Annotated in this window: 44 protein-coding genes; 18 read left to right on the top strand and 26 right to left on the bottom strand. The window is 50.7% G+C overall.

All coding sequences use genetic code 11. The features are described from left to right. The first annotated feature begins 91 nt into the window (after positions 1-91). Complete coding sequence (locus tag MO867_RS08400; protein WP_252465897.1) at positions 92-1,378, top strand: hypothetical protein; 1,287 nt, start codon at positions 92-94, stop codon at positions 1,376-1,378. A gap of 236 nt (positions 1,379-1,614) precedes the next feature. Here MO867_RS08400 and MO867_RS08395 read toward each other — a convergent pair whose 3' ends face one another. The 4 genes from MO867_RS08395 to MO867_RS08380 all read right to left on the bottom strand — a co-directional run bounded on the left by MO867_RS08395 (position 1,615) and on the right by MO867_RS08380 (position 7,864). After that, positions 1,615-4,761, bottom strand: coding sequence for an efflux RND transporter permease subunit (locus MO867_RS08395; RefSeq protein ID WP_252465896.1), 3,147 nt, complete (start codon positions 4,759-4,761; stop codon positions 1,615-1,617). 13 nt (positions 4,762-4,774) lie between these two features. After that, a complete protein-coding gene (locus MO867_RS08390; protein ID WP_252465895.1) occupies positions 4,775-6,037 on the bottom strand; it encodes an efflux RND transporter periplasmic adaptor subunit in 1,263 nt (420 codons plus the stop codon). A gap of 14 nt (positions 6,038-6,051) precedes the next feature. Continuing rightward, positions 6,052-7,383 carry a TolC family protein gene (locus MO867_RS08385; RefSeq protein ID WP_252465894.1) on the bottom strand — a complete coding sequence of 444 codons (1,332 nt, stop codon included), beginning with the start codon at positions 7,381-7,383 and terminating at the stop codon, positions 6,052-6,054. A 70-nt stretch (positions 7,384-7,453) separates the two neighbouring features. Continuing rightward, positions 7,454-7,864, bottom strand: coding sequence for a hypothetical protein (locus tag MO867_RS08380; RefSeq protein WP_252465893.1), 411 nt, complete (start codon positions 7,862-7,864; stop codon positions 7,454-7,456). A gap of 251 nt (positions 7,865-8,115) precedes the next feature. Between MO867_RS08380 and MO867_RS08375 the strand changes: the two genes are divergently transcribed. Together MO867_RS08375 and MO867_RS08370 are read left to right on the top strand one after the other, a co-directional pair. Next, positions 8,116-9,057, top strand: a complete 942-nt coding sequence (locus MO867_RS08375) for a DUF2092 domain-containing protein (protein ID WP_252465892.1) — start codon at positions 8,116-8,118, stop codon at positions 9,055-9,057. Further along, positions 9,054-9,539 (top strand): hypothetical protein, encoded by a 486-nt coding sequence (locus MO867_RS08370; protein WP_252465891.1) that lies wholly within the window; start codon positions 9,054-9,056, stop codon positions 9,537-9,539. The genes MO867_RS08375 and MO867_RS08370 overlap by 4 nt, the downstream gene beginning before the upstream one ends. 55 nt (positions 9,540-9,594) lie before the next feature. Here MO867_RS08370 and MO867_RS08365 read toward each other — a convergent pair whose 3' ends face one another. Then, positions 9,595-9,792: a zf-HC2 domain-containing protein gene (locus MO867_RS08365; RefSeq protein WP_252465890.1), complete on the bottom strand. Its 198-nt coding sequence runs from the start codon at positions 9,790-9,792 to the stop codon at positions 9,595-9,597. After that, positions 9,789-10,418, bottom strand: coding sequence for an RNA polymerase factor sigma-70 (locus MO867_RS08360; RefSeq protein WP_252465889.1), 630 nt, complete (start codon positions 10,416-10,418; stop codon positions 9,789-9,791). The genes MO867_RS08365 and MO867_RS08360 overlap by 4 nt, the downstream gene beginning before the upstream one ends. A 289-nt stretch (positions 10,419-10,707) precedes the next feature. Here MO867_RS08360 and MO867_RS08355 point away from each other — a divergent pair, with 289 nt between their 5' ends. Then, on the top strand, positions 10,708-11,754 hold the full coding sequence (locus MO867_RS08355) for a methyltransferase domain-containing protein (RefSeq protein WP_252465888.1): 1,047 nt from the start codon (positions 10,708-10,710) through the stop codon (positions 11,752-11,754). Here MO867_RS08355 and MO867_RS08350 read toward each other — a convergent pair. Both MO867_RS08350 and MO867_RS08345 read right to left on the bottom strand, forming a co-directional pair. Next, positions 11,751-12,773 carry a hydrolase gene (locus MO867_RS08350; protein WP_252465887.1) on the bottom strand — a complete coding sequence of 341 codons (1,023 nt, stop codon included), beginning with the start codon at positions 12,771-12,773 and terminating at the stop codon, positions 11,751-11,753. The genes MO867_RS08355 and MO867_RS08350 overlap by 4 nt on opposite strands. Before the next feature lie 89 nt (positions 12,774-12,862). Next, positions 12,863-14,215, bottom strand: coding sequence for an MFS transporter (locus MO867_RS08345; RefSeq protein WP_252465886.1), 1,353 nt, complete (start codon positions 14,213-14,215; stop codon positions 12,863-12,865). Here MO867_RS08345 and MO867_RS08340 point away from each other — a divergent pair. Then, positions 14,184-15,425, top strand: a complete 1,242-nt coding sequence (locus MO867_RS08340; RefSeq protein ID WP_252465885.1) for an ArsB/NhaD family transporter — start codon at positions 14,184-14,186, stop codon at positions 15,423-15,425. The two genes, MO867_RS08345 and MO867_RS08340, sit on opposite strands and share 32 nt — an antisense overlap. A 14-nt stretch (positions 15,426-15,439) precedes the next feature. On the opposite strand, the gene MO867_RS08335 is transcribed toward MO867_RS08340, so the two are convergent. The 4 genes from MO867_RS08335 to MO867_RS08320 form a co-directional block, all read right to left on the bottom strand. Next, complete coding sequence (locus MO867_RS08335) at positions 15,440-15,877, bottom strand: DUF411 domain-containing protein (protein WP_252465884.1); 438 nt, start codon at positions 15,875-15,877, stop codon at positions 15,440-15,442. Positions 15,878-15,917: 40 nt separating this feature from the next. Then, positions 15,918-16,886, bottom strand: a complete 969-nt coding sequence (gene egtD / locus MO867_RS08330) for an L-histidine N(alpha)-methyltransferase (protein ID WP_252465883.1) — start codon at positions 16,884-16,886, stop codon at positions 15,918-15,920. Between the two features lie 2 nt (positions 16,887-16,888). Next, entirely contained in the window at positions 16,889-18,193 is a 1,305-nt protein-coding gene (gene egtB, locus MO867_RS08325; RefSeq protein WP_252465882.1) for an ergothioneine biosynthesis protein EgtB, read from the bottom strand. Between the two features lie 165 nt (positions 18,194-18,358). Next, entirely contained in the window at positions 18,359-20,911 is a 2,553-nt protein-coding gene (locus MO867_RS08320) for a TonB-dependent receptor (RefSeq protein WP_252465881.1), read from the bottom strand. Between the two features lie 295 nt (positions 20,912-21,206). Here MO867_RS08320 and MO867_RS08315 point away from each other — a divergent pair, with 295 nt between their 5' ends. Further along, entirely contained in the window at positions 21,207-23,564 is a 2,358-nt protein-coding gene (locus MO867_RS08315) for a penicillin acylase family protein (protein WP_252465880.1), read from the top strand. A gap of 7 nt (positions 23,565-23,571) precedes the next feature. On the opposite strand, the gene MO867_RS08310 is transcribed toward MO867_RS08315, so the two are convergent. From MO867_RS08310 to MO867_RS08275, 8 genes are all read right to left on the bottom strand, one after another. After that, on the bottom strand, positions 23,572-23,835 hold the full coding sequence (locus MO867_RS08310) for a hypothetical protein (protein WP_252465879.1): 264 nt from the start codon (positions 23,833-23,835) through the stop codon (positions 23,572-23,574). Between the two features lie 73 nt (positions 23,836-23,908). After that, positions 23,909-25,294, bottom strand: coding sequence for a siroheme synthase CysG (cysG, locus tag MO867_RS08305; RefSeq protein ID WP_252465878.1), 1,386 nt, complete (start codon positions 25,292-25,294; stop codon positions 23,909-23,911). A gap of 90 nt (positions 25,295-25,384) precedes the next feature. Beyond that, on the bottom strand, positions 25,385-26,668 hold the full coding sequence (gene serS, locus MO867_RS08300) for a serine--tRNA ligase (protein ID WP_252465877.1): 1,284 nt from the start codon (positions 26,666-26,668) through the stop codon (positions 25,385-25,387). A 47-nt stretch (positions 26,669-26,715) separates the two neighbouring features. Continuing rightward, positions 26,716-27,090, bottom strand: a complete 375-nt coding sequence (crcB, locus tag MO867_RS08295; RefSeq protein WP_252465876.1) for a fluoride efflux transporter CrcB — start codon at positions 27,088-27,090, stop codon at positions 26,716-26,718. Positions 27,091-27,108: 18 nt separating this feature from the next. Then, positions 27,109-28,452 (bottom strand): replication-associated recombination protein A, encoded by a 1,344-nt coding sequence (locus tag MO867_RS08290; protein WP_252465875.1) that lies wholly within the window; start codon positions 28,450-28,452, stop codon positions 27,109-27,111. Continuing rightward, positions 28,445-29,056 (bottom strand): outer membrane lipoprotein periplasmic chaperone LolA, encoded by a 612-nt coding sequence (lolA, locus tag MO867_RS08285; RefSeq protein WP_252465874.1) that lies wholly within the window; start codon positions 29,054-29,056, stop codon positions 28,445-28,447. The genes MO867_RS08290 and lolA overlap by 8 nt, the downstream gene beginning before the upstream one ends. A 94-nt stretch (positions 29,057-29,150) precedes the next feature. Beyond that, positions 29,151-31,490, bottom strand: coding sequence for a DNA translocase FtsK (locus MO867_RS08280; protein WP_305884239.1), 2,340 nt, complete (start codon positions 31,488-31,490; stop codon positions 29,151-29,153). Positions 31,491-31,681: 191 nt separating this feature from the next. Next, a complete protein-coding gene (locus MO867_RS08275) occupies positions 31,682-32,761 on the bottom strand; it encodes a class I SAM-dependent methyltransferase (protein WP_252465873.1) in 1,080 nt (359 codons plus the stop codon). Between the two features lie 425 nt (positions 32,762-33,186). Between MO867_RS08275 and trxB the strand changes: the two genes are divergently transcribed. The 4 genes from trxB to infA all read left to right on the top strand — a co-directional run bounded on the left by trxB (position 33,187) and on the right by infA (position 35,973). After that, positions 33,187-34,134 (top strand): thioredoxin-disulfide reductase, encoded by a 948-nt coding sequence (gene trxB, locus MO867_RS08270; protein ID WP_252465872.1) that lies wholly within the window; start codon positions 33,187-33,189, stop codon positions 34,132-34,134. A gap of 90 nt (positions 34,135-34,224) precedes the next feature. Further along, positions 34,225-34,917, top strand: coding sequence for a leucyl/phenylalanyl-tRNA--protein transferase (aat, locus tag MO867_RS08265; protein ID WP_256473890.1), 693 nt, complete (start codon positions 34,225-34,227; stop codon positions 34,915-34,917). Continuing rightward, positions 34,910-35,629 (top strand): arginyltransferase, encoded by a 720-nt coding sequence (locus MO867_RS08260; RefSeq protein WP_252465870.1) that lies wholly within the window; start codon positions 34,910-34,912, stop codon positions 35,627-35,629. The genes aat and MO867_RS08260 overlap by 8 nt, the downstream gene beginning before the upstream one ends. A gap of 125 nt (positions 35,630-35,754) precedes the next feature. Then, positions 35,755-35,973, top strand: coding sequence for a translation initiation factor IF-1 (gene infA, locus MO867_RS08255; RefSeq protein ID WP_252465869.1), 219 nt, complete (start codon positions 35,755-35,757; stop codon positions 35,971-35,973). 93 nt (positions 35,974-36,066) lie between these two features. On the opposite strand, the gene clpA is transcribed toward infA, so the two are convergent. Further along, positions 36,067-38,346 carry an ATP-dependent Clp protease ATP-binding subunit ClpA gene (gene clpA, locus MO867_RS08250; protein ID WP_252465867.1) on the bottom strand — a complete coding sequence of 760 codons (2,280 nt, stop codon included), beginning with the start codon at positions 38,344-38,346 and terminating at the stop codon, positions 36,067-36,069. A gap of 134 nt (positions 38,347-38,480) precedes the next feature. After that, on the bottom strand, positions 38,481-38,861 hold the full coding sequence (gene clpS / locus MO867_RS08245) for an ATP-dependent Clp protease adapter ClpS (protein WP_252465866.1): 381 nt from the start codon (positions 38,859-38,861) through the stop codon (positions 38,481-38,483). Between the two features lie 265 nt (positions 38,862-39,126). On the opposite strand from clpS, the gene cspD reads away from it, so the two are divergent. Then, complete coding sequence (gene cspD / locus MO867_RS08240) at positions 39,127-39,426, top strand: cold shock domain-containing protein CspD (protein WP_305884238.1); 300 nt, start codon at positions 39,127-39,129, stop codon at positions 39,424-39,426. Between the two features lie 107 nt (positions 39,427-39,533). Here the strand turns inward: cspD and icd are convergent, their stop codons facing one another. Beyond that, entirely contained in the window at positions 39,534-40,784 is a 1,251-nt protein-coding gene (icd, locus tag MO867_RS08235; protein ID WP_252465864.1) for an NADP-dependent isocitrate dehydrogenase, read from the bottom strand. A gap of 149 nt (positions 40,785-40,933) precedes the next feature. Between icd and MO867_RS08230 the strand changes: the two genes are divergently transcribed. From MO867_RS08230 to MO867_RS08205, 6 genes are all read left to right on the top strand, one after another. Beyond that, the gene (locus tag MO867_RS08230; RefSeq protein WP_252465862.1) at positions 40,934-41,536 is read left to right on the top strand and encodes a pseudouridine synthase; all 603 of its coding nucleotides are present in this window, start codon (positions 40,934-40,936) and stop codon (positions 41,534-41,536) included. A gap of 97 nt (positions 41,537-41,633) precedes the next feature. Then, complete coding sequence (gene mnmA, locus MO867_RS08225; protein ID WP_252465860.1) at positions 41,634-42,779, top strand: tRNA 2-thiouridine(34) synthase MnmA; 1,146 nt, start codon at positions 41,634-41,636, stop codon at positions 42,777-42,779. Positions 42,780-42,785: 6 nt separating this feature from the next. After that, complete coding sequence (gene hflD / locus MO867_RS08220) at positions 42,786-43,424, top strand: high frequency lysogenization protein HflD (RefSeq protein ID WP_252465899.1); 639 nt, start codon at positions 42,786-42,788, stop codon at positions 43,422-43,424. 15 nt (positions 43,425-43,439) lie between these two features. Beyond that, positions 43,440-44,813 (top strand): adenylosuccinate lyase, encoded by a 1,374-nt coding sequence (purB, locus tag MO867_RS08215; protein WP_252465858.1) that lies wholly within the window; start codon positions 43,440-43,442, stop codon positions 44,811-44,813. Positions 44,814-44,946: 133 nt separating this feature from the next. Beyond that, on the top strand, positions 44,947-46,101 hold the full coding sequence (locus MO867_RS08210; protein ID WP_252465857.1) for a cupin domain-containing protein: 1,155 nt from the start codon (positions 44,947-44,949) through the stop codon (positions 46,099-46,101). A 1-nt stretch (position 46,102) separates the two neighbouring features. Next, a complete protein-coding gene (locus MO867_RS08205) occupies positions 46,103-46,525 on the top strand; it encodes a GNAT family N-acetyltransferase (RefSeq protein WP_252465855.1) in 423 nt (140 codons plus the stop codon). 60 nt (positions 46,526-46,585) lie between these two features. On the opposite strand, the gene MO867_RS08200 is transcribed toward MO867_RS08205, so the two are convergent. The 3 genes from MO867_RS08200 to MO867_RS08190 all read right to left on the bottom strand — a co-directional run bounded on the left by MO867_RS08200 (position 46,586) and on the right by MO867_RS08190 (position 49,028). Further along, positions 46,586-47,191 carry a TMEM175 family protein gene (locus MO867_RS08200; RefSeq protein ID WP_252465853.1) on the bottom strand — a complete coding sequence of 202 codons (606 nt, stop codon included), beginning with the start codon at positions 47,189-47,191 and terminating at the stop codon, positions 46,586-46,588. Positions 47,192-47,616: 425 nt separating this feature from the next. Then, complete coding sequence (locus MO867_RS08195) at positions 47,617-48,186, bottom strand: flavodoxin family protein (RefSeq protein ID WP_252465898.1); 570 nt, start codon at positions 48,184-48,186, stop codon at positions 47,617-47,619. Next, entirely contained in the window at positions 48,186-49,028 is an 843-nt protein-coding gene (locus tag MO867_RS08190) for an arylamine N-acetyltransferase family protein (RefSeq protein WP_252465852.1), read from the bottom strand. Before MO867_RS08190 ends, MO867_RS08195 begins: the two co-directional genes overlap by 1 nt. A 463-nt stretch (positions 49,029-49,491) precedes the next feature. Here MO867_RS08190 and MO867_RS23950 point away from each other — a divergent pair, with 463 nt between their 5' ends. After that, positions 49,492-49,674, top strand: a complete 183-nt coding sequence (locus tag MO867_RS23950; RefSeq protein ID WP_373565875.1) for an alpha-hydroxy-acid oxidizing protein — start codon at positions 49,492-49,494, stop codon at positions 49,672-49,674. The last annotated feature ends 45 nt before the right edge of the window (positions 49,675-49,719 follow it).

Raw genomic sequence — 49,719 nt, 5'->3', positions numbered from 1 at the left:
GAGCAGTACAGTGACTATGGGGCTATAGCTGTATGAAACTGTCCGAAGTGTTGCTAGGTACTATAAAGATTCCTTAATGGAGACTTACTTCGTGTCCAATAAAGCGCTAACCCGAGTATTAGGTGCAGAAGAAGCGATGTTTACTGAATTGGCCAGGAGGACATGCGGCGGGACCTTGGTGATTTCATTTGTGAAAGTTCTGACACCACTCAGTGTTGAGCAATTAAAATCCGGGTTTGCATCAATCCATAAAATATACCCCTTACTGCAAGCTCGAGTTGAAACGGGAGAGCAGCTTCGTTGGCGTTGCGATGTACCATTCGAGTCCATCCCCTTCGAGGTGCGGAAGTTGGATGGCCCCCTTGATTTTGAACGGGAATTTACTCGCAGGGGCGAGACAGGGCTCAACGTTGAAAAGTGTACTTATACACTTTCATTCTATATCAATTCCCAAGAGAAGGTATATTGGGTTTCCTTGGTTAGCAGTCATGCTGCCTTGGACGGACGGTCTGTTATGACCCTGTTCTGTATTTTGGATATCTACTTCAAAGATCCCGGGACTTTTAAATTAGGAGGGCAGCCGCTTTACGATGCAGTCGAGAGCTATTTCGATTCACCCAAAAATTTCGTGAATCAAGAGCAATCTCCGGTAAAAGACAGCCTATTCAAATGGCCCGTGGAAAAACCTGCCTTTGCCACCGAACGTGAGGGACATGCCATTTATCGACAGTTCCCCATGGAGGACCTTTCATACCTTGTGAAGCTGGGAAAGGGCTATAAAGTAAGACCAAGCGCATTATTTTGTGCTGTAGCTATCCAGGCATCTCAAATACTGCCGAATCATAGAGATTGGATTAAAATCCTATTACCCATGGACGTTCGGGATTTATGCGGCTCGCAAATTGGATTGAGTGCGGTGGGTGTATTTTCTGCGGTAACCACCCTGGAGATAATGCCGGATATTGACACAGACAACACCTGGCAATTGGCAAGATACTTACAGATCGAACTTGATCGACAGGCAGAAGCCGGGGAATCCTGTAAATTTGCATTCCCAAAAAATTACGATTTGGGTGATATTATCGGGTGGTCTCAAGAATATGAAAACAAAAGTCCGTTGTTTTCTGAAGGGTTATGTGTTTCCAATGTGGGTAGCATGAAAGCTCTAGGAACACAAATGCAATTTTTTGAAATTGTAACTGCCATTCCATTTCAAACACACGGCGCCCACCCAATATCATTACTGACCTATTCAACAGTAAGAAATTCGGTCTTTCTTTTCTCATACTGCGACCCACTCACCAAGAGGGACAACGTTTTGAATTTTGCTGAGAAATTTATCAACACCCTTAAAAAGCTACTAAACGACAGAATTTAGAATATAGGTTTTATTATTTTACGGGCAATCTAAGATGAATAATTTGCTAAAGAGTGCTCTAGAAGGTGTGTCACTAAGAACGTTCGGACTTCATAAGTGACACCCTTTTTTACTGTCAATGGGTAAGATACAGCCCTCAATATTGGGAGGGGAGACTAGTCTTTTTATTGGTGGATTTACTTTCACCTAGGTACTGCCTACCCCCCCCTGGGCAAAGCAGGCAGTAGAGCGAGATATCAGTTTATGATTGCACCTTCTCTAGCCGCCCCTTCCCTCCAATGTACAATCCGATACAGCAATGGCAATACAAACAGGGTTAAGAGCGTGGAAGAAATTATCCCTCCAATCACCACCGTCGCTAGCGGCCTTTGTACCTCTGCTCCAGTACCCACATTTAAAGCCATAGGCACAAAACCGAGGCTGGCTACCAGTGCCGTCATCAATACCGGGCGTAGCCGGATCATGGCGCCGTCGATAATGGAGGTTAGCAGCTCACCGCCCCGCTGACGCAGTTGGCGGATAAACGATAGCATTACCAGGCCATTCAACACCGCCACACCAGAAAGCGCGATAAAACCTACCCCAGCGGATATGGACAACGGCATACCGCGCAGCCACAGCGCCAGGACACCCCCAGTCAGCGCCAGGGGGACGCCGGTAAAGATAATCAAGGCATCCTTGAATGAGCCGAAGGCCATCATCAGTAGGCCGAGGATTACCAGTAGTGTCAGCGGGACCACGATGGACAGGCGGGTGCTGGCGGATTCCAACTGCTCGAAAGTACCACCGTATACCAACCAGTAACCTGCAGGCAGGGGGACTTGCTGCTCGATACGTACCCTCGCCTCCTCTACAAAAGACCCGAGATCACGATCGCGTACGTTAGCTGTGACCACAACACGGCGCTTACCATTTTCGCGGCTGATCTGGTTGGGAGCCGGGGTCATTTCTAGTTTGGCGACTTCAGACAGGGGCACATAGCTGCCCAATGCGCTACCTGTGGGTAATGGCACTGGCAAGTCGCCGAGGTTTTTATAATTCCTTCGCAAGCTTTCCGGCAAACGTACGACCAACTGGAAGCGGCGGTCGCCTTCATAAATCAGACCGGCCTCTTCACCCCCAATGGCTGTGGATACCAGATCCTGTAGGGTTTGCAGATCGATCCCATAGCGGGCGAGCGCGATGCGCTTAGGCACTACAGAGAGGACTGGCAAGCCCTCCACCTGCTCTACACGGGCATCGGCAACGCCTTCAATCCCATTCAGCACACCGAGGATTTCATTAGAGGAAGCCACCAGCTGATCCAGGTCATCGCCGAACACTTTGATACCCAAGTCTGAGCGCACACCGGAAATCAGTTCGTTAAAGCGCATCTGAATTGGTTGGGTAAACTCGTAGTTATTGCCCGGCAGCTGGCGCACAGCCTCTTCGATGTCCGCCACCAGTTGTTCCTGGGGCAGTTTTGGGTTCGGCCATTGATTCCTTGGCTTCAGCATCACAAAATTGTCGGCCACATTCGGTGGCATTGGGTCTGTGGCCACCTCCGGTGTGCCGATCTTTGCGAATACTTTATCTACCTGAGGAAACTCCTTAATGCGCTGCTCCAGCAAGCGTTGCATTTCCACCGATTGCTCTAACCCGGTACCGGGAATACGCAAGGCGTGCAGTGCTATATCACCCTCATTGAGCTGGGGAATAAATTCCGAACCAAGCGTAGTGGCGAGCCAGCTACAAAATAGTACCAATGCCATAGCCCCGCATAGCACCAGCCAGCGAACTTTCATGGCTCCGATCAGCATTGGCTTGTACAGGGATTTGGTAGCAACGATCACCTTGTTTTCTTTCTCGCTGATTTTACCGGTCAGGAAAACAGCAACCGCTGCGGGTACTACGGTTAACGAGAGCACCAGCGCAGCCAGCAAGGCCATCATTACCGTCGCGGCCATGGGATGGAACATCTTGCCTTCCACACCGGTCAGCGTGAACAACGGGATATAGACCACAGTAATAATCAGCACACCGAACAGGCTCGGGCGAATCACTTCGTTGGTCGCCTGGAATACCAGCTCCAATCGCTCCTGCAGGGGCAACTTGCCGCCTTTACGGTGCTGCGCTTCGGCCAACCTGCGAATGGCGTTTTCCACAATAATTACTGCTCCATCGACTATCAGGCCAAAGTCGAGGGCGCCGAGACTCATAAGGTTGGCGGAGACGCCCGTTTGCACCATGCCGAAAATGGTGGCGAGCATGGAGAGCGGTATGACCGCAGCCGTAATCAAGGCCGCACGTATATTTCCCAATAACAGAAACAACACCACTATTACCAGCAACGCACCCTCCACGAGGTTTTTCTGCACCGTGGCAATGGCTTTATCGACCAGGGTGGTGCGATCGTAAACCGCCTCCACTTTGATACCTTGCGGCACCGTCGTTTTAACCCGCTCCAATGCCTCCGCCACATTGCGGGCTACCTCACGAGAGTTTTCCCCGACCAGCATCATGGCGGTACCCAGTACCGTTTCTTTGCCATCGCGGGTGGCGGCACCGGTACGCAGTTCTTTACCGATGGCCACTTTCGCCACATCAGAAATTTTTACCGGTGCCCCGGCACGGCTGGTAATCACCACATCTTCGATTTCAATAATATCGCGCAACTGCCCCGGTGAGCGTACCAGTAGTTGACGACCATTATTTTCCAGATAACCGGCACCGCGACTTTCGTTGTTGCGACGCAGAGCCTCGGCGATATCTTCCATGGATACGCCGAAGTTCAGCATCTGCCGGGGATCGGGGGTCACGTGATATTGCTTGTTATAACCGCCAATGGTATTCAGTTCAGTAACACCGGGCACCAGGGACAGTTGCGGTTTGATAATCCAGTCCTGGATTTCCCGCAAGGCGGTGGCATCGTAGGGCTGCCCATTCGACTGGATAGCGCCGGGCAATGCCTCCACGGTGTACATGAAAATCTCACCGAGCCCGGTGGCTATTGGCCCCATTTCCGGCTCCAAATCCGGGGGCAGATTGCTCTTGATAGCGCTGAGGCGGCTATTAATTAAGTTGCGGGCAAAATAGAGGTCGGTCCCCTCTTTAAACACCACGGTTACCTGGGAAAGCCCATAGCGCGAAAGCGAGCGCGTATATTCCAGATTCGGCAGGCCGGCAAGCGCGGCCTCTACCGGGTAGGTAATCCGCTGCTCCGCTTCCAGGGGCGAGTACCCGAGCGCTTCAGTATTAATTTGCACCTGAACATTGGTGATATCAGGGACCGCATCGATCGGAAGTTTCTGATAACTCCAAATCCCCAACCCTATCAATACAAATATCAGGGACAGCACGAAGTAACGCCGCTCAATAGAAAAGCGCAGGATGCTTTCAATCATCTTCTGGTCTCTTTTAGTGGCTGTGCGCAGCGCCGGATTTTTCAATATCCGCTTTAATCAGGTAGCTGTTCTCGGTGACATAGCGATCGCCCACATTGAGGCCGCTCAGCACTTCGGTAACAGCGCCATCGCTGCGCCCCAATTTCAGAGGGCGAATCTCGTAAGCTTCCCCCACCTTGATAAACACCACCGTCCAATCACGAAATGGTTGCAACGCACGGTTTTCCACCACCAGAGGTACCGGGTTTTCATTGGTGACTACTTGGCCCTGGACCATCAGGTCCGTCGTCCAGAGGTCATTAGGATTTTCAATAACCGCCCTTGCAATAGCGAAGGGTTGGCCGTTGCCTCCAGGGGCAAGACTGGTAATGGTGGAATCGAAAGTGCGATCCCCGGCAATAATAGAAACTTTCTGGCCCCGGTTAATCTGGCCACGACGAGTGGGAAATACTTGCAACTCGGCCCACAACTGGTTGTAGTTGGCAATGGTAAACAACACCCGCTCACCGCTAAATTCCCCACGACTGGTCTGTTTATCGATTATTTGGCCACTGATAGGCGCAACCAATGAGTAGGTTTGCAGACTGTCGTTGGATTCGATCGAAGCGAGCTTGTCTCCCTTCTCGACGAGATCACCAAGTGCTTTTTCAATGGTGACCACAGTTCCCGGATAGCGGGCACGTACATGACTAATACTGCGGTGATCTATCGCGGTTTTGCCATACAGAGTGACATTTTCTTTAATGGTGCCGGGGCCGGCCACAGCGGTTTTGATACCAGCCTTTTCTGCCATCTGCTCTGTGATCTGTACGCGGCCCTCATGGGATTCAAAAGTCCATTCAGCGCGCTCGCCGTTATAAAAAACAGAAACTGTGACATCGAAGGAATGAGGCTCCCCCACTATGCCCTCGCCACGGTAGTATCTGGTTCTGGGCTCCCAGGTAAAAGAAACTTGATCCACTTTACCGCCGAGTCTTTCCAGCTCTACAGAGAGGCGGACATTATCCAGGGGTTTACCATCACGGGTAATCCAGGCTCGGAATTCCGGTTGTACACCACTCTCATAAATAAGCAGTTCTACCGCAAGCTCACCCTCTTCCAGTATGCGGCCTCCATTAGGCCCGTGCTCATCTTCATGTTCACCACCCGCTTCATGTGCGTCATGGCTATCACCGTGGTCAGCACTGGCATAACCCAGGGGCACCAGCCAAATTCCCGAAAGAAGCAAGGACAGGGACAATATCGCCAGCCGAATCGCTTTTGTTAATTTGCTCATATCTCAATCCAAAATTATTTACTGCTATCAACGCCAATGAGCCCCAAGGGCCTGGCGGTCAGTTGTTCAATCTCTGCGCCGAAAAGAAGTATGGATCGCGCCGCCTCAATTCGGGCACGCTCGGCATCGAGCAGTTCTTCCCGTGCAGAGATCAGGTCGACATAGGAGTCCCGGCCACGGCGGTAAGCACGGTCCACTTCCCTTAAGGCTTGGCGAAGTTTTGGGATCACCGAGTCCTGTAAAGTGGAGACAGTACCGAGAGCCTGTTCACGACTGGTCACGGCCAGGTATAGCTGCGGGTAAAGTTGTAGCAGTGTTGCCTCGCGACGCAGCATGACCTCATCCAGCTCAGTCATGGCTGTTATTACGGCACCTCGATTGCGCTTGGCACTGAACAGCGGAACATTGAAACCCGCCAGGATAGCGGTTTCATCAACAGCCGGGTTGGCACGAAGACCCGCGTACCAACCTACATCCGGCCTGGAGTTCGCCTGGGTCAAACGCAGCTGTGAGGCCTGCAAGCGCTCTTCGGAAGCAAAGCGGGCTATGGCGGGGTTTTCCTGGGCCTGTTCATACAGCACATGAAAACTGGCACCCGGTTCGAAGCGATAGAGCTCACTGGAATCCACCTGATAATCCGGGGCTGGCTGCCCCCACAAGGCTGAGAGCGCGAGCTTGTAGTACACCAACATGCGCTTATTACCCTTTTCGGCCAATTTGGCCTTCGCCAGGGCGGACTCCGCACGCATGCGCTCGGACACAGGGCTTGCCGCAGCACTGACCCGTGCGGAAACTGCGTTTAAGGTCTCGCGAGCAAGAACGACCTTCTCCTCCCCCAGCACCACCAACTCCTGTGCAGCAAGTACCTGAGCATAACGGCGGATAACTTCCGCCAACAGATCCAAGGCCCTGGCCTGCTCATCAGCAATTAACAAGTCCCGCTGTGCATTGACAACATCCACTCGGGCTCGACGCTTGTTTCCCAGTTCTATCACTGAGGACAAGGTCACCGTCAGCTCAAACTCGTTGTCGGCACCGTCTTCAGGATCGGGGGCATTGTCCGAGCTATCTTCGCTGAAGTGTTTGTACTCGGTCTCAATGCCCAACTCCAATGCGGGTTTCAGTGCGGCGGTTTGCTCCGCCCCCTCCAACCCTCTTTTCCGTACTGGGTATACTGAGAGCTCCGGATTCTGCGCGAGCGTTAGCCCTATCGCATCCGGTAGTGTCAACAAGTCCCCCTTCTGCGCAAATACAGACTGCGCAGGTAAACACAATATCGTCACCACCAACAGCCAAGCGGCATGGCGACGAATCACACTCGCGATGAGCGTGCGATATAAATCCATGGATATCTCCCAAATCACATCTCGTTTGGCGCTCGCGAGCTTCTAACGGCTCGCTCACAAAATAGAGAAATCAGACTTGGGTTATAGGTGGGCGCAGCAGGGGAGAAAAGTAACCACTGGGTACAGCAACATTTGCCAGATCACGGTAAGAGATACTGCCCAACTGGATTGGTTGAAATGACTGCCCCAACAGCCCAGTAAGAGAGCTGCCATGACAATGACAACAGTGATTGCAGAAATCCAAAAGTGGAGCAGACTGGCCAGGTTCACCTTCGATTTGGGTTCCTTGGATGTCTACATCGGTTAGGGGATTGCCTTGATCATCGGGCCATGGGTGCCCTGAGGAGCCTTCCTGATCCACATGGTGAAGTGACAGGTGGCTGGTGACGTCCTGAAGTTCTTCATGACTATCATAGAAAGCACCTGCGGTCTGGAAGACCAACAGCGCGATCAGCAAAAATGAAAGTCGAACCACATTCATATGAACAGCAAACTAAAAATCCTGAAGCCGACTTTAGCAAACAAGTATGGCCGCCTCAAATAGAGGAGGCTAAAGATTTGCAAAGAAACTGGAACCTGACCTGCGGTTCGGAACCCTCAGCCCCTATTTCATCCTCAATTGTACAAGAAGCCACAGCGGAATTCGGCTAGCGCCTGCAGCAGGCGCCAAGGTTGTCCTCTACACTGATTTTGATGCCACATCTCCGGTTAAGCATTGGGAGGTACCTGTAGATGCTTGCTCCTCATTCCTTCGGCGGCTTGGTAAGGGGGCTGGTCCTTGCCACTACGGTGGTCATAGCACCAGCCATTGTTGCCCAGCCCCCTACCACGCCCCCCCAACCCAGTGACTCCACGACACAAGAACCTAAGCCGCAAAATGGCCCTGACAAACAACAGCTTCAGCCTGGCGCAGATGGCAATCAGCGGCAACAACAAGGGCAGATGCCGCAGGAGCGAGCCCCCCAGAGCCAGATGGGAGCCATGCAGCCAGACCAACCCATGGACCCTAAAGCCATGGCGGCCTTGAACCGAATGGGGCAATACCTGGCCAGCCTCAAAATGCTGATGTTCAATGCCGATATCTTTACCGAGGTGGTACTGGAGAATCAGCAAAAGCTACTGATTGGCGGTACCGTAAAATACATGGCCATGCCGCCAAAGCAGTTGCGCGTCGATTTGACTACGGATTCGATCACACGACAGTTCTTCCACAATGGAAACAAATTCACCATGCTTGCCCCTCGCAATGGTTATTTCGCGGAGATGCAGGCCCCTGAACCCACTGCACAAGTTCTCTCTAAAGCCGCCAAAGACTACGGTATCGAAGTCCCCTTTGCCGACTTACTGGAGTGGGGGCGTAAGCAAGATACTTGGTCGGGAATCAAAGAGGGCTTTCTGGTCAACCGGCCGATGATCAATGGCCAACGGACCGAGCACTGGGCATTCCGTTCGGAGAGTCTCGACTGGGAAATCTGGATCAAGGTCGGCGATACCCCACTGCCCTTGCGTATTTCAACTGTCAATACACGCGACCCAGCGAAACCCCGTTTTATTGCCACCTTAAATTGGACCGAGGCTAAACCCGGTGCCGCCGGCAGCTTTTCTCCTGTCATAGAGAAGCTCAAGCAGATCAAGTTCAAGAAGGCGGAACCGAATAAGGGGGCCACACAATGATGCGTCGTAACTATCAAAAGGCAGGGCTAATTACGCGATTTATTGTGCCCTGCCTGATAACAAGCGCGCTACTGGCCGCATTGATCAGTCCCTTCGCTGATGCCTTTGGGCGCTTTGGTGGCGGTGGCGCCCATTTTAATGTGGGCGGCCATTTCAACAGCTTCCGCCCCATGGGAGGGGGATTTCACGGTGGTTATGCCCACGGAGAGTTTGCACGCCGCTTCCCCAATCATCCTCCATTCCATCCCCACCATCGACCATACCCGCCACCCTGGCGCCCTCACTATTGGCCCTACCCAGGTCCGGCATACTGGGGCACGGCTGCGGCAGTGGGTGTTGGGGGGTGGCTCTACACCCTGCCGCGAAGTTGTGTCGCTGTGACTGTTGGCAATGTCACCTACGAGCACTGCGGTTCCTATTGGTATGAGCCGCACTTCGTGGGCGGGCATATCGCTTACCGACCCGTTCGTCGACCTCGTTAGGCTGTACTCTGGCTAAATGAAGCGGGACACCTGGCCCTTGAGAGAGCGCAAAGTGCTATTTGTCGACTTTCTCAGGGCCGCCTTGCGCATAAGATTGGGTAATACGCCTGAGTGTCTTGAGCTGCTTGCTAAAATTTCGACATGGCGTGCACATGGCTAAATGTAGTTTCAGCCCGGCCTGTTCAGAAATATGAAGGTCGCGCTCTTGGGACTCTGACATCAAACGAGTGGCTTCCCGGCAGGTTTTCATCATCGGTCCTTCTCCACACCAAACCAGTTGTCTTCGAGGCATTCACGCAGGCGCAGGCGCGCCCTGTGCAGTGTGACATTCAAGTTGCTCACCGAGATCTCCACCGCTGCGCATATCTCATGGCTTTCCAGCTCGATGAACTCCCTCATCATAAATATCTGGGCTTGGCGGGATGGCAGGTGGCTAAGGCAGGCTTCAAAAATACGCCAGAAATGTTTGTCGTAGATTGCAGACTCAGGATCGGCCCAGCGCTTGGGTTTTTCGTCCTTCTGCCAGTGCCCGGTCTGATCAAATAACTCATCGTGATCATGCTCTTCCCTATCCCCACGCACCAATAGGTCCGCATCAACAAAGCGCTGTCTCTGCCGCAAAGTATCGGCGATCTTGTTCTTTAGGATTGCGAAAACCCAAGTCTTCAAGGCTGAGCGCCCGGAGAAGCTACGGAAATTCTTAAGAGCCCCCATCAACGCCTCCTGCACAGCATCCTCAGCCAATTGCGTATCTTGCAATTGCAAACTTGCAAAACGGAGCATCTGTTGACGCAGGTCAACAAGGAATTGTGGGTTTTGCAGAGAATCCTCGGGGTTGGATTCAGTGGCTGAAGCGCTGGGGGCCAGTTGATCGCTCAATTACGTTCCCTCATAAAATCGAAGCGTAGAAAGCCGATATTAATGAAAAAAACATGATTCTCTAGCAACCAACCGCCACTGACACCAAAAGGCAATTTGTTCCCGCTTCCATTTCCGCCACTGATCGCCAACTTCACTCCGCCGTTTATAGTGAAATACACCACAGATGTTCTACTCCTTAGTCGTGTGAGCTGGAGACTTGTTACACTCGCGCAGTAAAAGTACCAAGAACCATGAACAGGCGCACCTGGCGCCTTTCGGTCAATCACTCTGCAATAGGTATGAACCCATGCACGATCTTGTACAGGATTACTACGGGCGCCAACTGAAAACCACCTCTGACCTAAAGACCAATGCCTGTTGTGATCCCACCGAATTGCCGGAGTGGCTAAAACCACTGTTGTCAAACATTCATCCAGAGGTACTCTCACGTTACTACGGTTGCGGACTGGTTTGCCCTCCGCTGTTAGAGGGTTGTCGAGTACTCGACCTCGGCTGCGGTTCGGGCCGCGATATCTATCTGCTGTCGCAGTTGGTAGGCCCTAAAGGCGAAGTTGTCGGCGTGGATATGACCGAGGAGCAGCTGGCCGTGGCCCGACAGCACCAACTCCATCATGCCGATAAGTTTGGTTTTGACAATGTGCGCTTTTTACACGGATATATTGAGGAGTTAGATACTCTGGAACTAGAACCTGAAAGCTTCGATGTCATTATTTCCAATTGTGTTGTCAATCTATCCACAGATAAAGACGCGGTGCTAAAAGGATTATTCCGACTCTTGAAGCAAGGTGGCGAGTTCTACTTTTCCGACGTGTATGCGGACCGACGTATCCCTATGGCGCTGAGCTCAGATCCTGAGCTTTTCGGTGAGTGTCTTGGCGGTGCCCTGTATTGGAATGATTTCCTGGAAGTTGCTCAAAATAGCGGCTTCCGTGATCCACGCTTGGTAGAGAGCCGGCCGCTATTGATCAGCAACCCAACCCTTGCGCACCGCTGTGGCGCGGTGCGGTTTTTTTCGGCCACTTACCGTTTGTTCAAACTACCTGAACTGGAAAAAGATTGTGAGGACTATGGCCAGGCCGTGATTTATAAAGGCTCTGTGCCTGATTCACCTGACCAGTTTACGCTCGACGGGCACCATATCATCGAAACCGGGCGTGTGTTTCCAGTGTGCGGCAACACTTGGAAAATGCTCGCAGAATCCCGCTTGGCACCCCACTTTGAATTCATCGGAGACTTCTCCCGACACTTTGGTCTTTTCCCCGGCTGCGGCAAAGAAATGCCTTTTACCGCTGAGGCTTCAGGAAGTGACCCGTCAAACACTCAGTGCTGTTAACTCAAAGCTTGGGAGGGGGAGCCGCCCTGCCGAGCTCCCTTCGTAATGCCGACAACCGAGCCCAAAAAATCGGGAATTTTTTTCTCCAGCCAGTAGTGGGGGTGCCAAGCCGAACCCCCGACAAATCCGACATGGCCACCATGCTCGCTGACCGCCAAGTCCACAGCCGAACTGACTTCTGCGCGCACTGGAATTGCAGATGGACAGATAAAAGGGTCGTCAACTGCGTTGATAATCAAGGTTGGAATACGGATATCTTTTAACAATGGCTTACTCGATGCCCTAGTGTAATAGTCATCTACATTGCGGAAGCCGTGTAGCGGTGCAGTAAAGGCGTCATCAAAATGTCTGAAATCGATAAAACTAGAGCTGCAATTGAGATCCGGCAGTGCCGCAGCCATCTGCGGATCCTCAGCTTTATGTAGCAGGCTCAAGCGCAGTCCATTTAACAGATGGCGCTCGTAAAAGCGAGATAGCCCGGTATTGATATAACGGCTGCAGGCATGCAGATCCATCGGCGCAGAAACAGCAACTGCGGCAGTTACCTGGCCGCTTTCCCCATCCTCACCCAGCAGTTTGAGCACCACATTGCCTCCCAGTGAAAAGCCGACAACCAACACCGGGGTTAATGGAAATTCCCGCTTTAGCTCATTGATCAGCCAGCGAGGATCATCACTATCACCACTGTGATAAGCACGTGGTAAACGATTGGGAATACCACCGCACCCACGAAAGTGCATCACCGCCACCTGAAAATGGTCCTCTAGCAGAGTCTCCATCAGCCCTTGCACATAAGTCGAGCCTACCGAGCCGCCGAGACCGTGCAGTATCAGTACCAATGGACAACCGGAGTCACTTCGTAAGGGCTTCGGGTAATGAAGCGCTAGGCTATCCCCATCCGGGGTGTCATACCATCGACAGTGGGTGACGATCCAAGGCTTGGTACGATGAAAACGACCAAAGATAGTTTGTAAGTGGCGATTACCCAAACCCACCGCCGGAGAAAAAGAACTGATCATGGAGTTTATTCAATCGGTAAAATGACTAACGGTTACTTATCTCTAGCAAGTTGTTGAAGAAGGCTTTCCGTAGATTTTTCAACAACTTGCTATTCCGTGTGCGCGGGAGTTATTTGCTTGGTTTCAGGAACAAATATAAAGAAGAAGGTGCCCGCAACCAACGCGATGGCTCCGAGGGTGAGAAAGGCTGTGCTGTAGCCCTGGTATTGGACAATATACTCGGCAGAAAAATTACTACATGCAGATCCAATGCCCACCAGAGCTGCCATGGCTCCCTGAGTCACATTGAACCGCCCCGTTCCCCGTGTAAGGTCAGCACACATCAAAATGATAATCACCCCAAATATACCGTTCGCCACGCCGTCCAGGGATTGAATGGCTACCAAAAAATACGGGTTGTCCGTCGACATAAATAACAGAGCCCGGATGGGATTGATAAAGAAACCAATCAGGAAAATCAACTTTCGCCCCCAGATATCCGCTTTGGCAGCACACAGGAAAGACATCAACATCATCATAAACTGAGCCGCGATAATACACGCAGAAGTGAAGGCAATAGCAATATTGGCATTCGAGTTAATCGATAGTTTTTGACTGACTAGAGGCAACATTGCCGCATTTCCAAAGTGAAACAGAAATACACTAATCGCTAACATAACCAAGCTTTTATCAGTCAATAAGGACCTAAAACCTGACGGGTGCTCACCCCCCTTGGAATCCTTCTGCTCTCCTCCCCGAGCACGAATATGATCAATCGATTTTCCCGGGATGAAGGCAACCGAGATCGCCATGAGCATGCCCATAATTGCCATCAACCAAAACACGCCCTTCCCGGAAATAGTCAATGCAATAATGGCGGCCAGACCAGCGGCAAATACATTTCCGGCATGATTAGATGCCTGATTTGCACTGGTTTGGTAGGTGAAATTCTTATCCGTGGTAACACCGAGAGTAATCGCAGCAATTGAAGGGGCAACAAACGCTATCGCCGCCCCCATTAAAACTTGCGAAAGATAAATAAGCGGCCTATGGCTGGTAAACTCGACGATGGTAATTGAAACCACGCCAATAATAATCCCGCAAAGTGCGATCAAGCCTCGCTTAAAACGTGCGCTATCAATAAATGCCCCAGCAGGTGTTTGCAGCAGTACCGTGGTTATTCCGCCAATCGCAAGCACCAACCCTATATCTCCCGGCTTCCAATGCATTGCAGACAGTAGATAAATCGCCAGATAGGGGCCTAAACCTGCAACTACATCTCCGGCAAAGAAGTTCGTAAAGAGGAGAGGTTTGTTTAAACTCTTATGTACGGCCTTGTTAGTACTCCGCTGCACTGGGGTGGGCCTCAGGTAATGGCGATACTGAACTCCAGAGTAGCAGTTACGACTAGCAATATTTGGATGACGATAGATGTCTATCAGCTTAACTGTCTCGACGATCATCTTTCTCCTGATTGCCGCGCGCCAATGGCTTCCGTCAGCTATTCGTATCTGGCACATAATGACGTTTGGCGCGATTGTACTTTTGGGACTGCGGCAAATCACATTCAAAGAAGCTTTTTTTGCTGTTGACTGGGACCTGATCCTCTATTTATTCTCAGTTTTCTCCATTGCCTCCGCCCTCTATGACACCGGTATTTCTGCACAGATCAGTAAACGGATTCTCTCACGAAAAAGTCCGAATGCCATACTGGCAAGCTATGTCTTAATCATGGCGATATGCGCGGCTTTGCTAACCAATGACGCGGCGGCAGTTATAGGAGTGCCTATTGCTCTCCTTATGGCTCGCGACATGAAATGGGGTGTTGTTCCCCTTCTTATTTTATTATGCGCAACTGTCACTATTGGCAGTATGGTTTCACCGGTTGGCAATCCTCAAAATATTTTGATTGCCAATGCTGGTGAGTTTGACAATATGTTTTTTGTGTTCGTGGAGTGGATATTTATTCCCGCAGCGATCACTCTGGTACTATCCATTTTTTGGCTGAAACGCTTTCTTAAAATTGATGACCCCAATCATGCAGTGGGTATCCAGTCCCGTGAAAGTGATGAAATTACGCAGAAATGGCCCCCACTTCTATCTGCTTCTCTACTCATAATTCTAATTGCACTGGGCAGCGTATTACATAACGTGGAGGGCATTTACCACCCGAGCTTGGGACAAATAGGGTTGGCTGCATGCCTACCCATATACTTAGCAAGTCGTGAAAGACGGCGGATTTTACGAGAGGTAGACTGGCCAACTCTGTTCTTTTTTATCTCGATGTTCGTAGTCACTGGCTCACTCCTCAAATCGGGTTCACTACAGTTCTTCCTCAAGGAAAGTGGTATCGACTTATCGGAACCCGAAACCGTCACTTTTGTGAGTTTCTTTGCCAGCCAGTTATTCTCCAATGTACCTGTAGTGGAGATCTACCTGCACCTACTGCACGAACATGGGACTCAAACGCTGATGATGCTATCAGCAGTATCCACAGCCGCGGGTAACCTTTTTATTATCAGTGCGGCAAGCAATGTGATTGTTCTGCAGCAGGCAGAAAAATTTGGTATTCAACCATTTAACTTCTGGCAATTTTTCCTGCTTATGTTACCCGTAAGCATTATCAGCGTTACCATCAGTTATATTTATATCATTTGGTATGGGTCGTTATAGAAATCTGAATTAGATTAAGGTTGGGACGTCTCAACACGAGCAAAAGGACGGTAGTCCCCGCCTTCGAGTAGCAGATATATATTATACGCCTCAAACTTGCCATCTACCTCCATCCCAGGACTGCCTACGGGCATACCGGGAACCAATAAGCCTATCCCTCCTTCTGGGGGTGCAAGAAGAAATTTCTGGATATAACTGGCGGGTACATGTCCTTCAAATACATATTTGTTATGCCAAACGGCCGTATGACATCCCTCCATCCCCCGCGGGATTCCCCACTGCTTTCTAATCGTCCCCATGTCCAGTTCAAGGCTAGTGGATACAGAAATATTATTTTCCTTCAAATGATTCACCCACTTTGTACAGCAAAAACACAGTGGGTGCTTGTAAACAACAAACACTCCAGCTTTTTGCTCCGACTCTCCTCCAGTGGAGAGCGTAACCCCCGGCATTAACAATAATACCAAGGAAAGTGACAGAGCAGAAAACCCGCTAAATCGCTTGAGCATAGTAAATAGCATAGGATTCAGAGGAGTCGGTCCATTGCCGAACAGGCTTAAAGCCCCCATCCAACAGCAGACTATTAAAGCCTCTTAGTTCGTACTTATGACTATTCTCTGTATGAATTGTCTCGCCTTCGAAAAACTCTATTTGTCTCCCAGAAATGGAAACGCTTTGCTCTTTCAGGCTGACCAGGTGGATTTCTATGCGCTGCCGTAATTGATGATAAAAAGCCCGATGGGCAAATAATGATGAATCAAAGTCACCGTCAAGTTCACTGTTAATACGTGACAAGATATTTTTGGTGAATCGTTCAGTTATATGCTCACTATCATGATAGGCCCTTTCGAGAACTACTGAGTCCTTAACAAGATCAACGCCTATCAACAGCCCATCCCCTTCGTTCAGATTGGCGGCAAACAGCTCCAGAAGCTGTCCCGCTTTCTTTGGCTCAAAATTGCCAATCGTTGAACCGGGGAAAAATACGACTCTTTTCTTTGATGGGATCTGAGTCAGATTATCCCACACCTTCGACTGAGTGAAATCACCCACTTCGGTCCATATCGGGATATTTGATACACTCTGACTAATACGCTTCTCTGCTTGACGCAGTATTTCTGGAGATATATCAATAGGGTAATATCCGCTAGGTTTTTCAAGAACATTGAGCAAAGCCTCTACTTTCTCACAGTTACCTGCCCCAGGCTCCACAAGCAGTGCTTCAGCACCAATTTCACGGCCAATATCCACCAGATACGTATTAAATATTTCCGTTTCCGTACGCATTAAATAGTAATCTTCCAAGTTACATATTTTTTCGAAAAGCTGAGAGCCCTGCTCGTCGTATAGATACTTACACGGTATATTTTTTTGACGATCTGACAATCCCTGCAATACATCATTAAGAAATTCATTTTCCGGGGAAGAGCTTTCTCGAATCGATGATAAGGCTGCCTTCACATTCAGTCTCCTGCCAAACGGATACCGGTAAATTGCCACGATTGATGTGGATAAAAGAAGTTGCGGTAACTGATCCTAATGTGGTCTGCTGGTGTTGCAAAAGATCCACCACGCAAGACCTTCTGGTTACACATAAATTTCCCGTTATATTCCCCTACCGCATCCGCCCTTGTTCTAAATCGACGATAAGGAAGGTAAGCACTGGAAGTCCACTCCCATAAATCACCCAAGAATTGGGTATGTCCGCGCTGTGCCTGTAGTGGTTTAAAGTGCCGTTTCTCAAGGAAGTTGGCTATCGCCATTTGGTCAGGCCGACGCAAGTGACATGCGGCAGCTTCCCATTCAAACTCAGTCGGCAACCGCTTTCCTGCCCAAGTAGCAAAAGCATCGGCTTCATAAAAGGAAAGATGGTAAACTGGTTCAGATCGATTCAATGTTACCGAACCGTGAAGTGAATATTGTTGCCAGCCGCTCTCGTTACGACGCCAATAACAGGGGCTCTTATACTGATTCTGTTGTATCAGCGACCAACCATCTGACAGCCACAACCGGTGTTTTTCATAACCACCATCTTGGATAAACTCGAGATATTCGCCATTGGTAATTAAGCGGGAGGCTATTCTAAATTCATCGACAAACTGCTGGTGTTCGGGCCTCTCATTATCAAAGCAAAAGCTGTTACCATCGCTGCCAATTCCATAAAATCCCCGGGGTATCTTGAGCCACCGCAGTGGTTCTAAGGGGTAGCCCTCATCTTCAGGCAAGGCATCGCTGTAGGCCAGAGCCATCGGATTTACTGACAGTGCATGTTTGATATCTGTCAATATCAGCTCTTGGTGTTGCTGCTCATGATTCAGGCCCAGCTGAATCAGGGAAGCCAGATTTGGCGATACCGGGTAGTCACTGAGTAGTGTTTGCATACCCACATCAACAGCCTTGCGATATTCGTAGATCTGGCCAAGATCCGGTCGCGAAATCAGTCCCCTCTCCGAACGTGAGAAGGGCGTACCCAGGCTGTTGTAGTAGGAGTTGAATAGGTGATTGAAGTGGGGGTTAAACACTTGATAACCCGGCAGCCGGGAGGCCAGAACAAAAGTTTCGAAAAACCAACTAGTGTGCGCTAGATGCCACTTGGTAGGGCTGGCATCAGGCATCGATTGCAGCTGCATATCCTCAGCGGATAGCGATGCTGCGAGACCCTCAGTCTCTCCTCGAACTTTTTGATAAAAGCTAAGGAGTTGATCTTGTACTTCCTCTAAAGGTACTTCACCTGCAAGTATTGCCATATCAGTAATCAACTGCGACACAATTCTTCTCTGTTGAAATCATCATACGCAGTTTTAGGTGTAAACCTAGGGGGCTGCTGACCAACAAGAAGCGATACGCGCCAGTTTATTCTTTCAATAGATTAGAAGAAAAAAATGGCCGGATAAACCGGCCCACTCTCTCATCATGCTGACATCAATAACTCATTAAAATCTTACTGTTAAATCTGCACCGTACATCCTCGGCATAAAGCGCCAGGCCGGACTAGCACCAATCGCGGCACCGGTGCCGCCATAGCCACCCGCTATCTCCTCATCAGTCAGGTTCTGTACCCAGAGCGCAAGTGAGTAATTATCCGAGGCACTATTCCAAGCAGCACGTAAATTAAACAACTGGTAGTCTTCGACGATACGCGTTCGATCAGTAATCGAACCAATACGTTCATCAGTCCAGTTGTAGTCACCCCGGAAGATAAACTCGCCCCCAGAGGCCAGATCAACTGTGTACTCGGCCATCAAGTTAAACTTATTTTCCGGAGTGGAGACCCTCGACTGGCCCACCTTGGAATCTTCTTCAGTCTCACCGATCGCTTCGATAATCTGGTAATCGGTAAACTCTGTATCCAGGTAAGAGTAATTACCGGCGACGAACAGGCTGTCAGTGACCGCCCACTGCACTTCAATCTCAGCCCCGGCGCCCTCGGCATCAGAGTTTCTCAGGTTGTAGCTGGGTATGGGGGTACCGACCAAGTCCAGTTCCTGAAGGTTTTTGTATTTATACGAATAAACAGAAGTATTTAGACGAACCCGGTTATCAAATAGGCTGCTTTTAAGTCCAACTTCCAGGTTGACCACATCTTCCTGGTCAAAGGAGGACTCTACGCCAGGGCCAAAATTAAGACTGTTGAATCCACCCGCTTTAAAACCATCCGCCAGGGAGACATAAGTCATTACATCTTCGTTCCAGCGGTAATCCAGCACAATGCGCCCCGAAATATCGCTCCAACTGTTACTCAATTTGGAATCCAATACCGGCTGACCATTATTGAAAAATACGATTCCGAATAATTGAGACCCCAAGTCGATTTCCGGCAGCGTCATATCGCCAATAAAGTTACCGTCTCCGTCGACCAGACGAACCGTTCCTCCGGACAGCGATAACGGAATACTGTTGCCATAGGCCGTTTGAATAGTGAAATCTTTCTGATCGTAGGTATATCGAGCACCGACAGTCAGATCCAGCTTATCGGTCATACTCCAGGTCATATCGCCATAGATAGCACTGGAACGATAATCGCCGGTGTTGCGAACTGTCTCACCCCAGGGCGTATCAGAAGCGATCCAGGGATTAAAACCAGCCATCATTTGTCCGACTACATCCTCGGCATAAAGCATATCGCTGGTAATGCTGTCTGGAGCGCCCAGAACAGTAAGCAGCTCATCCACCTGGCCGGTTTGCAGCATCAGGTCATAGACAAAGGTGGCACTTGCGACCCCCTCCAGCCCCGCCTGCTGTAACTGGCCACGGGTGATAACTGCCAAGTCCTCTTGCTCTGTTTGCGTCAAATCGGGATAGGCGGCCTTGATCCCCTCGTAAACGGCAAAGGATTCCACCGACCCTGTGGTGAAATTGGCGTAGGTCGTGTGATCCACCTCCTCTTCAGAGTAAGAGGCTCCCACAGTCCACTTGATCGTATCTGTAGCGCCACTAAGGCGGAATTCCTGTGAGAACTGGCTCTGATCGTCGGTATTGGCTGAGCCAAACATATAGTCTGGGTTGGCAGTACCATCTTCATCTTGCTGCAGGTGCGCATCAAATCCGCGGTAAGCTGTAATTGAAGTAAGGGTGAAGTTTTCGAAATCCTTGGTAATGGTCAGGGAAGTCCCAAATGATTCCCGATCTTCAATTGTCGGCGTATCCAGGGCGTAATCGCCAAATACGTCGGTATCTTCCTTCAGACTAGGCACTATGGTTGTCCGCAGAGCACTACCCTGGTCCATCACCCCATAGTCGGCCCGCCACAGTACCTCTGTATCTGTCGCCGGCTCCCACAATACCGAAGCACGGTAAGTTTGTGTATCCTGATCACCGACTGAAAAACCACTGTCGAGGTTATCGGCAAAAGCGTCGCGGCGGTTGCTAGACACCGAAAAGCGACCATAAAGATGGTCAGTAATTTGTCGATTCACCAAAAAATCTGATGATTGGCGCCCATAATTACCTGCGGTCAGGTTCAACTCGACCGAATCATCAGCCTGAGGCTTGGTGGTAATAATATGAATGGCGCCCCCTGTGGCATTACGACCAAACAGTGTGCCTTGTGGACCTTTAAGTACTTCTACCCTCTCAATATCGGTCAGTGGTATCTCTGCACCTGCACTGCGCCCGGTATAAATTCCATCCACATAAACTGCCACCGCAGGATCGGAACCGATGGTCCAATCGTTGGTTTGCACACCACGAATGCTGTAGGTCGGTTGCAGGGCCGTATCGTTGTGCATTTCGACACCAGGCGTATATTTACCCAGTTCCGTCAGGTTTTTGACACCCGCATCTTTTATATTGTCACCGGTGAAAGCGGAAATCGCGATAGGTACATCTTGTAAATTTTCCGCTCGCTTCTGAGCCGTAACAACAACTTCCTCGATTTCCGCAGCCTGCACAGGACTGGCAACAGCAGTGAGAAAAGCAATGGTCCCAGAAAGAATGGAAAGACTAAATTTACGGTTAATTACAGCTCTACCAACATCGTGCATCATCGCGTCCTCGCGTTTATTGTTATACAGCGTGATGTTCTCGATTTGTTATTGTTTTTGTTATTGCACGCCATCTTACGATCGCGTATTCCTATTTAAAACCCTGCGATGATTTTTTTCTCGTGACCAGTCAGTTCTTAGGGGGATAGCAGGGAATGACAGGAAAATCCGGGAATATTAATCTCGGATTTTGTCACCAAAAGTTACTCCTTGTATCTCCCGGTAACTTACCTAGAAAAATTAGAATTGCACAAAGAAGTGGTACCGACATCAACTCAGAAATTCAGTGGGAATTACAATGGCAAACTTTCCATACTTGAAAAAATTTTATTCAAAACTATTACTGGGAATCGGGGCATTGGTCGTTTTATTTTTAATTGCGGCCTGGTTATGGCTCAGACAAAGCCTAGCCATCCTTGTTGGAACCATCACCACTGGTGAACTTAAAGCGCCCGTGACCATAGAGCGCGATACCCAAGGTGTTCCTCTAATTCGTTCAGAAAATCGTAATAGCTCCGCTTTTGCCCTGGGATTCTTGCATGCGCAGGAACGTTTTTTTCAAATGGATCTATTGCGTCGAAATTCATCCGGTGAATTATCAGAGCTAGTAGGGTCAGCGGCACTCAGCCAGGATAAAAAGGTACGCATTCATCAGTTCCGAAAAAGAGCCGAACGCAATATTGCTGCAATGCCAATAAAGCAAAGGGAATTATTGGCACAATATGTAAATGGGGTGAACTTTGGCTTGAATAGCCTTGCGGAAAATCCCTGGGAATATCTGTTGCTGGGCCTGGAACCTCGTCCCTGGAATACCGCCGACAGCCTGCTAACCGTCTATAGCATGTACCTGACATTACAGAGTGCAAAAGGGCGTTTCGAACTTCGCGATACCGCTCTAGCTGAACTGCTTCCAGAGGACCTCTACGCCTTCTACTTCCCCGAAGGAGGCCGATGGGATGCTCCACTATTTGGCAATGCGCGTGCAAAAGTTAGCATTCCTAAAACACCAATTTCCGCCCTTTTAGATAAACAAGACACCATCGCCTACCAGCCAATGGAGAGTGATGACAAAATTTACGGCAGTAATAATTGGGTAGTTGGTGGCGAGCTGACCGAGCACGGTGGTGCCATTCTTGCCAATGATATGCACTTAGGACTCAGCGTGCCCAACATCTGGTTTCGGGCGGGTTGGAATATACCGGGCAGCAATAGATTTATGCGAGGGGTCACCCTTCCGGGTTCTCCCATTGTGGTGGCAGGGAGTAACGAACTCGTGGCCTGGGGCTTCACTAATACCGGCGGTGATTGGAGTGACTTAATCCCGCTTGAACTCAGTGAGGATGGCACTCAGTACAAAACCCCGGAGGGCTGGAGAAACTTCAGTATTGAACAAGAGGAGATCGCTATTAAAGGAGGGGACTCCGACATTATGGAAGTCCGCTCAACGATCTGGGGCCCGGTCATTGACACAAACTACAATGGTACGCCTTTGGCCTTTCGCTGGGTCGCGCACGATATTTCCGGCGGGAATATGAATCTACTGAATATTGAGACAGTCCGTTCGGCACAGGAAGCTCTAGACCTTGGCGCTTCCCTCGGTATCCCACACCAGAATTTAGTGGTCGGGGACAAGGAGGGAAATATTGGCTGGTCCGTGGCCGGAGCCATTCCAAAGCGGGTGGGCTTTAATGGCAGTCGCTCGTTGAGCTGGGCAGATGGTGATGTCTATTGGGATGGCTATTTATCCACTCAAGAGCAACCCCGTTTATACAACCCGCCCTCGCACCGAATTTGGAGCGCCAATGCGCGAATAGTCGACAGTGAGTACCTGAAAATTATTGGAAATCACGGCTATGCCCTCGGTGCCCGGCAGCAGCAGATCCGCGACCGACTCTTTGCACGGGAACAATTCAATGAGCAAGACTTGCTGGATATACAGCTGGATAATCGAGCTGTATTTCTTGAACGATGGCAGCAACATCTTCTGTCATTACTTGATGGGCAGGAGGGCTATAGCGAAATTTACGACCAGGTGCAAAACTGGCAAGGCCACTCCAGTGTCGATTCTGTGGGTTATCGAATTGTCCGCAACTATCGACTGAAGCTGATGGAACTAACAACAGCGCCAATTTTGACGTACATGCGCCGCTATCAGCCCAATTTTTCTTTTGGCCAACTAAAGCAGCAATTTGAGTACCCTTTATGGGAGATGGTTCAACAGGAACCGCAACAATTACTCAATCCGGATTTTGAATCCTGGAACGCAATAAAACTGGCCGCATTGGATAAAGTACTGGAGAAAATGGGGACAAGTAATCAACCCCTTCAGCAGCAGACCTGGGGAGCCCAAAATACCGCGCGAATTCAGCACCCACTGGGCAAAGCGGTGCCGCTTCTCAACTGGTTTCTGGCAATGCCAGCAGAGCCTCTCCCCGGCGATACCCACATGCCCCGTTTTCAGTCACCAAGCCACGGGGCATCACAGCGCTTGGTGGTAGCCCCCGGGCGAGATTCCGACGGAATATTTCATATGCCAACCGGACAGAGTGCCCATCCACTCTCCCCTTTCTATGGCAACGGTCATAAAGATTGGACGGAAGGCAATGCCTCACCTCTGGTGGAACGCGAGCCCCGTTACCGGCTCACTTTGAATTAAGAAGCCACTAAGCAGTTTCATCCAGAATCGCAAAAGACAGGAAAGTGGTAAAAAAAGTGAGGCTCAGGACAAAGGGCAGTATCGGAAAGCACAACATAAGTGCGGAGGATAAAATCCAAAGGTTTTTTACCCAGACTTTCTTTTGCTGATAGTGATAGGTGTAACGTCGGGTATGACTATCAAGCTCAGAAGAATCGGCAATTTCGCGTCCCGGAGGAAGAAAGAAGCGCATAATATTGGTGCAATAGAAGCGGATAAATGCAAGTAGCATTTTGAACACCACACAGAGAGTACTCTTTGAGTATAGGTACTCTCTGTATCAGCGCTTGCTGCCGCCATTACCCTCAGTCTGGCCGAAACCATTGAAGCTTTTCACGCAAGCCAACTACACCCCCAATAATGGTTAATGTTGGCGCTCGAACTTCGCTGTTTTCTGCCAGTCCAGGTAGACTGGTTAAATCCCCGACAACCACTCGCTGTTCCTGTGTCGTGCCTTTCTCAACCAAAGCGGCCGGTGTTCCCTGATCAAGCCCATGATTGATCAATTGGGCGCAAATTGTTTGCAGACCGGTGAGCCCCATATAGAAAACCAGGGTTTGTCCAGGGCCCGCAAGCTCTTTCCAGGGGAGGTCCAGACTGCCGTCTTTCAAGTGCCCGGTGATAAATCGCACGGATTGAGCGTGATCACGGTGCGTCAAAGGAATACCCGCATAACTGGCGCAACCGGAGGCCGCAGTAATACCCGGTACCACCTGAAAAGGGATTCCAGCCTCCGACAATTTATCAATTTCTTCGCCACCGCGACCAAATATAAAGGGGTCCCCTCCCTTCAGGCGCAACACCTTTTTACCATCACGGGCCAAGTTGACCAGTAACTGGTTAATATCATCCTGCGGTACTGCGTGAAACGCTTTTTTCTTACCCACGTAGATACGCTCCGCATCCCGGCGCACCAGTTCCATTACTTCCGGCGAGACCAAGCGATCGTAAAGTACAACATCCGCCTGCTGCATTAAACGCAACGCACGAAAGGTGAGAAGGTCGGGATCACCTGGTCCACCGCCTACCAGGTAAACCTCACCCACTGGGCTGGGGTTGCCTTGCCAGTCCCTTAAGGCTTTAAGAATTTCATTTTCAGCATCCTCCAGCTGACCGGCCTCTATTCGGTTAGCGACGGGTCCGGCAAACACCCACTCCCAAAAATTTTTTCGCCGGGCTTCTGGCAATGCCGCTTTGACCCTGGCACGCATCCGTGCCGCCAGGTCCACCAGCGGTCCCAGCCCTGGCGATAATAATGCTTCAAGCTGAGCGCGAATCCTCCGCGCCAGTACCGGGGCAGCCCCGCCACTGCTAATGCCGATGGAAAGGTCTCCCCGCTCAACGATGGCGGGAAAAGTAAAAGTACACAATTCCGGGGCATCTACCGCATTGACTGGCAAACGCTGGGCTTGCGCATCCGCAGATACCTGCGCATTGATTACTTCGCTATCGGATGCCGCAACCACCAACTCAGCTTGCTGTAGATAATCAACCGCATAACCTGATTTATACCACTCCCCACCGGAACCGGCAGACAACTGTCGAAGTTCATCGGTAATTTCTGGCGAAACCACTATCAGGCGTGCACCCGCCTTGTTGAGAAGGCGAGCCTTGCGGGTGGCTATTGAGCCACCACCAACAATCAGGCAGGAACGGTCTTTGACATCAAATCCGAGGGGTAAATAGCGCAACTTCTTATTCCATCAAATAGCAGGCGGGGTGAAATTCAGTTCCAATAATAAAAAAGGCGAACATAAAGCTCGCCTTTCAGGTAACTATGCTCAGGAAGCGGGGATTACTTCCTGGCCGCGCATATAGGGACGCAGCACTTCGGGAACCTCAATACTGCCATCCCCGCGTTGGTAATTTTCAAGAACCGCGATTAGGGTACGCCCAACGGCGAGGCCTGAGCCATTCAAGGTGTGCACGAGTTCCGGCTTATTGGTTTCAGGATTGCGCCAACGAGCTTTCATTCGACGCGCCTGGAAATCGCCCACCAGAGAGCAAGAAGAGATTTCGCGGTACTTGTCCTGAGAGGGAATCCAAACTTCAATATCGTAAGTTTTGCGAGCAGCAAACCCAATATCACCACCGCAAAGAATAACAGTACGGTACGGCAGGTTCAGTTTCTGCAAAATAGTTTCAGCATTTTGCGTGAGGGTTTCGAGCGCCTCTTCAGACTGATCCGGGCGGGTGACCCATACCAACTCCACTTTTTCAAACTGGTGCTGACGAATCATGCCCCGCGTATCGCGACCGTGAGAACCCGCTTCAGAACGGAAGCAGGTCGTGTGTGCTACCAGTTTGTGTGGCAGAGTCTGACCGTCTTTAACAATATGATCTCGATACATATTGGTCAACGGTACTTCTGCCGTGGGAATCAGGTAGAAACCGCGCTCGTCCTGGAGCTTAAACAGGTCTTCCTCAAATTTAGGCAACTGGGAAGTACCATATAAAGAATCGCCGTTAACTATGACCGGCACGTTGGTTTCTTTATAACCGTGCTCTTCGATATGGGTATCCAGCATAAACTGGGCCAGCGCGCGATGCAGACGAGCAACTTCACCAGTCATTACGGCAAATCGCGAACCTGTCAGCTTCACCGCCATTTCAAAGTCGAGGCCACCCAATTGAGTGCCCAAGTCCACGTGATCCTTTACCTCAAAGTCGAATCTACGCGGCTGGCCCCAGCGGCGAATCTCGACATTGTCGTCCTCACTTTTACCCTCTGGTACCGAGGCGTCTGGCAGATTTGGAATCGCGGATAAAATAGTATCCAGCTCTTCCTGCAATACAGCTAACGCGTGCTTGGCATTTTGCAATTCGCCACCGAGGGATTCGACCTCTTTCAACAGCGGAGCAATATCTTCACCGCTGGCTTTTGCCCGGCCGATATTTTTCGACTTACTATTGCGCTCGTTTTGCAGGCTCTCGGTGCGCACTTGCAATTCTTTGCGGCGCTCCTCAAGGGCTTCAAGTTTGTCAGTATCCAGTTCTACACCGCGTTTTTTCAGGGCCGCGGCCACCTGGTCCATATCCGTGCGAATCAGTTTGGGATCGAGCATCGTTTCCAGTTCGCCTGTTATCAGGCTCCTACAACAAAGAAGTTAAATTAAAAATACCTCGTCGCCAATGCGACAGCAGCTCCGGTAGCTAGCAGACAACCAATAAAGCTGCCGACAATATAGCCAATGGCCACTAAAGGCTGGCCATTGTGCCACAGTATCAGGCTTTCTAGGGAGAAAGTGGAGAAGGTGGTAAGGGCGCCAAACATCCCTGTCATCAACAGCAAGCGCCACTCCTCACCCAACATTGCGCGCTGGGCGATCAATACATAGGCGATGCCGATCAAAAAAGAACCGATAATATTGACGATCAAAGTACCTAAAGGAAACCGACCCTCAAAAACCGGATAGCTCCAGATACTAACCAGATGACGAAGTATTGCCCCAAACGCGCCACCCAGAGCGATAGCCAACCACTGCATTTACTCTCTTCCCTGCGCCTATTTCTGGTTTTTGTAACGCTGCTGGTCGCTCTTACGATTACTGTGGCGCAGCGTCTGTAACTTTTCTGAGATTTTTAACTCCAGCCCCCGAGGCACCGGATGGTAATACCGGCGGTCAGCAATTTCCTCAGGAAGATAGTTTTCGCCAGCGGCGAAGGCATCGGGCTCATCATGGGCGTAGCGGTACTCCGCCCCATGAGACAGGCTCTTCGCCAACTTGGTGGGCGCATTGCGCAAATGGACTGGGACTTCATAACTGGGATCGTGACGAACATCAGCCACCACGCGTTTGTACGCTGAATAAACCGCGTTGCTTTTTGCTGCCACTGCCAGATAAATAATGGCCTGGGCAATAGCCAGCTCTCCTTCGGGGCTTCCCAGGCGCTCTTGGACATCCCAGGCGTTCAGCGCCAATTGCAATGCTCTCGGGTCTGCATTGCCAATATCTTCGCTGGCCATACGCACTACCCGGCGGGCAACATACAAGGGGTCACATCCCCCGTCGAGCATACGCACAAACCAGTAGAGGGCAGCATCGGGATCTGAACCCCGCACCGACTTGTGCATCGCCGAAATCTGGTCGTAAAAATAATCGCCGCCTTTATCGAAACGACGAACATCTGCACTGAGCACTTCCGTGAGTACACCCTCGTCGACCACCAAGTGACCATCATCATCCCTAGCCAGGTCACAAGCGACTTCTAGCAGGTTTAGAGCGCTGCGTGCATCACCATCAGCAGCAAGGGCAATTTTGCCCAGGACTTCTTCAGAAACATTGACATTGCGCTGGCGCAGCTGATCATCAGACGCCAAAGCATATCGCAGCAGTCCCAGTAACTCCGCTTCGGGAATACTGCGTAAAAGGTAAACCCGGCAACGGGATAAGAGTGCATTATTCAGCTCAAACGCCGGATTTTCGGTAGTAGCACCAACAAAGGTCACCGTGCCCTCCTCCACATAGGGAAGAAATGCGTCCTGCTGGGCCTTGTTGAAACGGTGTACCTCATCCACAAACAGGATGGTGCCGCGACCAGATTGCATCCGGTGTTGCTCCGCCTCCGCCACTGCCTGGCGGATATCCTTGACCCCCGCAAGAACTGCGGACAAGGTGGCGAAACGGGCATCGCACTCCTGGGCCAAAAGGCGGGCAAAAGTGGTTTTCCCGACACCCGGCGGGCCCCACAGGATCATGGAATGCAGTTGCCCGCGTTCCACCGCTTCACGCAGTGGCTTGCCCTCTCCCAGCAAATGCGACTGACCCACATAGTGAGCCAGAGTTTGCGGCCGTATACGCGCTGCGAGAGGCTGATGGGTTATCGGAGAATCAAACAGGTCACTCATCTTTGATAATGTCGGTACCGGCTGGGGGCTTGAAATCGAATAAGGAAGCAGCGAGTTTTGGATTCGCCTTGAGACTGCTGAACTTGATCTTGGTGATCTGCCCCATACCATCGCGGACAGTCATAGCCGTCGGCAGGCCATTTTTGGCAAAGCGAATTTCCATTGCTTTGAAGGGTGCAGAAGGATTTTTAGGTGTCAGGTGATACCCCCCCTCTTTCAAACTTACATTAAAAGAACCTCGGATCTCCTCCACCTTCCCTCCAAGTAACAGTGCTGGGGTTTCTTTGATCCGTGCATCAACAGGCCTTACGGTCACTTGCTCCAGGTCCGGATCATAAAGCCAAAGAGTCTTATTGTTTGTTACCAATAGTTGGGCATAAGGCTCACCTGTTTTCCAGCGCAACTTGCCCGGTCTCTGCACCGAAAAACTCCCATTACTTTTTTGCGTGATTTCACCGCGCTCATCAATAAGCGTTTGCTTAAAACTACCGGAGAGAGCCGCCAGCGGCTTGAGTAAATTACTGAGATCGTCGGTGGCATCAGCCCAGGCTGCGCTGGCAGTAACACTCAGGGAAAGCAGCAGGCCATGCAGAATTCGTTTCATATTTGTGTTCCAACGTATTGATTTCCTTAAAGATTAATCCCGACTTAGTGAACAGGGGCTTAACCCATCACCCCCTCTCGGGACTAAGCTCACATCAGACTGGCGGGGGAGCCAGTACCTCCCGATTGCCGTTGTGGCCAGCAGGAGACACTACCCCAGCCGCTTCCATAGCATCGATAATTCGAGCCGCTCGATTGTATCCAATGCGCAGCTGACGCTGCACCGAAGAGATTGAAGCCTTACGCGATTTAGTGACAAAGGCAATCGCTTCATCGTAGAGCGCATCGGTTTCAGGGTCTTCTTCCTCCCCTTCTGACTGTAATCCAGGGACAGGGATACTGTTGTTGCTGTCGTCGACAATTCCATCAATATATTCGGGCTTACCGCGACGCCCCCAGTCCGCAACGACTTTGTGCACTTCGTGATCATCGACAAAAGCACCGTGTACTCGTACGGGCACGCCACTGCCCGGCGGCAGATACAGCATATCGCCATGCCCCAACAATTGCTCAGCGCCCCCCTGATCAAGAATTGTACGGGAATCTACTTTAGAGGAAACCTGGAAACCGATGCGGGTAGGGACGTTGGCTTTAATTAACCCAGTGATAACATCCACCGATGGACGTTGGGTTGCGAGCAGTAAGTGAATTCCCGCAGCGCGAGCCTTTTGGGCAATTCGGGCGATTAGCTGTTCCACTTTTTTGCCAACAATCATCATCATGTCAGCAAATTCGTCAATAACCACCACAATAGCTGGAAGAGCTTTTAAAGCCGGTGCCGTTTGCTGGTCCTCTGGCACACTGGAAGCCGGGTCAGGTTGCCAGACTGGATCTATAAGAGGCTCACCAGCTTCCTCTGCTTCCCTCACCTTCCGGTTAAAACCGGCCAGGTTGCGCACCCCCATCGCCGCCATCAGCTTATAGCGGCGCTCCATTTCACCAACACACCACCGCAAGCCATTGGCAGCATCATTCATATCGGTGATAACCGGGGTCAACAGATGTGGAATCCCCTCATAAACCGACAGTTCCAGCATCTTTGGGTCCACCAAGATAAGACGAACTTCATCCGGTGTAGACTTATACAGGAGGCTCAACAGCATCACATTGATACCTACCGACTTACCAGAACCGGTGGTACCCGCCACCAACAAATGCGGCATCTTAGCCAGGTCAGCCACGACCGGTAAACCGGAGATATCTTGGCCTAGCGCCAGAGTCAATGGCGACTTGGCATTGTCGTAAATTTCTGCCGACAGCACTTCACTGAGCCGCACCATTTGGCGGTGCTCGTTGGGAATCTCAACACCCACCACCGACTTACCCGGGATGACCTCCACTACACGCACGCTGATAACGGCGAGAGAACGGGCCAAGTCTTTTGCCAGATTGGAAATCTTACTGACTTTGACCCCTGGCGCGGGCTGGATCTCAAAGCGCGTTACTACCGGGCCGGGCAATACAGATACTACTTCGGCAACAACACCAAAATCTTTGAGTTTCAGCTCCAACAACCGGGAAAGCGCTTCGAGCGACTCCCTGGAAAAACCGGCCTTTTTATTTTCATCCGGGGCATCAAGAAGACCCAAGGGCGGCAGGGTTCCGGTGACAGGACCAGCCTTAAACAACTCCCGCTGTTTTTCCTTGGCTGCTCTGGGGCTGGTTTTTGGCTTGGGAATTACAGGTTCGATCTTTGGGGGAATTCTCTTGGCAACTCTCTGCTTCTCTTCCTCCACCACAGCTTTACGCACCACAATGGCTTCCCTGGCAACTCTCTGCTCACTGCGTTTTTGCCGCCAGCGCTGATACAAGCTTCCTATCAAACCGAACAGACCGATAACATTTCTACCAATCGTCTCAGCAAGCTTGAGCCACGATAAACCGGTAAACACCGTTACCCCAATCGCAAATACTGCCAGCAATAGAATTGTCGCTCCCACGTAACCAAGGCTGGAGCCCAGTGTCGTAGATAGTGCGCCGCCGATAATCCCACCATTCGTAAATGGCAATGGATTATCCGCTGACGCAAAGCAAAGGGTTGCGATCGCGGCACCACTGACAAGGAGCAGTAAAAGGCCGAAAACCCTCAAGGCGAACAGGGGGAAATGGAAGCGCGCATTGCGATCACGCAGGATACGATAAGCGCGTAAACCAATCAGCAGCGGAAAAAGATAAGCCATCCATCCCAATAGGGATAGGCACACATCGGCCAGCCAGGCACCTGCCGGGCCGATGGCATTGTGAATTTGCTGAGCACTGCCAGTTTGCGACCAACCTGGATCTTCCGAACTAAAACTAAGCAGGCTAATGGCCAGTAACAGAGCACCGGCCAAAAGGCTGATTAATGCCCCTTCGCGGATAAACCGGGCGATAAGGGAGTCTGGCAGTGGGTTATTTTCCGCAGAATTTTTTTCAGCTGCGCTTTCGGCCTTCAATGGCTTACCTCGATAATTCAGTATTTTTTAACGTCGGATCTTGATCCGATGAAAGTACTTCGGGCTGCAAACCGCCGGCTTTCCATCGAAATTTTGTCTTCATTGTTGCAGAAAGCAAGCCCGACAACACATTTTACAAGTTACCCTTTCCGATTCTCCCTGGCGACCACCAAAGGCGCTCCCGGTTTCTATTATCGGGAGGAGGTATCAGTAAGCGGTATATTGTCTTCCAAATTAACCGGTTTGTACGTGCGATAGATGCAATTTGGGATCATGATTGAGATATTTTGCCCGGAGTCCTCCCAGCAAACCTCATCAATGATTGCATGAGTCACTCGCTCACGCAGATAGGAATTAAGAATTTCCAGTTTGCACTTATCGCCCCCAAACTCAGTTTTTAACTTGTCCATTGTACTGTCGCGGCTATAGGTTCTGGACACCCTCTCTGTGTCTTTAAATCCGACATCCTCAAGCAAGCGTAACAGTTGATCCTCCCGGAGAAAAAAACGGTCAAATATTAACGACTCCCGATGAGTTAGTGCGCTTATCTTTTTCTTCTGCGCGCACAGCAAATCCTGTACTTCGCCTGAACCTGGCACCAAATCCCAAATTACCAAAGGGCCTCCGGGCTTGAGTATGCGGAGAGCTTCCTGTAGCACAAGGGGCTGGTCAGCCTGAGGCACCTCGTGCAGACCCATTTTGATCGCCACCGCATCAAATAATTCATTGGGGTATGGCAACCCTCGCCCATCGGCAATAGTGATATCGGTGGCTTTTAGCCTGGTGTTTTGATCAATAAGACCGAGCTGCTCGCAGTGGGAATCACACAGGCTGCACTGAATCGTTATGCCCCGCTCTTGCGCAAACTGGAACAGATAGCAACTGACAGTACCCGAGCCACACATTAGATCGAGCACCTTGCAGTCATTACCGAGCCCCAGGGCGAGGGCAAATTTTTCAAACTCTTGAGGCTGACCACAGTAGATGGCGGCTCTCTCTGGTGTCGCGACATTGTAGCCATCAGCAATGATATCGCACCTGACCTGCAGATTAAGCGATGTGAACAGGTCGATCAGGTCTGGTGGGCCATGCAGACTGGCCCTATGGTTACTGTTGGGCTCAAAGTCGATAGAAAAACGAATAGAGAAGGAATCGTCAATAATTTTGGATACAAACGCCTGAGCTTCCTCACTCAAAGTTAGAAAGGTCGTTGGGTGGCCAAGCAGATCATCCTCCAGGTTCAGGGGGATGAACTTTCTTTTATTTCGCATACTGACAACCCGTATTTAGGCCGTCTTCCTATCTGCCTAAGGCAAACGGTCGCGCAGCCTAATCTCAATTTTCAACTCTTGCGAACTCCATTCTCATTCTAATTTGTGACACCCTGTTCTCGTCAAAGAAAACACTCACACTCTTCGCTATAAGCGATTTCTCTATATTTTTCAATGCGTTATACACGCCGACCCATCTAGCCTCACAACTCTCCCAGAGCCTTAGGTAGAACGCCTAGCGAACAGGAAAAGAGACATAGAAGCTTACAATCGAACAAATAAAGGCAAACTATTTCGCCAGATCGTAAATATCGCCTATTATGTCGCCCAATTTGATAGTCTCGCCTGATCAAAAAATGGCCGGACAAGTGAACCCCCAGTCCACTGGGTAAACTTTGCAAAAAGACAGTGTTAAAGAGTGCTTCATGAGTAATAACCATCATCGACTGATCGTCCTCGGTTCAGGCCCCGCTGGCTACACCGCGGCAATCTATGCGGCGCGTGCGAACCTAAACCCAGTAGTTATCACAGGCATGCAACAAGGCGGGCAGCTGACCACGACTACAGAAGTGGAGAACTGGCCGGGCGGTATACCGGAACTGCAAGGTCCCGACCTGATGGTGCAAATGCAACAACACGCTGAGCGCTTCGATACTGAGATTATCTTCGATCATATCGAGTCCGTTGATCTCAAGCAGCGCCCTTTTACCCTGAAAGGCAATGAAACCTACACCTGTGATTCACTGATTATCGCCACGGGTGCCTCTGCGCAATACCTTGGCCTACCTTCTGAGGAAGCCTTCCAAGGTCGCGGTGTCAGCGCTTGTGCAACTTGCGATGGTTTTTTCTATCGCGATCAGAAAGTAGCCGTCATTGGGGGTGGCAACACCGCTGTTGAAGAGGCGCTCTATCTCTCCAATATCGCCAGTGAGGTAACCCTGATCCACCGTCGCGACGAACTCCGCTCGGAGAAAATCCTTCAGGATCGCCTGATGGATAAGGTGGAAAACGGCAATATCAATGTTTGCTGGAATCACACCCTGGACGAGGTGCTTGGCGATGATAACGGTGTTACCGGCCTGCGTGTTCGCAGTACTCAGGATGACTCCACCGAAGAACTGGACGTTTCTGGTGTATTTATCGCTATCGGCCATAAGCCGAATACCGGCCTCTTTGAGGGCCAGCTGGAGATGAACGGTGGCTACTTGATTGTCCAGAGCGGCCTGACCGGCAATGCTACCCAAACCTCGGTCCCTGGCGTGTTTGCTGCGGGCGACGTATCCGACCACATCTATCGCCAAGCGGTCACTTCTGCCGGTACCGGCTGCATGGCAGCTCTAGATGCAGAACGCTTCCTAGACGCTGACAAGTAAGGCGACCTGTCCGGGTAGACGCCTTCTGCCCGGATCTCCCTCCCTATCGACAGGAGTCCGGCCGTGACAGGGAATACTCAGGGCCGCCTGATGTGGCTCGACCACACCAATATCGGCTTCCCATCTACGGAAAATGCTCTGGAAGACCCCAACGGCTTACTGGCTGCTGGGGGAGACCTGACCCCAGAGTGGCTGGTTGCTGCCTACCAACGCGGTGTCTTTCCCTGGTATTCAGATGATCAACCCATCCTCTGGTGGAGCCCATCGCCCCGCTGTGTGGTTATTCCACAGGAGTTTCGCGTGGGTCGCAGTCTACGCAAATTCCTGCGAAAAGAAACTTTCTCAGTGACTTTTGACCAGGCATTCGCTCAAGTCATCGAAGGCTGCCGAGGCCCCAGGACTAATGAAACTGGCACCTGGATCACCGATGAGATGTGCGATGCCTATATCGATATGCACGAGTGCGGCCTTGCCCACTCTGTAGAAGTGTGGCGCGATGGACAACTTGTTGGCGGACTCTATGGCATAACCCTCGGGCGCGTGTTTTTCGGGGAGTCAATGTTCCACCGGGAGACAAATGCGTCAAAAGTCGCTTTTGTCCACCTCGTTCGCCAATTAGAATTGTGGGGCTGTCCATTGATTGACTGCCAGGTGGGTAACCCTCACCTCAGTAGTCTTGGTGCAGTCGAGATATGTCGTAAAGATTTCGAACAACGGCTGGAAACCGGCATTAACCTGCCGTCTTTCCCGCAGCCTTGGAAGCTTTCGTGGACTTATGGGTAAATACTCTCAGCTGGATTCAGTGCGCCTACTGGCCACCCTACCCCACCCGTGTGGCTACCTGCCCGACCGGGAGGCCACCACTGTCTTTGTAGACCCGCAGACAGAGGTGGATCAACGCCTGTATAACCGTCTCTCAGAGCTGGGGTTCAGACGCAGTGGTGCCTACCTGTATCGCCCGCAATGCGCCAGCTGTCGCGCCTGCGTCCCTGCTCGCGTACCAGTGAACCTATTTGTCCCCGACCGCAACCAGCGGCGCTGCTGGAAGCGTAATAAGGACCTGGACATCTTTCACATAGAGTCCATCGATACCGATGAACACTACGAACTTTACGCTCGATATATCGAGCAGCGCCACGCCGATGGTGAAATGTATCCACCCAGCCGCGAACAGTATCGCAGCTTCCTCAGCCAGGCTTGGGGGGCCACCCGCTATATCGAGCTGCGGGCCCGAGGTAAGCTTGTCGCTGTGGCCGTAACTGATATTCTCACCGCGGGACTGTCAGCTATCTATACTTTCTTCGATCCCAATGAGGACAAACGGAGCCTGGGCAGCTACTGTATCCTCTATCAAATTGAATGGGCTAGGCGCCTGGGATTGCCCAACCTCTATTTGGGCTATTGGATCGAGCAGTGCCATAAAATGGCCTACAAAAGCCAGTTTCGCCCGATTGAAATGCTAAAAGAAAACCGCTGGAGCCTTAAGTCGCTCTAGTTAGACTAATACTCCCTTTGCTCTATCTGGCCTTTTCGTGCAAAATGCTCGCCCGTCAAGCCGCGGCTAGGTCGAAGTGCCTCCGGGGTAAAGGTCTGATCAAGTTATTGGAAGGTTGCTGCCGCATGGCAAAAGACGATTATATTGAAATGGAAGGCGAGGTGGTCGACACCCTGCCAAACACCACTTTCCGTGTAAAACTGGAAAACGGACACGTGGTAATTGCGCATATCTCTGGAAAGATGCGCAAAAACTACATTCGCATCCTCACCGGCGACAAAGTAAAAGTGGAGCTGACTCCATACGACCTAAGCAAGGGTCGTATCACTTATCGCGCGCGTTAATTTGCGCTAAGGCCAAAGCGCCGATAGGCAATTTGGCCGGACACAAAAAAGCCACCATGCGGTGGCTTTTTTGTTGCTTATCCAACGCTGGAATCAAGCGGGAATAGCTGTCTTTATTGCCAGCTCATCATCTTCAATAGTGACGCTAACGCGCCCACCTTCTTCCGCCAACTCTCCGAAAAGAACGGCTTCTGCCAATGGCTTGCGCAACTTGTCACGAATCAACCGCGACATCGGCCTCGCTCCCATTTTCTCGTCATATCCTCGGGCAGCCAACCACTCGCGAGCCTCATCATCCACAATTAAAGTCACCCTAGAATCATCCAGCTGCGCCTGCAACTCGACGATAAATTTATCCACTACCGTTTTCACCACACTCAGAGACAGAGAGCCAAACTGGATAATATTATCGAGGCGATTGCGGAATTCCGGGGTAAACATTTTTTTGATCTCCTCCATGCCATCGGTGGAGTGATCCTGATGAGAAAAACCAATAGAACGGCGACTCATTACTTCAGCGCCAGCATTGGTCGTCATGATTAAAATAACATTACGGAAATCGGCCTTGCGCCCGTTGTTGTCGGTCAGGGTGCCGTGATCCATTACCTGCAGCAGCAGGTTAAACACCTCAGCGTGCGCTTTCTCGATCTCATCGAGCAGCACCACACTGTGTGGGTGCTTGGTGACCGAATCAGTCAAGAGGCCACCCTGATCAAAACCCACATATCCCGGTGGAGCGCCAATTAAGCGCGAAACCGTGTGGCGCTCCATATATTCAGACATATCAAAGCGTATCAACTCAATTCCCATCACCTTCGCCAACTGGCGGCAAAGTTCAGTTTTACCGACACCGGTTGGTCCAGAAAAAAGGAAGGAGCCTATCGGTTTTTCTTCGGAACCGAGACCCGCGCGGCTCAATTTGATCGCAGTACCCAGCGCGTCAATCGCACTATCCTGACCAAATACAACCATCTTCAGGTTGTCATCCAGGCGGGATAACTGTTCCTTATCTGAGGCAGAGACACTTTTTGCTGGAATTCGCGCCATCTTAGCGATGACCATCTCTATCTCGCAGACACCAATAACCTCTTTGCGATCTTCAGCAGACAACAGAGACTGGTAAGCGCCCGCTTCATCGATAACGTCAATGGCCTTATCTGGCAGGAATCGCTCAGTGATATGGCGACTGGAAAGTTGGGCAGCTGCATCCAGAGCCGCATCGGTAAAGCGAACTTTATGGTGATCCTCGAAGCAACTTCTAAGTCCCTGCAGAATTTGTACGGTCTCCTCTACCGAGGGCTCACTCACATCAATCTTCTGGAATCGGCGTGATAGGGCGCGATCTTTCTCAAAAATGCCGCGATATTCAGTGAAGGTGGTGGAGCCAATACAGCGCAGCTGACCACTGGACAGTAGCGGCTTAAGTAGATTGGAGGCATCCATAACGCCGCCCGATGCCGCTCCAGCACCGATAATCGTATGAATTTCATCAATAAACAGTACCGCGTGTTCACGCTTCTTCAGTTCGGCCAGCAGAGCCTTAAATCGCTTCTCAAAATCGCCACGGTACTTGGTGCCGGCTAACAGGGACCCCAGATCCAAGGAGTAAATCGTACTTTCCTTGAGCGGCTCAGGAATATCCTCATCTACGATGCGCCTGGCCAGACCTTCAGCAATAGCGGTCTTACCAACACCCGACTCCCCCACCAACAAGGGATTGTTCTTGCGACGGCGAGCGAGAACCTGGGTTACCCGCTCAACTTCCGGCGCCCGTCCCACCAGAGGATCGATTCGGCCGAGTATCGCTTCCTGGTTGAGGTTGGTCGCATAGCTTTCAAGCGGGTCAGAGCCGCCGGGTTCAGCCCCACCGCTAATCTCCTCATCCACCTGCTCGGGTGACGTATCGGAGCCATGATGATGATTGTTACCACTGGAACCTACACGAGAGATACCGTGGGTGATGTAATTGACCACATCTATCCGTGCAACACTCTGCTGCTTCAGATAGTAAACTGCCTGACTTTCCTGCTCACAGAAAATCGCAACCAGAACGTTGGCCCCGGTCACTTCCTTTTTGCCGGACGACTGGACGTGGAATACAGCTCTTTGCAAAACCCTCTGGAACCCGAGTGTCGGCTGGGTCTCACGATCCGTATCAGCCTCGGGGATCAATGGTGTTGTGGAGTCAACAAACTCCAGGAGTTCACGGCGCAATGCACTCAAATCCGCCCCACAAGCATGTAATACGTCTGCTGCAGATTCGTTATCCAAGAGCGCCAGCAACAGGTGCTCGACGGTCATAAACTCATGCCGTTTCGCTCGCGCACCTTTGAACGCCAGATTAAGCGTTACCTCTAAGTCCTTGCTGAGCATCTAAACCTCAAACCCTAATCGCCAATATTTCCCGCCGACTCCGCTGGTAGGCGCGCACCCTTCGCCGGCGTTTATATCCTGGCTGATTCCTTTCAGGTGACGGGACCCTTTGTTCAAAGCAGCTTTTTTCAGAATCAATCCTCTTTACTTTCATCCGCCTCAATTTCACACAAGAGGGGGTGCTCGTTCTCTTGAGCGAACTGATTGACCTGCGCGGCCTTTGTCTCCGCTATATCCCGAGTATAGACACCGCACACTGCTTTTCCCCGTGTGTGAACCTGCAACATCAACTGTGTGGCGCGCTCCCGGTTAACTGAAAAAAACAATTCCAAAGTCTCAACGACAAAATCCATGGGGGTGTAGTCATCATTGAGCATGACGACTTTATACATCGACGGCCGCTTCAACTGAGGCGGCGCTTCTTCAAGTGCCAACCCCCCATCGAAATCATCGTCGTAGGGGCGGTCGCCATCAGAGTCACTGGAGCTTAGTTTAATGATTCGCGGAGTACTCATAACATTTATCAATGAATTCTATCGAGCCCGAATATTGCAGCCAATGCAACCTTCGATGACGTGACATTGTAACCTTATTTGACCTTCGGCACAGCGACCAACGGGGAACCTTGACATTCCACCGGCTGTTGACTACAAGAGGTAGTGCCTGCTATCTCAATTGTTAGTCGCAGATAGGATCACAGTCGACTACCCAGCAGGTCAAATAAATATAAAAACTCTGTAAGGTGGCCAGGAGCCACTCAGGCAATTAGAGGGAATCGTTATGCCTACCGGTACCGTGAAGTGGTTCAACAACGCAAAGGGATATGGGTTTATTCTTGCAGATGAAGGAGGGGAAGATCTGTTCGCGCACTATTCCGCAATTCAAATGGAAGGCTATCGAACCCTAAAAGCTGGCCAACAAGTCACTTTTGATATTATCAGAGGAGACAAGGGTTACCACGCCGCAAATATCTCCGGCCTGCCTACCGATGCCAATGCATCGAGCACTCCTGCTGATTCTGACGCGGCGATCGTACAGACCGAAAAGTCCAGAGAGAAAGAAGCCGAAACTATCGATTAGTAACTGCCCAGCAGGCAAATAAAAAAAAGCCCCTCACCAGAAGTGAAGGGCTTTTTGCGTTGGGCGCGGGTCAGTGTTATCACTGGCCCAACACCCCAAATCGCAACTTAAGCCATGTGTTTAATGACTTCGCTACCAAACTCAGAGCAGGATTTCAGCTCAGCGTCGTCCATTAGACGCTCGAAGTCATAGGTTACGGTTTTGGCTTCGATAGCCCCTTCCACACCTTTAACAACCAGATCCGCAGCTTCGTTCCAACCCAAGTGGCGCAGCATCATCTCAGCAGAGAGAATCAGGGAGCCGGGGTTTACTTTGTCCTGGCCCGCATACTTAGGCGCAGTTCCGTGGGTCGCTTCGAACAGCGCAACGTCATCGGACAAGTTGGCACCCGGAGCAATACCAATACCGCCAACCTGTGCTGCCAGGGCATCGGACAGGTAATCGCCGTTCAGGTTCAGGGTAGCAATCACATCATACTCTGCCGGGCGCAACAGGATCTGCTGCAGCATGGCATCGGCAATCACGTCTTTAACAACGATCTCTTTGCCAGTCTTCGGGCTCTTAAAGCTATGCCAAGGACCGCCATCCAGAGGCTCAGCACCAAACTCGTCGCGAGCCAGCTCGTAACCCCAGTCAGCGAAGGCACCTTCGGTGAACTTCATGATATTGCCTTTGTGTACCAGGGTTACTGAGTCACGATCCTGGTCAACAGCGTACTGGATAGCCTTGCGCACAAGACGCTTGGTACCCTCAGAAGAAACCGGCTTAACACCGATACCGCAATTTTCAGAGAAACGAATCTTCTTAACACCCATCTCGTCCTGCAGGAACTTGATGACCTTCTTCGCTTCGTCGGTGTCCGCCTTCCACTCGATACCCGCGTAGATATCTTCAGAGTTTTCACGGAAAATCACCATGTCTACCTTGTTCGGCTCTTTAACCGGGGAAGGTACACCGCTGAACCAGCGAACTGGGCGCTGACATACGTACAGATCTAGCTCCTGACGCAAGGCAACGTTCAGGGAACGGAAGCCACCACCAACCGGAGTGGTCAAAGGACCCTTGATGCTGACAACGTAATCTTTGATGGCTTCGAGGGTTTCAGCGGGGAACCAGTCGCCAGCATAGGTCTCTGCCGCTTTTTCACCGCAGTAGATTTCCATCCACTCGATTTTTTTGTCGCCAGCGAACGATTTTTCTACTGCTGCATCAATTACCTTGCGCATTACCGGGGTGATATCCACTCCGATGCCGTCACCCTCGATGAAAGGAATAACCGGGCGATTCGGAACATTCAGCGAACCGTCGGAATTGACTGTAATTTTTTCGCCGTCTGCCGGCACTTGGATATGACCCATATTGCGTAAACTCCCAAAATTCTATGGCTTTTTAGGTCCAGCGTTGCTTGCACCGCTCCCCCGGGACCTTTGGGCGGGGATAAAAAACGGCCGGATTATAGCAGCCTCGGCTAATTTTTGTAGTTGGATTACAATACTCAATTTTTCTTATGACAAAGATCATTCTCCTCAATAAGCCTTTTGGCGTGTTAAGCCAATTTACGGATAGCCAAGATCGCGCCACACTGGCGAACTATATCCAACACAAAGGTTTCTACGCCGCTGGCAGGCTGGACCACGATTCTGAAGGATTACTACTCCTAACAGATGATGGAGCGCTACAACATCAGATCAGCCACCCCAAGAAAAAGGTGGCCAAAACATACTGGGCCCAAGTGGAGGGCCAGATCAGTGATGAGGGGCTTAGCTTATTGCGCGCAGGAGTTGATCTAAAAGACGGCCGTACCGCACCCGCCAAAGCCCGACGTCTATCAAATGTTGAGCTTTGGCCGCGCGTCCCGCCCATTCGCAAACGACAGTCAATTCCTACCAGCTGGCTAGAGCTGACCATCAACGAGGGCCGCAATCGCCAAGTGCGGCGTATGACTGCCGCCGTGGGCTTTCCTACCCTGCGCTTGGTTCGAATGTCTATTGGCAATTGGAAGCTTAACTCGCTTCAACCAGGCGAGTATCGACTAGAAGAAGTTTTCAGTCCGCAGAAACCCCGAGCAAAACCCTTAACAGGTCACTCTCGGCCACGCCGAAAACGATAATCTATAGCAGAAGATCAAAGCGGTCTTGGTCAGAGAGGCCTTTCACAGGTAAAATTCGCCTCCTTTTCATATCAGTGAAGTAGTAACTGTCCTTCTTATGCCTGATTTTTTGCACAACAAACAGCCAAAGCGCGTCATCGTCGGAATGTCCGGCGGTGTGGATTCCTCTGTAGCAGCACTTCTCCTGATCCAACAGGGCTATCAAGTAGAAGGCCTGTTTATGAAGAACTGGGACGAGGACGACGGGACCGAATACTGCACCGCAAAAGCAGACCTAGCCGACGCTCTGGCCGTTTGTGAAAAGCTGGGGATCAAGCTGCACACGGCCAATTTCGCCGCAGAGTACTGGGATCAAGTATTTGAGTACTTCCTGGAGGAATACAAGGCTGGGCGCACACCCAACCCAGATATTCTGTGTAACCGGGAGATCAAATTCAAAGTCTTCCTCGAATACGCCGAAGTGTTGGGAGCAGATGCGATTGCTACCGGGCACTACACCCGACGCCGCGATATCGATGGCCGCACCTACCTGCTTAAAGGTCTCGACGGCAATAAGGACCAGAGTTATTTCCTGCACGCAGTGGGAGAATCTGAGTTCGCTCGCTCCCTATTCCCTCTAGGGGAATTGGAAAAGCCTGAAGTCCGACGCATCGCTGAAGAAAATGGCTTTATCACCCACAACAAGAAAGACAGCACCGGCATCTGCTTTATCGGCGAACGCCGTTTCAAAGACTTCCTTGAACAGTACTTACCTGCACAGCCCGGTGATATGGAAACACCCGATGGTAAAATTATGGGGCGCCATGCGGGCCTTATGTATCACACCATCGGCCAGCGCCAAGGCTTGGGTATCGGCGGTGTCAAAGGCGCCGGCGACCAACCCTGGTATGTCGCCGGAAAGGATCTGGAGCGCAATGTTTTGATTGTCGCCCAAGGCGCGCATCATCCGCTCTTATATGCGACTGGTCTCGACGCAACCCAAACCCACTGGATCAATGGCACCGCTCCCGGAGAAACCTTCCGCTGCCAAGCCAAAACCCGTTATCGTCAGCCAGATCAAGACTGTACTGTTCACTTGCAAAAAAGTGGCAACCTCACAGTTGAATTTGACGAACCGCAACGTGCGATCACGCCAGGACAATCTCTGGTACTGTACGATGGTGAGATCTGCCTCGGCGGTGCAGTGATTGAGAAAGCGACAGGAGTCGGCACCTCCGTACCGGAAAAACACAAGAAAGACTAAGGAGTAATTTTGAATAACTGGCGGGATCAGGCACTGGCACTAGCCGGAATATTCCAATCCGCAACACTGGTGGAGCGCCTGGCCAAAACGGGCACTGCACCACAAGCGCAGCTGGAAATCGGGGTTCATAGCCTTTTTCAGCTCAACCCCGACCGCACCGAAGAGGTCTTTGCCGGGGCAGAAAACGTGCTGCCCGGCTTACAGGTATCCCGGCAACTGCTGCAATCGCGGCAGCACCCCGAGTACACTGACTGCTTGCGCTACGCTCTTTCAATACTCTACCTGCAGAGACAACTCAGTAAGAAAAACGACCTGCTATCTATCATTGGTAACCGCCTGGACAAAGCCAAGACCCAGGCCGAGCACTTCGCACCGACTCACGAGAACGTATTTTCCAATCTCGCTAGTATCTACAGCGACACGCTCGGCACCTTTCGCTTTCGCATCCAGGTCCTCGGCGATTTTAATTACCTACAACAGCAGCGCATTGCCAATCAAATTCGCTCCATGTTGTTTGCTGGTATTCGTTCGGCAACCCTTTGGCGACAGTTGGGTGGGCGCCGCTTACACCTACTGTTCCAACGCAAGAAACTATTGAATGCGACCAACGAACTGATCGCACATATCGAATCGACAAAAAACTAATCTCGGAGATTTACTATGACAGTTGAGCTTTCCGCCCTCACAGCGGTATCCCCTATTGATGGCCGCTACGAGAGCAAGACTGCCCCCCTGCGTGAAATTTTCAGTGAGTACGGCCTGATTCGCGCCCGCGTAGAGGTTGAAGTGCGCTGGCTTCAAAAACTCTCCGCACACAAAGAAATCGCCGAGGTCGAGACATTTGATGAAGCCGCTAACCAACTGTTGAACAGCATCGTCACAGATTTTTCCCTGGAAGATGCAAAGCGTATCAAAGAAATTGAGCGCACCACCAATCACGATGTAAAAGCAGTTGAGTACTTTCTCAAAGACAAAATCAACAGCAATGCTCAACTGGCAAATGTAAGCGAATTCGTCCACTTTGCCTGCACCTCTGAGGACATCAATAACCTGTCCCACGCTTTGATGCTAGGTGCAGGACGCGATAAAGTCATGCTGCCAGCAATGGAAGCATTGATTGCAACCATCGCAAACCTCGCACAAGAATTTGCCGATGTCCCCATGCTTTCCCGCACTCACGGCCAAACAGCCAGCCCAAGTACCGTCGGTAAAGAACTCGCCAACGTAGTGGCACGCCTGCGCCGCCAAGTGGACCAGATTACTGCCGTCCCCCTCCTCGGCAAAATCAATGGTGCGGTAGGGAACTACAATGCCCACTTATCCGCTTACCCAGATATCAACTGGGAACAAAACGCAGAAGAATTTATCTCCTCACTGGGTATTACCTGGAACCCTTACACCACCCAAATCGAGCCGCATGACTACATCGCCGAGCTGTTCGATGCTGTCGCACGCTTTAACACCATCCTGATCGACTTCGATCGCGATATTTGGGGTTATATTTCCCTCGGTTACTTCAAGCAAAAAGTGATTGCCGGTGAAGTGGGCTCTTCCACGATGCCACACAAGGTCAATCCTATCGACTTTGAAAACTCTGAAGGCAATCTCGGTCTGGCAAACGCCGTATTCCAGCACCTGGCGGCAAAACTGCCCGTCTCCCGCTGGCAGCGTGACCTGACTGATTCCACGGTACTGCGCAATATGGGTGTAGGTGCGGGTTACTCTGCGATTGCCTATGCCGCCACCATGAAAGGCTTGGACAAACTTGAAATCAACCGCGCACGCCTGGCACAAGATCTGGACAATGCCTGGGAAGTATTGGCGGAGCCCATTCAAACTGTAATGCGCCGCTACAATATTGAAGAGCCCTACGAAAAACTGAAAGCCCTTACTCGCGGCCAGGGCATCACCCGAGAAACCCTAAAGGTGTTTATCGAGAACCTGGAAATTCCTGCAGAAGCCAAAAGCCTCCTTTTGGAAATGTCCCCAGCATCCTATATCGGTAATGCTGTTGAACAGGCTCGCAAAATCTAATTGAGCCCTGCTAGCAGCCACACCAAAGTGGCTGCTAATCCTCCAATAAAACCAATGATGCCCTGAATAGCTTCCACCCACCGGAAAGTTCAGAGCTCATAACAACCCCACCTTTTTGATAGTGAGTGTTACTGTGGCCAGCCCCCTTACCCACCTCGGCGATATGCCAATCGAAGTTTTTATGCGTGATTATTGGCAACAAAAGCCTCTGCTGATACGCAATGCTTTTGCCAACTTTGAATCGCCAATTTCAGGTGAGGAGCTCGCAGGCATGGCCTTGGAGGAAGCAGTGGAGTCCCGCTTGGTTCTGGAAAATGGCAAAAGCGGCCCCTGGGAGTTGCGCACAGGCCCCTTTTCCGAAGAGGATTTTCTCTCCCTCCCACCCTCCCATTGGACTCTACTGGTACAAGCTGTAGACCAGTGGTTATCAGAAGTAGCCGAGTTAAAAGATTTTTTCCGCTTTATTCCCGACTGGCGCCTGGACGACGTCATGATCAGTTACGCCGCCGACAAAGGTAGCGTTGGCCCTCACTATGATCATTACGATGTATTCCTTCTGCAGGCAGAGGGTAAACGCTTGTGGCGGCAGGGCCCCAAAGTGGATGAATCCAGCCCTCGTCTCGGAAGCACCCCGCTTAATATCCTGAAGGAGTTCGATACGGAAAATAGTTGGGAGCTAGAGCCCGGAGATATGCTCTATCTTCCACCACAATACAGCCACTGGGGGATAGCCGAAGGCGCTTGTACCACTATTTCCTTTGGCTTTCGTGCACCTTCTGCAGCACTTATTCTCGAGGACCTCGCCGCTGAAATGGCCATGGATTTACCGGATAGCCAGCGCTATACCGATGCCGGCGCAGAAGTCTCGAGCAGCCCCGCAGAAATCGACCCCAACTCCGTCAATCGGCTGCAGCAACAACTCAGCGCGTGGTTACAACAACCCGAAAAAATTGCCCAATGGTTTGGTGCCGTTATGACGGAGGTGAAATACCCGGATACCGTCGCGCTGGACGCAGGCGATGCCGCCGACTGGCGCGAACAAATGCCCCAGGGCTTACCATTATTATTGAATCCGGCATCTCGCACAGCTTTCTGCCGCGAACCCTCCACCCTTTTTGTCGATGGCGAACCCTTCCCTGCCCCGCTGGCTTTCGCCACGAAATTTGCCGAGTCCCATGAAGTCTCCTGGCTTGATATCGAAACGTTTGCTGAAATTGCCCAACCCGACGGCTTGATTGATCAGCTGGTTTCCCAGGGTTCCTTAATCTACCCTCCAGAGGATTTTTGATATGCGGGAACTCGTACGCCACGCCAGCTGGAACAGTGACAGGCATAGAATTCGTACGATTCGAGAGGCGGTATTTATCCAGGAACAGCAAGTACCTGCTGACTTGGAGTGGGATGAGCAGGAAGAAACAGCAGAGCACTTCCTTGTTTTTTCCGACAATATAGCTGTAGGCACCGGGCGTCTCACCCCGGATGGCAAGATTGGACGTATGGCCATCAAAAAATCTTCCCGAGGCCTCGGGTTAGGGGCCGAGCTACTCAAAGTTATTTGTCATCATGCACTACAAAATGGCTATCAGCGTGTCTATTTACACGCCCAGCAGCATGCCGAAGGCTTCTATGTCAGATCCGGCTTTATCGTAGAGGGAACAATCTTTTATGAAGCCGGTATCCCCCATATCAAAATGGTGAAGGAATTAACCTAATTTTTAGCAGGGAGTCGGCATAGTACTGCAACGCCTCAGCTATGCCACTCCCCCCAATGTTTAGCCCTCCTCTACAAAAAAGTGTCGCTCAAAAAAATAGGCCAGTGGCGCTATACCCACCACATAAATCATCCAAACCACCAAGCCCCAATAGGGGTTAAACAAAGTCAATACACAGGCCAGGGCGCTAGTCACGAGCATCACAATACTTACCACAAGCACCCGATGTGCAGCCATACTGGAGCGGTTTGGCGCGATACACCACATCCCTGCAATCGCAAGCGCAGCTACGGCGTAACTGCTGGACAGTAATATCACTGACCAAGCCTGCTCCGGATACTCACCTATCAGACCTGCAGGGAAAGGAATAAATGCCACCGCCCCCAGTAGCATGAAGTTGAAACCGGTAAAACCTATCGACTTAGATTCATGATCAGACATCAAATAATTGTGAGTAAGCCAAAGCCGGCAGAGAATTGCGAAGCTCAGCAACCAGGAAAAGATATGGGGCACCTGTTGACGAAAGTTACTATAAAAATTCTCCCCAAATTTTATATCGGCCCAATCAGGGATCTGGATATTGAAAACTAGAAGCGTCATTGCAATGGCAAAGACACCGTCACTCAGGGCGTTAATACGGCAGGCCAGAAAGGATTTGTGGCGCATAGGTCACCGCTAATAGTCATTATCGCATACTCAGTAAAGCTCACCGTCAAATCAGTTCCATCAACCTCTCTGCACCACTAGCTGCCCCACTGATGACGCTTCGCGAGATATTTCTACCGTAAATTATCAACGGCTGAATGATAACGACTTGTTACGTGTATTCTTTTGTTATTGCCAATACGGGTCAAATGCCTGCGGTTAATGTGCGCCTGATTGATCGGGATCGGGTTAAGAACTCGGTCGAGCCGTCACTGGAACTTAATTTGCAGTCTGGTCTTCGGCGCTGCACCAGTAGTTCCTCTGCCAATCCACCTAGCCTTACACCTTAAGTCGTCCAAAAATTCCACGCTTTTCAATCCAGGCTCTAGATGATGGGGACAGTCATCGCAATTCCATAAGAATCGTTAGCCTGGTTCAGGCACGTTTCAAAGTCGTGAAATCCGGCTTGCCAAGTGGGCTACACGATTACCGAGGTGGCTAGCTGTGAGCCGATCCAATTCATGAATGCCCCCCGCACTCTCCGCCACAGTAACCAACCCCGACTGGCAGCCACTGCGGTTTCTGCCTTTAGGGTCTTGGCTTGGCAGAATATCGATAGGGACCCACAGCATACCCATTTGTGCAGCAAAGATTTGTAGCGTCCGTATGGTACCCAATTGATCTCCACTAGAATTACCGCCAACAGTAAATCCCGCCGCGAGCTTATCCAACCAGCTGCGATTACTGTAACGCTCACTGGCAGCATCCATAAACGCTTTGAACTGCGCAGACACCGCCCCCATAAAGGTGGGTGAGCCTAACACTACGGCCTCACATTGATCTAAATGGGTCATTAGAGCTGGGTTGTCGAAGCGCCCCTGGTGGATATCCTTCCCCTCAATTACAAGTGTAATTCCCTTGCAACCTGGCTCATTGTTGACGCCCTCAGCTACAGCCTCTGCCAGGGCTTTGCAGCTCCCTGAGATTGAGTGGTAAACAACACCGACTTGCACCATCAAACCACGCCTCCAGGAATTACCTTTTCGAATATCCTTGTCAATTTCGAATCAACCTCAGCGTCTGAAGGGACTTCGATACCAAAAATTTCTAGTAGAGTGACACGAAGTTCCTCTACATCAGCTAAGATCACAACACTTTTTGAGCCAACTACTGGCTGATAGCTTAACTGACGGTTAAATAAGGCATGGCGACCCTCTGGGAATGACCGGGCTGCTATCAAATGTTCTACAAATCGAGAGTTTGGGTGTGTGCAACAGTACCAATTGGCAATTTTATAATCGCCCAGGGTCCGTGGCCTTAGGTCAAAGCTATAAACGGGTTCCCAAGTACCTGCAATATTAACTTCCAGTAAGTAGTCTTGATCTGACAAAGTCAAACGATAGACACCATGAGGAGTACTTTGTCGAGCGCCAATATCAATTTCCAATGGTGCGGTCAATGTATTACTGCCGAACCCTGCATCCAATAAATAGCGTTTACCCTCAACTTCAACCATAAGGATCATATGGGATTGCGCAGCCGGGTGCCCGACAGGCACTTGCCAAAGCACGCGCGCAGCAAGGTCGGTGACAGCAAAGCCTATTTTCTGTAGCGCAGATCGCAGCAACGAATTCTGTTCAAAGCAGTAACCTCCACGCCTCTGCATAACAAGCTTACTTTCTATAGACTTCAGCTCAATGTCCACCGGTCGACCGAGAAATGAAGTTACATTCTCAAAAGGGATACTGCGAATATGCTGGGTCACTAATTTTCTTAAGCATTGTAGATTGGCAACTGGCCTACCACTAAAACCAATACGTTCGAGATAGTTTTCCAGGTTAATTTCTTTCGTATCCATTGTTATTTACCTCCGAATATTCTGACTTTCCAACAATGCAGAGAGAGTCTAATACCTAAACCTAGATTGAGGTCAATAGCCGCGATCAACTTTTCAGTCCTGCGATCAAACACCTTTCTTGACGAACACGAAAGCTGCCTGTATGAAACCAGTATGGTAAAAACTTCAAGACACCCTGTAACCTTTAATCGAGTCTGATTGCCGGCAAAGCTATCTAGATATATAGCAGGTGAAACCACTGTTTCTCGGGATATCCTCTGGTACTCCAAGCAAACACCGGAATGTTACAGGCATTGGGTAGCTCACAATTAACACTACGCAACTATCTCATTGAGCGCCCTCTTGCTCATACAGTTTTACAAAAAAGAAAATTGAAATTGCGCTAGACACACGAAAATTACTGGCCCAGAAATCCTCCAGAGACCATTATGGGGCAAACTAAAAGCTGGTCTCGATATTGTCTATGAGGGCAGAAATACTCTGCTTCCGAATTCATAAGGCATCAAAGACACCCCCTCAGTTTGCTTTTTTAGGGCGTTTCTTTATGTATAGCGTTTGCGCACTGGGCGATAAGGGTGCAAACCATGCGATTTATCTTTTAAAAGTGCAGCTAGTACAAATGATGCAACAGCTGGGGAGGGTGTAAATAATTCTGTGTAACCGCTCTTGCTAGTGGATTATTGGTAGTCGG

This window comes from Microbulbifer okhotskensis, from assembly GCF_023895975.1.
Classification (GTDB): Bacteria; Pseudomonadota; Gammaproteobacteria; order Pseudomonadales; family Cellvibrionaceae; genus Microbulbifer; species Microbulbifer okhotskensis.
Note: the sequence above shows the minus strand (reverse complement) of the source record. Positions and strands in the feature narration are given on the sequence as shown.

Bases quoted from the DNA above. Each gene is read 5' to 3' on its own strand.
- clpS (WP_252465866.1), bottom strand. From the start codon at position 38,861: ATGAGTACTCCGCGAATCATTAAACTAAGCTCCAGTGACTCTGATGGC.
- MO867_RS08350 (WP_252465887.1), bottom strand. From the start codon at position 12,773: ATGATCAGTTCTTTTTCTCCGGCGGTGGGTTTGGGTAATCGCCACTTA.
- infA (WP_252465869.1), top strand. From the start codon at position 35,755: ATGGCAAAAGACGATTATATTGAAATGGAAGGCGAGGTGGTCGACACC.
- MO867_RS08365 (WP_252465890.1), bottom strand. From the start codon at position 9,792: ATGATGAAAACCTGCCGGGAAGCCACTCGTTTGATGTCAGAGTCCCAA.
- MO867_RS08335 (WP_252465884.1), bottom strand. From the start codon at position 15,877: ATGCCGGGGGTTACGCTCTCCACTGGAGGAGAGTCGGAGCAAAAAGCT.
- serS (WP_252465877.1), bottom strand. From the start codon at position 26,668: ATGCTCGATCCCAAACTGATTCGCACGGATATGGACCAGGTGGCCGCG.
- MO867_RS08315 (WP_252465880.1), top strand. From the start codon at position 21,207: ATGGCAAACTTTCCATACTTGAAAAAATTTTATTCAAAACTATTACTG.
- purB (WP_252465858.1), top strand. From the start codon at position 43,440: ATGACAGTTGAGCTTTCCGCCCTCACAGCGGTATCCCCTATTGATGGC.
- mnmA (WP_252465860.1), top strand. From the start codon at position 41,634: ATGCCTGATTTTTTGCACAACAAACAGCCAAAGCGCGTCATCGTCGGA.
- crcB (WP_252465876.1), bottom strand. From the start codon at position 27,090: ATGCAGTGGTTGGCTATCGCTCTGGGTGGCGCGTTTGGGGCAATACTT.
- trxB (WP_252465872.1), top strand. From the start codon at position 33,187: ATGAGTAATAACCATCATCGACTGATCGTCCTCGGTTCAGGCCCCGCT.
- MO867_RS23950 (WP_373565875.1), top strand. From the start codon at position 49,492: ATGAGGGCAGAAATACTCTGCTTCCGAATTCATAAGGCATCAAAGACA.
- MO867_RS08230 (WP_252465862.1), top strand. From the start codon at position 40,934: ATGACAAAGATCATTCTCCTCAATAAGCCTTTTGGCGTGTTAAGCCAA.
- MO867_RS08385 (WP_252465894.1), bottom strand. From the start codon at position 7,383: ATGGATTTATATCGCACGCTCATCGCGAGTGTGATTCGTCGCCATGCC.
- MO867_RS08290 (WP_252465875.1), bottom strand. From the start codon at position 28,452: ATGAGTGACCTGTTTGATTCTCCGATAACCCATCAGCCTCTCGCAGCG.
- MO867_RS08370 (WP_252465891.1), top strand. From the start codon at position 9,054: ATGATGCGTCGTAACTATCAAAAGGCAGGGCTAATTACGCGATTTATT.
- MO867_RS08380 (WP_252465893.1), bottom strand. From the start codon at position 7,864: ATGAATGTGGTTCGACTTTCATTTTTGCTGATCGCGCTGTTGGTCTTC.
- MO867_RS08260 (WP_252465870.1), top strand. From the start codon at position 34,910: ATGGGTAAATACTCTCAGCTGGATTCAGTGCGCCTACTGGCCACCCTA.
- icd (WP_252465864.1), bottom strand. From the start codon at position 40,784: ATGGGTCATATCCAAGTGCCGGCAGACGGCGAAAAAATTACAGTCAAT.
- MO867_RS08320 (WP_252465881.1), bottom strand. From the start codon at position 20,911: ATGATGCACGATGTTGGTAGAGCTGTAATTAACCGTAAATTTAGTCTT.
- MO867_RS08275 (WP_252465873.1), bottom strand. From the start codon at position 32,761: ATGCGAAATAAAAGAAAGTTCATCCCCCTGAACCTGGAGGATGATCTG.
- MO867_RS08310 (WP_252465879.1), bottom strand. From the start codon at position 23,835: ATGCTACTTGCATTTATCCGCTTCTATTGCACCAATATTATGCGCTTC.
- MO867_RS08190 (WP_252465852.1), bottom strand. From the start codon at position 49,028: ATGGATACGAAAGAAATTAACCTGGAAAACTATCTCGAACGTATTGGT.
- MO867_RS08205 (WP_252465855.1), top strand. From the start codon at position 46,103: ATGCGGGAACTCGTACGCCACGCCAGCTGGAACAGTGACAGGCATAGA.
- MO867_RS08200 (WP_252465853.1), bottom strand. From the start codon at position 47,191: ATGCGCCACAAATCCTTTCTGGCCTGCCGTATTAACGCCCTGAGTGAC.
- MO867_RS08355 (WP_252465888.1), top strand. From the start codon at position 10,708: ATGCACGATCTTGTACAGGATTACTACGGGCGCCAACTGAAAACCACC.
- MO867_RS08195 (WP_252465898.1), bottom strand. From the start codon at position 48,186: ATGGTGCAAGTCGGTGTTGTTTACCACTCAATCTCAGGGAGCTGCAAA.
- cspD (WP_305884238.1), top strand. From the start codon at position 39,127: ATGCCTACCGGTACCGTGAAGTGGTTCAACAACGCAAAGGGATATGGG.
- MO867_RS08375 (WP_252465892.1), top strand. From the start codon at position 8,116: ATGCTTGCTCCTCATTCCTTCGGCGGCTTGGTAAGGGGGCTGGTCCTT.
- MO867_RS08345 (WP_252465886.1), bottom strand. From the start codon at position 14,215: ATGATCGTCGAGACAGTTAAGCTGATAGACATCTATCGTCATCCAAAT.
- MO867_RS08340 (WP_252465885.1), top strand. From the start codon at position 14,184: ATGTCTATCAGCTTAACTGTCTCGACGATCATCTTTCTCCTGATTGCC.
- MO867_RS08390 (WP_252465895.1), bottom strand. From the start codon at position 6,037: ATGAGCAAATTAACAAAAGCGATTCGGCTGGCGATATTGTCCCTGTCC.
- MO867_RS08395 (WP_252465896.1), bottom strand. From the start codon at position 4,761: ATGATTGAAAGCATCCTGCGCTTTTCTATTGAGCGGCGTTACTTCGTG.
- aat (WP_256473890.1), top strand. From the start codon at position 34,225: ATGTGGCTCGACCACACCAATATCGGCTTCCCATCTACGGAAAATGCT.
- clpA (WP_252465867.1), bottom strand. From the start codon at position 38,346: ATGCTCAGCAAGGACTTAGAGGTAACGCTTAATCTGGCGTTCAAAGGT.
- lolA (WP_252465874.1), bottom strand. From the start codon at position 29,056: ATGAAACGAATTCTGCATGGCCTGCTGCTTTCCCTGAGTGTTACTGCC.